Below are 56,493 nucleotides of genomic sequence, written 5' to 3'. Positions count from 1 at the left end.
CGCTCCGCGCCGGCGATCGCGAGGGATGCGCCCTGGCCGGCCACGAGCGAGACGGCCGCGCACGCGTCGCCGAGCAGCACGACGCGTCCCCGCACCCAGGGCTCGACGACCGTCTGCGCGACGTGGTCGACGTAGGGCTCACGGATGCCGCGCAGCGCGCGGCGGCCGAGCGCGCCCATGCCGGCGATCGACGCGCGCGCCTGCGCGGGCGTCACGCCGCGCAGCACCGCGAAGCCGGTCACGCCCGACGCGCCGAGCGGCGCCATCACGAGCTGCCGGTCGAGCTCGACCTGCATCGCGACCCGGCCGCTCAGGTCGGCGGAGAGCTCGGCGTCCTCGCCGATCCACGCGACCGCGAGCAGGTCGCCGAGCGGGCGCACGAACTGCTCGTGCGGCCCCCAGAGCAGTCGGCGCACCCGCGAGCCGACGCCGTCGGCGCCGACGAGCACGTCGGCGTCGAGCCGCTCGCCGTCCGAGAGCAGCACCTGCACGCGGGTGCCGTCGTCGTGCGCGGTCTCGATCTGCACGCTCCAGCGCATCCGCACGCCCTCGGGCAGCGACGACTCCAGCGCCTCGACGATCTGCGGGCGCAGGATGGTGAGGTAGCGCCCGGCGACCGCCTGCTCGACGACCGACATCGGCAGCCTGCCGCGCACGCGGCCGGCGGCGTCGACCGACCGCAGCTCGCCGTACCACTCGGCGCGAGCGCGGAGCGCGGGCAGCAGCCCGAGCCGCTCCGCCGCCGCGAAGCCCTGCCCGAAGAAGTCGATGAGGTAGCCGGATGCGCGCGGCGCGCGGGCGCGCTCGACGACGTCGACGGTCCACCCGTCGAGCGCCAGCCTGCCCGCCAGCGCGAGCCCGGCGACACCGGCGCCGGAGACGATCGCGTGCATGTGCGCACGCTAGCGCGCGCGGCTCTCCCCGGGCAGGGAATCGGCCGCCGGTGCGGCCCCCGGTAGGATGGCTCCTCGGCGCGCGCCCGCGCCGACGCATCCCATCACCGGACACCAAGGGGCCATGGCAGCGCAGTCGAAGGATCGCAGGCTCGACATCCAGGGTCTCCGCGCCATCGCCTCCCTGCTCGTCGCGAGCTACCACATCTGGTTCGGCAACGTCTCCGGCGGCGTCGACGTCTTCTTCGCGATCGGCGGCTACCTGCTCGCGATGAGCCTCATGCGCGAGCTCGAGCGCACCGGCGGCGTGCACGTGCCGAAGACGCTCTGGCGCACCGCGCAGCGGCTGTTCCCGATGGCGGTGATCGTGCTCGTCGTCGTCGGCACGATCGCGCTCGTCTTCTCCGGTCCGCTCGGCATCGACCGCGTGATGACCGACATCCTGGCCTCCGCCACCTACTGGGAGAACTGGCGGCTCGCGGCCGACGCGACCGACTACGTCGCCGCGGGTCACGACAAGTCGGCGTTCCAGCACTTCTGGGCGATGGGGGCGCAGGGCCAGTTCACGGCGATGTGCATCATCGCGGCCGGCCTGTTCGCGCTCGTGGCGAAGGCGACGCGGATGCGAGACGCGCGCCTGTGGTTCGGCGTCGTCCTCGGCGCGGCCGCCGTCGCGTCGTTCGTCTTCGCGCTCGTGCAGCTGTCGATCGACCCGGTCCCGACCTACTACGACACCTTCGCGCGCACGTGGGAGCTCGCGCTGGGCGGCTTCGCCGCGCTCGTGATCACGCGCATCCCGCTGCACCGCGTCGCCCGCATCCTCATGGGCGTCGTCGGGCTCGCGCTCGTGCTCACCGCCGGCCTGCTGCCGCCCGAGTGGCAGCAGCCCGGCTGGGTCACGCTCTGGCCGGTCGCCGGCGCGCTGCTCATCCTGCTCGCGGGCGAGGGCGACCAGAGTGCGCCGGTGACGCGGCTGCTGCGCCTGCAGCCGCTCGTCTGGCTCGGCGGCATCTCCTACGGGCTCTACCTCTGGCACTGGCCGGTGCTCAAGGGCTTCATCGCCTTCTTCCCGACCGCCGGGTTCGAGATCGACGCGCTCGAGGGCGCCGCGATCCTGGCGCTCTCGATCGGGCTCTCCTACGGCTCCTACCGCCTCATCGCGCTGCTGCACCGCCCGAGCAGGCGCCGCGTCGAGGCGGCGGCACCCACGGCGCGCCCGGCGCGCGGCCGACCCCTGCTCGCGTACGCGCTGCCGGTCGTCGCCGCGATCAGCGCCGTCGGCATCGTCGTCGCACCGGTCCTGCAGCGCGCGGCGGTCGCGGAGGCTGCGGCGACGAACCCGGTCGCCGCCGACGACGACGAGCTCGCCCGCTGGATCGCAGAGGCCGTGGCGACCCCGTCGGCGCCCTCGCCCGGCACCGTCGTCGGGGAGGACGGCCGCTCGGCCGAGTGGCTCGTCGACGACTGCCTCACCGTCGGCCCCGACCAGCAGGCGCAGTGCCGCTTCGACGACTCCGAGAGCGACCGCGAGGTGTGGATCGTCGGCGACTCGCAGGCCGTCACCTGGTCGCCCGCGGTGCGCGGCGCGCTCGGCGGCTCCGCCGACGTGCAGCTGCTCGGCCGTGAGATGTGCCCGTTCTCGAGCGGGCCGGCCGTCGAGCAGCAGATCGGCGGCTTCATGCGCGTGTGCGATGCGCACGCCAGCACCGTGCTCGAGCTGGCCGCGCAGCGGCTCCCCGAGCTCGTCATCATCAGCTACGGCGCCTGGTGGGTCGGCGAGGGCTACGAGGACCGCGCCGCCGACACCGGCGACCAGCTCGCGGCCGGCACGCTCGCGTACGCCGAGCAGCTGCACGCGCTCGGCATCCGCACGCTCTGGCTCGACAGCCCGCCGCCCGGACCCGAGCCGGCTGCCTGCATCGAGGCGCACGCCGCCGGCACGTCGCTCGACGCCTGCGCGATCGCGCTGCAGGACGCGCAGATCGCTCGCCACGAGACGCTCGACGCCGGGCTCGAGGCCGGCGGGGTCGCCGTGGTCGACACGCTCGGCTGGTTCTGCGACCCGGAGACCGGCACGTGCCCGAGCATCTTGCAGGGCGTGCCGACGTGGGTCGACCGCACCCACATGGGCGCGGCGGCGTCGACGATGCGCCAGCAGGTCGTCGCCGACGCGATCGCGCCGCTGCTGCAGGACTAGCGCAGCAGGTCGAGCAGCGCGCGCTCGCGCGAGCCGGTGAGCCCGATCGTGGCGCCCGCCTCGAAGCGCGCGAAGACCTCCGGGTCGATGTAGCTCGCCCGGGCGACCGACGGCGTGTTGCCGAGCGCCTGCGACACCTCGACGACCGCGGCGCGCACCGCGCGCGCCCTGGCGGTCTTCGTGCCGATGTCGCGGGCGCGGGCGAGCGCGACGGCTGCCACGATCGTGCCGTGCAGGGTGCGGAAGTCCTTCGCGGTGAACTCGCCGCCGGTCGCCTCGCGCACCGCGTCGTTGAGGTCGACGTCGCGGAGCGGATGCATGCCGTCGGCGTCGCGGAAGGCGAGCAGGCGGGACGTGCGGGAGCGCCCCGCCATGAGCTCCTCGACGCAGCGCGCGAGCGCCGCGTCCTCGATCGTGACGTCGAAGCGCTGCCCCGACTTCGCCGGGAAGCGCAGCCGCACCGAGTCGCCCGTGACGGTCGCGTGCCGGCACAGCAGCGTCATGAGCCCCCGCGACCCGCGCTCCTCGGCGTAGGTGTCGCCGCCCGCGCGGATCGCCACGGTGTCGAGCATGCGCAGCGCGGCCGCGAGCACGCGCTCGCGCGGGAGCCCTTCGCGCTCGAGGTCCAGCGTGACCCGCCGTCGCATCGCCGGCAGCGCCTCGGCGAGGCTGAGGGCGCGCTCGTGCTTCGCGCGGTCGCGGCGCTCGCGCCAGTGCGGGTGGTAGCGGTACTGCGTGCGGCCGGCGTCGTCGACGCCGATGGCCTGGATGTGCGCGAGCGGGTCGGCGGCGATCCAGACGTCCTTCCAGGCGGGCGGCACCGCGAGCGACTCGGCGCGCTCGCGCTCCTCGCGCGAGACCGGCCGCCCGTCGTCGTGCCGGTACGACCAGCCGCGCCCCGACCTGCGTCGACGGATGCCGGCATCCGATCGCGGACGTGCCTTTCGCAGCCTCACCATGGGGGCGATGCTAGCCGCGGGGTGCCGGGAGGCCGCCTGGGGTCGCCGGGTGGCGCCCGGCGGGTTCGGTGCTCAGCGGCGCGCGCCGCGCCCGGTGTCGGTGCGAGCCCGCGACTGCCACTCGCTCTCGGTGTCGAGCACGCGCCGGTGCTTCGTCTCGGCCCACTCCTCGGCCATGCCGAGCAGCACGGCCTCGACCGCCGCGCGCTCCTCGTCGGTGGGCGAGCCGCCCACCACGGTCATGATGGGCTCGGATGCGTCGGGGTCGCTCACAGGGGGATGTTCCCGTGCTTCTTCTCGGGGCGCTGCACGCGCTTCGTGCGCAGCGCGCGGAAGGCGCGCGTGATCATGACGCGCGTCTCGGCAGGCTCGATGATCCCGTCGAGCTCGCCGCGCTCGGCGGCGAGGAACGGCGAGGCGACGTTGTAGGTGTACTCGCTCGCGAGGCGCTTGCGCACCTCCGCCACGTCGTGGCCGGCGGCCTCGGCGTCGCGGATCTCGTTGCGGTAGAGGATGTTCACCGCGCCCTGGCCGCCCATCACCGCGATCTCGGCCGACGGCCACGCGACGTTGATGTCGGCGCCGAGCTGCTTCGAGCCCATGACGATGTAGGCGCCGCCGTAGGCCTTCCGCGTGATGACGGTCACCATCGGCACGGTCGCCTCGGCGTAGGCGTAGAGCAGCTTCGCGCCGCGGCGGATGACGCCCGACCACTCCTGGTCGGTGCCGGGCAGGTAGCCGGGCACGTCGACGACGGTGAGGATCGGGATCGAGAACGAGTCGCAGAAGCGCACGAAGCGCGCGGCCTTCTCGCCGGCCTCGATGTTGAGCGTGCCCGCCATCTGCTTCGGCTGGTTCGCGATCACGCCGATCGTCCGACCCTCGAGCCGGCCGAAGCCGATAACGATGTTCGGCGCGTACAGCGGCTGCACCTCGAGGAACTCGCGGTCGTCCATGAGCGTCTCGATGATGCCCAGCACGTCGTAGGGCTGATTCGGCGAGTCGGGGATGATCGTGTTGAGGCGCCGGTCGCTGTCGTTGACGACGCGCTCCGCCGCGTGGTCGTAGGCGGGCACCTCCGACTGGTTGTTGTCGGGCAGGTAGGCCAGCAGCGCGCGCACGTAGTCGAGGGCGTCGTCCTCGTCGGCGGCGAGGTAGTGGCTCACGCCCGACACCGTGTTGTGGGTGCGGCCCCCGCCGAGCTCCTCGAAGCCGACTTCCTCGCCCGTGACCGTCTTGATGACGTCGGGGCCGGTGACGAACATGTGGCTCGACTTGTCGACCATGATCACGAAGTCGGTGAGCGCGGGGGAGTAGACGGCGCCGCCGGCGGCCGGGCCCATCACGATCGAGATCTGCGGGATCACGCCCGAGGCGGCGGTGTTGCGCTTGAAGATCTCGCCGTACTTGCCGAGCGCGACCACGCCCTCCTGGATGCGTGCGCCGCCGGAGTCGAGCATGCCGACGATGGGCACGCCCACCTTCATCGCGTAGTCCTGGATCTTGATGATCTTCTCGCCGGCGACCTCGCCGAGCGAGCCGCCGAAGGTGGTGAAGTCCTGGGCGTAGACCGCCACGCGCCGGCCGTGGACGGTGCCGATGCCGGTCACCACCGCGTCGCCGTAGGGGCGGTTGCCCTCCATGCCGAACGCCGTCGTGCGGTGCCGCACGTAGGCGTCGAACTCGACGAACGAGCCCTTGTCGACGAACTGCTCGATGCGCTCGCGGGCGGTCTTCTTGCCCTTCGCGCCCTGCCGCTGCTTGGCCTTCGCCTCCTTGTCGGTCACCGCCTCGCGGTGCCGCAGGCGGAGGTCGTCGATCCGCTCGGCCGTCGTCGACATGGGCGCAGCAGCAGTGGTCTCGTCGGTCACGGATGCCACTCTAGACGGCGCCCCATGCCCGGCCTTTGTGGACTCCCACAGCGTGCTGCCGGGCTCCGGTGGTGATCCTCTCCATCTGCGGCCGCCGCGAGGCGCCCCTCGTCCTAGGCTGGAGCCATGCTCTTCCCAGGCGCGTCGAGTGCCGGCACGGTCATCGAGCTCGGCACGGTCGGCTCGACCTTCGACGCCGTCGACGAGCGCGCCGAGCACCTCACGACCTGGGCGACCCTCGACCAGCGGGCCGGCCGTGGCCGCCTCGGCCGCGAGTGGGTCTCGCCCGCCGGCAAGTGCCTCGCGGCGACCGTGCTCGTGCGCACGAAGCGGCTGAGCGAGGAGGCGATCGGCTGGCTGCCGCTCGCCGCCGGCCTCGCGCTCGCCGACGCGCTCGACCCGCTCGTTGCCGACCGCGCATCCCTGAAGTGGCCCAACGACGTGCTCGTCGAGGGCAAGAAGGTCGCCGGCATCCTGTGCGAGCGCCGCAGGACCGGCGTCGCGGTCGGCTTCGGCGTGAACCTCACGCTCAGCGCCGCGGAGCTGCCGACGGCGCAGGCGACCTCGCTCACGCTCGAGGGCGCCGAGGGCTCCGCGCCCGTGCTCGCCGACGCGATCCTGTGCGGGGTGCTGCGCTCGCTCGGCGGGCTGGTGCCGGCGCTCGGCACCGAGGCGCTGCGCGCGGCGGTCGCCGCCAACCTCAGCACGATCGGCCGCGACGTGCGCGTCGCGCTGCCCGCCGGCGAGCTCGTCGGCCGCGCGGTCGGCCTCGGCCCGCACGGCGAGCTGCAGGTCGACGCCGACGACAGGATCGTCGACGTGCGGGCGGGCGACGTCGTGCACGTGCGCTGATGCGAGATGATCGTCCCGTGTCGACCGGCGAGGAGCGCGTGATCGCGCGCATGCGACCGCACGCGCGCGTGCTGATCGTGCCCGTGCTCGTGCTGTGGGGCTGCGCCGGCCTCGTCGCGCTCCTGCTCGACCGGGTCGACTGGCCGCTCTGGAACGTCGCCGTGCTGACCGTCGCGGGGCTCGTGACCGGGCTGCTCACGCTCGTGCCCACGCTCGCGTGGCTCTCGCGCGCGTTCGTCTTCACCACCGAGCGCGTCATCATCCGCGGCAGCTTCGGCGGCACGCGGCGCGAGACGATGCTCTCCCGCGTGCACGACGTGACGGTGCGCCGCCGCGGCCTGCAGGCGCTGTTCGGCGCCGGCGACGTGCTGCTGTCGACGGGCGGCGACCGCGCCGTCATCCTCGCCGACGTGCCGAGCGCATCCCTCGTGCAGCGGATGCTGTCCGAGCAGCTCGGTGCCCGCGGCATCGTCGTCCCCGACGCCGGTGACGGCGCCACCACCATCGCGCGCGGCTGACGCGCCGGCTACGAAGGAGCTCCATGAGGATCGCCGTGATCGGATGCGGCCGCGCCGCGATGCACGCCGCAGCGGATGCGGGGCGGGCGGCATGATCGTCGGCGTGGTGGGCGGCGGGCAGCTGGCCCGCATGATGATCCCCGCGGCCGTCGAGCTCGGCATCGAGCTGCGCGTGCTCGCGGAGGCCGAGGGCATGTCGGCGGCGCTCGCGGCGACGGCCGTCGGCGACTACCGCGACGTCGACGCGGTGCTCGCGTTCGCGGCCGAGGTCGACGTCGTGACCTTCGACCACGAGCACGTGCCGCAGGAGGTGCTGCGCGCGCTCGTCGACGCGGGGCACGCAGTGCACCCGGGCCCGGACGCGCTGCGCTTCGCGCAGGACAAGCGGGCGATGCGCGAGCGCATGGCCGAGCTCGGCGCGCCGCAGCCCGACTGGGCGCCGGTCGACGGCGTGGAGGACCTCGAGCGCTTCCTCGCCGACCACGGCGGCGTCGGCGTCGTGAAGACGGCCACCGGCGGCTACGACGGCAAGGGCGTGCGCGTCGTCCGCGACGCGGCGGAGGCGGCCGACTGGCTCGCCGGTGCCGCCTCCGGCGGGCCGCGGCTGCTCGTCGAGGAGCTCGTGCCCTTCCGGCGCGAGCTCGCGCAGCTCGTCGCGCGCCGGCCCTCGGGCGATGCGGTCGTGTGGCCGCTCGTGCAGACGGTGCAGCGCGACTCGATCTGCGCCGAGGTGCTCGCGCCGGCGCCGCACGCGTCGCGCATCCAGCCGCTCGTCGACGACATCGCGCGCTCGATCGCCGAGGGGCTGCAGGTCACCGGCGTGCTCGCGGTCGAGATGTTCGAGACCGACGACGGGCGGGTGCTCGTGAACGAGCTCGCGATGCGCCCGCACAACTCCGGCCACTGGACCATCGACGGCTCGGTGACGAGCCAGTTCGAGCAGCACCTGCGCGCGGTGCTCGACCTGCCGCTCGGTTCGACGGCCATCCTCGCTCCGGCGAGCGTGATGGTGAACGTGATCGGCGGTCCGGCGTCCGGCGCGATGGCCGACCGCTACGCGTCGGCGCTCGCCTCCCACCCGGACGTCAAGGTGCACTCCTACGCGAAGGCGACGCGCCCCGGCCGCAAGGTGGGCCACGTCACGGCGATCGGCGACGACATGGACGAGGTCGCCTATCGCGCCCGTGCGGCGGCAGCCCACTTCGACGCCTGACCCGCCGCCCCTGCACCCGCGCCGGGTGGCTCCGCCCGCGACGGGTGCGGCTGCCCGCGCGGGGTGGGCCCGCTGCGCCACCCGTGGCGGGCGCCGGCACCCGTCGGCTCGGGTCCGGGAGCGGCGCGAGGCGGGGCGCGGCGGCGAGGCGTCGGAGGGAGGGTGCTGGCGCGCGTACCCTTGACGCCATGCCTGCGCAGGTCAGCATCATCATGGGATCGGACTCCGACTGGCGGGTCATGGAGGCGGCGAAGGTCGCGCTCGATGAGCTCGGCGTCGCCTCCGAGGTCGACGTCGTGTCCGCGCACCGGACCCCGCAGAAGATGGTCGACTTCGCCCGCGGCGCGGCCGAGCGCGGCGTGCGCGTCATCATCGCCGGCGCCGGCGGAGCAGCGCACCTGCCAGGGATGGTCGCGTCGATGACGCGCCTGCCCGTCATCGGCGTGCCGGTGCCGCTCGAGCGGCTCGACGGCCTCGACAGCCTGCTCTCGATCGTGCAGATGCCTGCGGGCATCCCGGTCGCCACCGTCTCGATCGGCGGCGGCCGCAACGCCGGCATCCTCGCCGCACGCATCCTCGGCTCGAGCGACCCCGCCGTCGCCGAGCGCCTCGACGCCTTCGCGGCCGACCTGGAGCAGCAGGTCGACGCCAAGGCGCAGGCGCTCCGCGACCGCGTGGACGCGGGCGCATGACGCTGCTGGAGACCGGCACACCGATCCGCCATCCGGCGGTCGAGCGCCCGGAGGTCATGCAGCGTCGCGGCTGGTGGCTCGTCGGGGTCGGCTTCCTGCTGCCCGGCAGCGCCCAGGTGCTCGCCGGCAGCCGCCGCCTCGGCCGCTTCGGCATCGGCGCGACCATCGTGCTGCTCGTGCTGCTGCTCGTCGCCGCGATCGGATGGTTCGCCTGGCGCAGCGCGCTGCTCACCGTCGTCGCGAACTCGATCGGGCTGCTCGTCATCGAGGCGCTGCTCATCGGCTACGCGATCCTCTGGCTCGTGCTCGGCTTCGACACGCTGCGGCTCGCGCGGCTGCCGAAGGTCGCGGGCGCCGCCCGCGCGGGCATCGCCGCGCTGTCGATCATCGCGACGATCGCGCCCGCGGCGCTCGCGGGCTACGGCGCGACGATCGTCGACGCATCCCGCGGCCTCGTCTCCGACCTGTTCGACTTCGCCCGCCCCGCGGTCGAGCCGGTCGACGGCCGCTTCACGTTCCTGCTGCTCGGCGGCGACGCCGGCGAGGACCGGCAGGGCCTTCGCGCCGACTCGATGACGGTCGTGACCGTCAACGCCGAGACCGGCGCCGCGACGATGATCGGCGTGCCCCGCAACCTGCGCAACGCGCCCTTCTCCGAGGGCTCGCCGATGTGGGAGCCGTACCCGAACGGCTTCGACTGCGAGTCGAGCGACTGCTACCTCAACGGCACGTACACCTACGGCGAGGCGCACCCCGAGCTCTACCCCGACGCCCTCGCGAACGGCTCGAGCCCGGGCATCGAGGCGACGCGCGACGCGGTCGAGGGCGTCACGGGCCTCGAGCTGCAGTTCTTCGTGCTCGTCGACATGCACGGCTTCTCCGACCTCGTGGATGCGCTCGGCGGCGTCGAGCTGACCGTCACGGACCGCGTGCCGATCGCGATCGAGGGCGGCCCCGTGGAGGAGTGGATCGAGCCGGGCGTGCAGCGCATGGACGGCTACCACGCGCTCTGGTACGCCCGCAGCCGCGCCGGCTCCTCCGACTACGCGCGCATGGAGCGCCAGCGACAGGTGCAGGAGGCGGTGATCTCGCAGTTCACCCCCGAGACGCTGCTGACGAAGTACTCGCAGCTCTCCGCCGCGGGCCAGGACATGGTGCAGACCGACGTGCCGCAGTCGATGATCGGCTCGCTGTCGGAGCTCGCCCTGCAGACGCGGCAGCTGCCCATCACGAACCTCGAGCTCGTACCGGACTCCGGCGTCAACACCGGCGATCCCGACTTCGACCAGATCCACGCGATGGTGCAGGCATCGCTCGCCGAGGCCGATGCGATCGTGCCGCCGACCGGGACGCCCCAGCCCTAGGAGCGCTCGCGGCGGTCAGCCGCCGTGCTGCTCGAGCAGATCGCGGGCGACGTCGATCGCGCCGCGGGAGAACCGGCCGTAGCGCCCGGCCGCGACGCCGCGCAGCACGCCGGGCAGCCGCAGCAGCCGGGGGCGGGGGAGCGCGGCGCGGTCGCGCTCGTGGCGCGCCTTCTCGACGAGCGCCTCGAGGTCCGCGCCGCTCGCGAGCCCGCGACGGGTCGCCTCGGTCGCGAGCGACGTCGCCCGCTCGGCCTTCAGCGAGTGCTTCCCGGAGTCGGCCTCGAGCACCCGTCGCAGCTTGTCGGCGGCCCCGAGCCGGCGCACGCCGATCTGGTTGCCGCCGTGCTGCCGGTAGTCGATCGTCTGCTCGGGCACGAAGCGCACCCCGCCGCCGAGCGCGGCGCACATCGCGAGCCACTCGTCGTGGATCCAGCCTGCGGGGATCGGGAGCGCCGCCATCGCCGCGTCGCGCCGCACGATCGCGGTGGCGCCCGTGACGAGGTTGCGCCGCAGGAGCGCCTGGACGGCGCGGCCGTCGGCCATCGCCGCGCGCTCCCACGCGCTCATCTCGAGCGAGTCGGCGAGCGTCGAGCCGAGCGGGGCGCCGTCGGCGTCGACGAGCCGCGCATCCGAGTGCACGAGCGCGACGCCGTCGAGGTGCGGCAGCAGCCGCTCGAGCCGGTCCGGGTGCCACACGTCGTCCTGGTCCGAGAGCGCCACGACGTCGCCGGTGGTCGCGGCGATCGCATCCGCGAAGTTGCCGGCGACCCCGAGCGCGACCGCGTGCTGCCGGATGCGGATCGGCACGTCGGTCCCGGCGGCGACCGCCCGCACGATGTCGAGCGTGCGGTCGGCGGATGCGTCGTCGCCGACGACGATCTCGGCGACCGGCACCGTCTGCGCGAGGATGCTGCGCAGCTGCGCCTCGATCCAGCGCTCGCCCTGGTGGGTGCAGAGCGCGACCGAGACCCGCACGGTCACAGCTCCGCGTGCAGCCGCCACACCTGCTGGGCGGCGGCCTCCCACGTGAACGCCCGCGCGCGGTCCATCGCGTGCATCGCGAGACGCTCGCGCTCCGCGTCGTCCGCGAGCAGCCGCCCGAGCGCTGCGGCGAGCTCGTGCGGGCCGCCCTCGACCGGCACGCTCGCGTCGCCGGCGATCTCCTGCAGCGAGCGGTTGGCGGGATGCACGGTGGCGGTGCCGAGCGCCGCGGCGTCGAGCAGGCTGAGGCCGAGCGCGTCGAGCTCGGAGACGTGCAGGTGGGCGAGCGCGCGGTGGTGCGCGACCGCGAGCTGCGTCGCGTCGAGGTCGCCCAGCATCACGAGCCGCCCGGGCGGGAGCCCCGCCTCGACGGCCATCGCGGCGAGCGTCGACTCGCCCCACTGGACGGGCCCCGCCACCACGACCCGCACATCCGGCATCGACGAGCTCGCGACGGTCTCGATGAGCGCCTCCGCCTGCCGGCGCGCGCCGGGCGCCGTCATCGCGAGCACGAACTCGTCGGGCAGCGTCAGGGTGCTCGAGGCGCCCCGATCGGCGGGCAGCGACTGCGCGACGACGGGAGCGGGGTGCACGACGCGCACCCGGTCGCCGAGGTCGTGCAGCAGCTGCAGGTCCTCTGCGACGGCGGTCGACGGCACGACGATCCCGTCGGCGCGGCGGAGCGCCCGCCGCAGCGCGCGGTCGAACCAGCGCTGCTTGCGCTCGGAGCGGTCGGAGAGCGGATGCAGGCCGTGCACCGTGACGGTCACCTGGTCGCCCGGCTCCGGCTCGCGCACCATCGGCGCCAGCAGGCTCGTCGAGTGCACGAGGCCGCGCACCGGCAGCGTCGTGAGCGAGTGGAGCCACGCCTGCCGCAGCTCGCGCGCGGGCATGGCGGTCTGCCGCAGCTCGCCGACACCGGGGAGCAGCTCGCGGATGCGCTGCTCGCGGCCGTCGCTCACCTTGGCCGACATCGCGGCGACGTCGAAGCCCGACGGCGCGGTGGTGGCGAGCGCGTGCGTGAGCGCGGCGGCGTAGCGGCCGACGGTCGTGGGGCTGCGCTCGCCGACCTCGTCGAGCACCACCGTGAGGCGGCCGTTCACAGCGCCGCCCGCTCCTTGAGCGGCTCCCACCAGCTGCGGTGGTCGCGGTACCACTGCACGACGTCGGCGATGCCCTGCTCGAACGGCACCTGCGGCGCGTAGCCCAGCTCGTCGGCGATCTTCGTCGCGTCGACCGCGTAGCGGCGGTCGTGGCCCTTGCGGTCGACCGCGGGCTCGACGGCGGACCAGTCGCGCCCGGTCGCCTCGAGCAGCAGCTCGGTGAGGCGGCGGTTCGTCAGCTCGGTGCCGCCCCCGATGTTGTAGACCTCGCCCGGGCGTCCGCCGGTGAGCACGAGCGCGATGCCGCGGCAGTGGTCGTCGACGTGCAGCCAGTCGCGCACGTGCTCGCCGTCGCCGTAGAGCGGCACGCCCAGGCCGTCGATGAGGTTCGTGACGAAGAGCGGCACGAGCTTCTCGGGGAAGTGGAAGGGCCCGTAGTTGTTCGAGCAGCGCGTGATGCGCACGTCGAGGCCGTGCGTGCGGTGGTACGACCGGGCCAGCAGGTCGCTGCCGGCCTTCGACGCCGAGTAGGGGCTGTTCGGCTCGAGCGGGCTCTGCTCGGTCCACTCGCCCTCGTCGATCGAGCCGTAGACCTCGTCGGTCGAGACGTGGATGAAGCGCCGCACGTCGTGCCGGAGGGCTGCGTCGAGCAGCCGCTGGGTGCCGACGACGTTCGTCTCGACGAAGATCGACGCGTCGCGCACCGATCGGTCGACGTGGCTCTCGGCCGCCAGGTGCACGACGGCGTCGACGCCCGGCATGATGCGGTCGAGCAGGCCGATGTCGCGGATGTCGCCGTGCACGAACGCGTAGCGCGGATGCCCGGCGACCGACGCGAGGTTCGCCGGGTTGCCGGAGTAGGTGAGGGCGTCGAGCACGGTGATCGCCGCGCCCTCGAGCCCGGGCAGGCGGTGCTCGAGCGCCATCCGCACGAAGTTCGAGCCGATGAAGCCGGCGCCGCCGGTCAGGAGGATCTTCACGAGGAGGCTGGCCTAACGGTCGAGGTCACGTCCGGCCGAGTCTAGCCGTCGCGCATCCGGCGTCAGCGCGTGCCGAAGTCCAGCACGTAGTACCAGGAGCCGTTCGAGCCGCGGTCGATGCCGATGCCGATGTGGGTGAAGCTCGCCCGCTCGATGTTGAGCTTGTGCGCCGGGGACGCCATCCAGGCGCTCATGATGCGCGCGGCGTCGGGGCTCGAGCCCATCGTGCGGCCCACGTTCTCGCCCCAGCCGCGCAGCGAGCACGCGCGCGCCTCGGCGGTGAGCGACGGGTTGTGCGCGGAGCCGGTGAGGTTGCCGGCGGCCATCGCGCTCGCCCAGCCGCCCGCCATCCGCGAGAGGCAGCCGTCGAGCGCGAGCGGTGCCCGTCCGGCGGCGGCGCGCGCCGCGTTGATGCGGTCGAGCAGATCGGAGGCGGAGGCGTTGAGCGCGGCGCACGGCACGAGCTCGGCGGCGACGGGGGAGACGGTGTTCACGCCGCCCAGCACGGTCGTGCCGGTGCTCGCGATGCGGCGCTGCTCGGCGGCCACGGAGCCGCTCGTCGCGCAGCTCGGGTCGGTGAGGTAGAGCGCCTCGCCGCGGATGCCCGCGTAGACCGCGCCGACGAGGCCGTCGGGGAAGTCGGCGCCGCTCGTCAGCACGAGCTGGCCGCCGCTGCCCGTGCGGGTGAAGGCCTGGTTGATCTGCACCGCGGTCTCGTAGCGGTCGGCGCCCGGGAAGCGGTCGACCGCGCGTCCCGTGCCGGCGAGCATCGACTGCACGTCGGTGCTGACGCTGCCCGTGCTGCCGGGGATGTGGAAGCGCTGCACGCCGCCGATCCGCGCGGTGATCTGCTGGCGGAACCCGGCGTCGGCGCCGAGGGTGAGCACGAGGGCGTGGCCCTCGCGCGCCGCGACGGCGCCCGCGGCGAGCGCGTCCGGGAAGCTGTAGCCGCTCGCGACCCAGATGTCGGTGACGGCCGCGCCCTCGTCGCGCATGCGGTCGAGCAGCAGCATCGAGGTCGCGACGCGGTCGGCGCCGCCGATGCGCGTGATGGTGCGCGCCCCCGTCGCGGCGGCCTGCGCCGCGACCTCGGGGGAGAGGGACGCCTCCGAGCCGATGAGGACGACCTCGCTGGGCGCGAGCCTGCGCAGCTCGTCCTGCACGATCTGCGGGATGCCCTCCGGGCGCACGAGCAGGAGGTGCGCGTCCTCGGCCGCGGCGACCGGGGCGGCCGCGAGGGCGTCGGGGAACGCGGTGCCGGATGCGAGGAAGACGGTGTCGGTGTCGGGGAGTCGCTGCGAGGCGAGCACGCTCGTCTCGAAGCGGTCATCGCCGTCGAGGCGGGCGGTGGCGGCCTGCGCTGCGGGCGCGGAGCCCAGCAGGGTCGACGCGACCAGGCCGATCGTGGCGATGGCGGCAAGTGCATAGCGCACGATGGGCTCTCCTCGTTCGTGACACGCGGGGGACAACTTGGACAGCCTCTCGGCTGGTTCCCAGCCGTGTCAAGTACTGCGCATGAGATCGCTATCGTGTCGGCATGCCCCCATCGCTGCTCCAGCGCTCGCGATCGACCGCCCGGCGCGCCGCCGCCCGGGTGATCGGCGTGCCGCTGCACGAGCATCCGACCGCGGCCCAGGACGACCGGCCGTCGCCCGCGCTGCTGCGCGAGATCGCCGCGCTCCGGCGCTCGAACCTGCTCTCCCGCGCCCGCGTCGTGGACCTCGCGGGCGACGCGGTCGTGACCATGACGACGCACGGGGATCGCATCCGGCTGGCCTGGGTCGCGCTCGAGTCGATCGCGCGCGGCGAGCGACTGCCGCGCCGGCTCGTGCTGTTCCTCGACGAGCCTGAGCTCGCCCGTCCGCTGCCCGCGCCGCTGCGACGGCTGCAGCGCCGCGGCCTCGAGATCCTCCCTGCGGCGCCGGGCCTGCGCGTCCACGCGAAGTACTGGCCGCACGTCGCGAGCACGTCGCGGCACGAGCTGCCGCTCGTCGTCGGCGACGACGACATGATCTACCCGCGCCGCTGGCTGCGCGTGCTGACGGATGCGCACCGCGCGTGGCCCGAGCTCGTCCACGGCTTCCGCGTCCACGAGATGCAGTGCGCCGACGGCGCGCTGCGCCCGTACCACCTGTGGATGCCGGCGAGCGGGACGGCGCCGAGCTTCGCGCACTTCGGCACCGGCGTCTCGGGGCAGATCCTGCCGACGGCGCTGCTCGACCGCCTGCACGAGCGCGGCGAGGCGTTCCTCGAGCGGTCCCCGCGCGCCGACGACGTCTGGATCAACGCGACGGCGGTCGGCCTCGGCATCCGCACCGCACAGGTCGAGGAGCAGGCCAGGAACTTCCCGTTCGTGCCGGCGACGCAGGCCACCGGGCTCTACCAGCTGAACGTCGCCGGGCGCGAGAACGACCGGCAGCTCGCTCGGTCGCTCGAGCCCGCCGACGTCGCGCGGATCTGCGCCGACTTCGCGACGATCCAGGCGGCGCGCGAGGGCTGAGGCCGCGGTGGGGCCCGACGCCCCGCTGTGCCTGCGGGTTAGACTCGCTCGGACGCGGCCGGGTGGCCGCAGAGGGGCAGGGCACGTGCGCGGCATCATCCTGGCTGGCGGCTCGGGCACGAGGCTGTGGCCGATCACGAAGGGCATCTCGAAGCAGCTGATGCCCATCTACGACAAGCCGATGGTCTACTACCCGCTGTCGACGCTCATGATGGCCGGCATCCGCGAGGTGCTCGTGATCACGACCCCCGAGTACAACGAGCAGTTCCGCGCCCTGCTGGGCGACGGCTCCGGCCTCGGCATGGACATCCAGTACGCGGTGCAGCCCTCGCCCGACGGCCTGGCCCAGGCGTTCATCATCGGCGAGGAGTTCATCGGCGACGAGTCGGTCGCGCTCGTGCTCGGCGACAACATCTTCCACGGCACCGGCCTCGGCTCGAGCCTGCGCGCGCACGCCGAGGTCGACGGCGGCGTCATCTTCGCCTACCAGGTGGCCGACCCCACCGCCTACGGCGTCGTCGAGTTCGACGACGACTTCAAGGCCATCTCCATCGAGGAGAAGCCGGCCGAGCCCAAGAGCGACTACGCCGTGCCGGGCCTCTACTTCTACGACAACGACGTGATCGAGATCGCGAAGACGATCGAGCCCTCCGCCCGCGGCGAGCTCGAGATCTCCACCGTCAACGAGCGCTACCTCGACGCGGGCAGCCTGCAGGTGCAGGTGCTCGACCGCGGCGTCGCGTGGCTCGACACCGGCACCTTCGAGTCGATGATGCAGGCGAGCGAGTACGTGCGCGTGATCGAGGACCGCCAGGGCTTCAAGATCGGCTGCATCGAGGAGATCGCCTGGCGCGCCGGGTGGATCGACGACGAGCAGCTCGAGCGCCTCGCGCAGCCGCTCGTGAAGAGCGGGTACGGCCGCTACCTCGTGCGGCTGCTCGAGCGGGAGCGCTCGCGCGCCCGCAGCTGAGCCGAGCCGCTGGCTCGGCTCACCAGACGCCGAGCAGCAGCATCCCGGCGAGCGCGATCCGCTCGGAGCGGCGCCGCCGGAGGCTGCCGATGCCGCGCAGCAGCGCGAGCCGGGCGCGGGCGTCGCCGCGCTCGAGCAGCGCGGCGAGCGCCGCGAGGCGCGCGCGCTGCTCGCCCTCGGCGACGCGCGAGGCGATGCGCGCCACGACCGCGGCCTCGCGCCGGAAGCCGCCCGAGCGCATCCGCCGCAGCCGCGTGCGCGCCTGCGACCAGCCGAGGTTCGCGCCGGTGTCGTTCGCGGCGTGCTGCCGGTAGTCGATGACGGGCGCGGGGTCGATGTGCCAGGTCATGCCGGCGGCGCGCACGATCGCGTAGACGAGCCAGTCGTGGATCGGCGCCGCATCGGCCTCGGGATCGGTGCGCACGACGTGCCGCACGAGGTCGAACGCGGCGGGGGAGAGCACGAAGGTGCAGCCCGGCCCCGCGCTCTCCAGCACGAAGTCGAGGGAGCGCTGCGGCTGCGCCTTGTCGAGCAGCACCCGGCGGTCGTCGTCGTAGACGGCGATGACGTTCGCGCTCACCGCGTCGGCGGTGCGCAGCTGCTCGAGCTGGGCGGCGAGCCTGCCCGGGTTCCAGACGTCGTCCTGGTCGGAGAACGCGATCGCCGCGGCGCCGTCGACGGGCGCGTCGCGGATGAGCCGCAGGAAGTTGGCGTGGGCCGACCCGTACGCGCCGGCGGGCAGCTGGACGATGCGCGGGTCGGCGGCGAGCTCGTCGAGCAGCGCGGGCGTCGCGTCGGTCGACCCGTCGTCGGAGACGACGATGCGCACGTCGACGCCCTGCTGGCCGAGGATCGAGTCGATCTGCTCGCGCAGGAAGGCGGCGCCGTCGTGGGTCGCCAGCAGCACGACGACGAGCGGTCGATCCGGCACGGCACCTCCCAGGCAGCGCCCGCGCGCGTGCCGCGGGCCCGCCCAGCCTAGCCGCTGGTGCGCGGTCGGTACCCTGGAGGGCGGCGCGAGCGATTCGCGTCGGTGAGCGAGGTCCCTTTCATGCGCAGAGCGGTGTTCTTCCTGGTCTACGACCCCGACGGACTCGTCGGCGAGCACGTGACCCACCACCTGCGGGCGCTGCGGCCGCACGCCGACGAGATCGCCATCGTCTCGAACTCGGCGCTCACGACCGAGAGCCGCGTCGCGCTCGAGGCCGTCGCCGACAGCGTCTGGGAGCGCGAGAACACCGGCTTCGACGTCGGCGCCTACCGCGACATCCTCGAGCGCCACGGCGACCGCATCGCCGACTTCGACGAGATCGTGCTCATGAACTACACGTTCTACGGCCCGATCGGCTCGTACGACGAGCTCTTCGCGCGCATGGACGGGTCGGACGCCGACTTCTGGGGCGTGACGGACCACGCCGAGGTGCGGCCGCACCCCTACACCGGCACGGGCGTCATGCCCCGGCACATCCAGTCGCACTGGATCGCGGTGCGGCGCCGCATGGCGACGAGCGACGCGTGGCGGGAGTACTGGTCGACCATGCCGGTGATCGACTCCTACGAGGCCTCGATCATCCAGCACGAGTCGCGCTTCACCGGCTGGTTCGAGGAGCGCGGCTTCCGCTCCGAGACGGCCTTCCCCGCCTCCGACTACGGCGCGCAGCACCCGGTCTTCGACGTGCCGACGCAGATGATCGACGCGGGCCTGCCGATCGTGAAGCGCCGGCTGTTCTTCCACGACCCGCTCTACCACGACAGCCTCGCGGTGATGCCGCGCGACGTCGAGGACCGGATGCGCTCGGCCGGCTACCCGATGGAGCTCGTCTACCGCGACATGGCGCGCACGTCGAAGCCCAGGGACCTCGCGACCAACCTCGCGACGCTCGAGATCATGCCCGACGTCGACACCGGCGACGCCGACGTGTCGGGGCTCCGCATCGGCGTGCTCGCGCACCTCTACTACGACGACATGCTCGACGAGATCCTCGCCCAGGCGGCCAACCTGCCCGCCGGCTGGACGCTCATCGCGACGACCGACACCGACGAGAAGCGCGCCCGGCTCGAGGCGGCGCTCGAGGCGGCCGGTCGCACGGGCGACGAGGTGCGGGTGGTCGGCTCCAACCGGGGTCGCGACGTCTCCGCCTTCCTGCTCGGCTGCCGCGACGTGCTGCTGTCGGACCGCTTCGACCTGGTCGTGAAGCTGCACTCGAAGCGCAGCCCGCAGAACGGCGCGGGTCCCGCCGCGCACTTCAAGGCGCACCTCTTCGAGAACCTGCTCGGCTCGCCGGGCTACGTGCGCAACCTGCTGCGGCTGTTCGAGGCGCGGCCGGGGCTCGGCATGGTGTTCCCGCCGATGATCCACTCGGGCTTCCCGACCATGGGGCGGGGCTGGTTCGCCAACCGCGAGCCAGCGGCGGAGCTGGCGGCGCGCCTCGGCATCCGCGTGCCGATCGACGACCGCAGCCCGCTCGCGGCCTACGGCTCGATGTTCATCGCCCGCCCGGCGGCCCTGCGGCTGCTGCTCGACGCCGACTTCGCGTGGGAGGACTTCCCGACCGAGCAGGGCTACGAGGACGGCGGGCTGCCGCACACGCTCGAGCGGCTGTTCGGCTACGCCGCGCTCGGCGCCGGCTTCGAGGTGCGGAACGTCATGACGACGCGCAACGCCGCGGTCAGCTACATGCGGCTCGAGTACAAGCTCGACGCGATGTCGCACGGCGTGCCCGGCTGGCCGCTCGAGCAGATCGCCTGGGTGCAGGCGCACGTGCGCGGCTCGCACGGCATCGCCGGCATCAAGCGCGCGATCGCCGACGCCAGCCCGGGCACCGCCCGCGCGCTGCTCGTGCCGCTGCGCGCCGCGCGCGTCGCCCGCCGGGGTGCCCGACGGGTGCTCGGCCGGTGACCGCCGTCACCCTCAAGGAGTCGTTCGACCCGCGCGCGAACAGCATCGGCTTCATCCGCTGGCTGCTCGCGTTCGCGGTCATCTTCAGCCACGCGGGCCCGCTCGGCGGGTTCTACGGCGGCCACGACCTCGGCTCGCAGATCTCCGACGAGCAGTCGCTCGGCGGCGTGGCCGTCGCCGGCTTCTTCTTCTTCTCCGGCTTCCTCATCACGCTCTCGCGCATGGGCAGGTCGACGATCTTCCGGTACATGTGGCGGCGCGCCATGCGCATCTTCCCCGCGTTCTGGGCAGCGCTGCTCGTGACCGCGTTCCTGTTCGCGCCGATCGCGTGGACCCTCGAGACCGGCTCCATCGACGGCTACTGGGACGCGCCGACGCAGTCGCCGTTCACCTACTTCCTCTCGAACGTCTGGCTCATGCTCGGCCAGCGCAACATCGCCGAGGCCGGCTCGACCCTGCCCTACGCGCAGCTGCACGGCGGCTACGACTGGAACGGCTCCGCCTGGACCCTGCAGTACGAGTTCTTCGCGTACATCGTCGTGGGGCTGCTCGGCCTCGTCGGCGTGCTCGCCTACCGGTGGCTGACGACGCTGTTCGCCACCGCGATCCTGCTGCTCAACGCCCTGCAGTGGTCGGGCGCCGGCGACGTCGCCGCGTGGTTCCCGATCTTCGCCGACCCGTTCATGCTCATGTTCCTCGCGCCGTTCGCCTTCGGCATGCTGTTCGCGATGTGGCAGCACGTCATCCCCATCGACGACCGGCTCGCGCTCGGAGCGCTCGTGCTCGCGATCGCCTCCTACGCCTTCGGCGGCTGGAACATCTGGGGGATGCACGCCTTCTCGTACTTCCTGATGTGGTTCGCGGTGCGGGCGACGAAGCTGCAGCACTGGGAGAAGCACGGCGACCTCAGCTACGGCGTCTACATCTTCGCCTGGCCGCTCATGCAGCTCGGTGCCGCCGCGGGCCTGCACACCCTCGGCTGGTTCGTCTACCACCTCGTGATCATCGTGGTCGTGCACGTGCTCGCCTTCGGCTCGTGGCACCTCATCGAGAAGCCGGCGATGAGCCTGAAGAACTGGACGCCGCGCTGGCTGCGGCGCGTGCTCGACCGCTGGGTCGACCCGGCCTGGAACCGGCTCGCCGACGGGCTCGTCGACCCGCGGTTCTCCTCCACGCCGCGCGCGGCGCGCCGGCGGGCCGAGGTCGCGGCGTGAGCGCGCTGCGGGAGCTGCCGCCGGACCAGGAGGTCAAGCCGTCGCACTGGTCGCGGCTCCGGCTCGTGCCGCTCATCGTGCTCTTCCTGCTCGCGGCGGTGGCGCTCGCGGGCGGCTACATCTGGAAGGCGTCGAACCCCTACGGGGTGGCGCTGCCCGAGCCCACCGCCGCGCCGGGCGAGCCGCTGCCCGAGGCGTGCACGCCGGCGTTCCAGCGCGAGGGCGCGAGCGACGCCTGGGCGGCCGACCCGGCAGCGGCCGAGGCCGCGTTCCAGGCGCACGACGCCGAGCTGCAGGGCTACTACGTCGAGGGGGAGGGCGGCCACCTGCTGCTGGGCGAGCCGCACTCCGAGAACATCTCGCAGGCGCTCGGCCGCTTCCAGCTGACCGCCGACCGGGTGGAGGCGTGGAACGGCTACCTCTCGAACATGCGCGCGACGCTGCAGGCCGACGGCCGCGAGCTGCTCGTGCTCGTCGCCCCCGCCAAGTGGGAGACCGTGCCCGAGGCGCTGCCCGCGTGGACGGACGGACTGCTCGGCCCGACCGTGCTCGACCAGCTGCTCGCCGCGCATCCCGAGCTGCCGATCGTCGACGTGCGCGCTGCCATGGAGGCCGCCGACGACGAGACCCCGCTCTACAGCCCGCTCAACAGCCACTGGACGGACTACGGCGCGTGGGTCGCGTTCGACGCGCTCGCCGGCTGCCTGCGGCAGGCGTCGCCGGCGCTCGCCGACGTCGAGGCGCCCGCCGTCACCGGCGCCGAGCGCACGACCGACCACAGCGAGTACGGCGCTGCCGGCTGGACGGGGGAGCCCGGCGAGGACTGGACCGTGCCGGTCTACGCCGAGCCGGCCTCCGCGATGGAGGTCACGTACGCCGACGGGTCGACCGAGACGCTCGAGTCGACCGCGCAGCTCGACATGCTGCAGCTGCCCGCGACCACGCGCACGGCCGACGCGTCGACCGACCACACCGCGCTCGTGCTGCGCGACTCGACCGGCAACGGCTTCGGCCCGCCGCTGCAGGCCGCCTTCGCCGAGACGATGCAGGTCGTCCACGCGCTCGACCGGCCGGCCGACATGCCGGATGCGCCCGCGCTCGCCGCCGAGATCGACGCGGACGTCGTGCTGCTCGTCATGACCGAGCGGTACCTCGCGCTCGTCCCCGGCGTCGGGCCCGTGCCGTGAGCCAGGGCCCCCACGGCGGCCGGTCGCTGACGCCCCGGTGCTACCCTGATCCATCGTGCGCGCGCTCCAGGGCGCCCTACGGAGGACGATGACCAAGACCCAGCCCAGCCCGCGCGCAGCCGAGCGGGAGATCACGTTCAACCTGCTCAAGAACCTCACGCTGCGCGAGATCCGGGCGGAGTACAAGCGCACCGCGCTCGGCCGCGTCTGGTCGCTCATCAACCCGCTCGCGCAGATCGCCGTCTACTCCATCGTGTTCGGTCTCATCCTGCAGGTGCAGGTGGCGCCCGGCGAGAACTCCGGCATCCAATCGTTCCCCGCCTGGATCGGCGTCGGCGTGATCGCATGGGGCTTCATCTCGGGCTCGATCTCGGCGGGCATGGGCTCGCTCATGAGCAACGCGGGGCTCCTGACGAAGGTGTACTTCCCGCGCTGGGTGCTCGTGGTGTCGACGGTGCTCGCGAAGGCGTCGACCTTCGCGACCGAGCTGCTCGTGCTGCTCGTCATCATGCTCGTCATCGGCGGCCCGGCCGTGCTGCTCTACGCCGTGCTGCTCGTCCCGCTGCTCCTGCTCACCTGCGTCTTCGTGCTCGGCATCGCGCTGCTGCTCTCGGTCGCGAGCATCTACTTCCGCGACCTCCAGCACCTCTGGACGATTCTCGCGCAGGTGTGGATGTACGGCTCCGGCGTCATGTTCTCGGTCGACATCGTCCGCAACGCCGAGCAGACGCTCGAGGCGCAGTCCGGCACGTCGCTGCCGCTCGTCACCCTCTTCCAGCTCAACCCGGCCGAGCGGTTCCTCACGGCGTACCGCGACGTGCTGTACGACTTCACGGTGCCGGGCCTGGACATCTGGCTGCAGCTCATCGCCTGGTCGGCGATCTCCCTCATCATCGGCTCGCTCGTCTTCCGCAAGCTCGCCCGCAACATCGTCGAGGAGATCTGATGAGCGAGCCCGCCGTCAGCGTCGACCACGTGTCGAAGCACTTCCGCGTCTACTCCGACCGCAACCAGTCGCTCAAGGCGACGGTGCTCTCGGGCCGCCGCGCCAAGTACCAGTCGTTCGAGGCGCTCAAGGACGTCACCTTCGACGTGCCGCAGGGCACGACCTTCGGCCTGCTCGGCCGCAACGGCTCGGGCAAGTCGACGCTGCTGAAGTGCATGGCGCGCATCCTGAACCCGAACTCGGGCTCGATCACGACGCGCGGCCGCGTCGCGGCGATGCTCGAGGTGGGCTCCGGCTTCCACCCAGAGCTCTCGGGCCGGGAGAACGTCTACCTCAACGGCTCGATCCTCGGCATGTCGCGCCAGGAGATCGACCGCAAGTTCGACCAGATCGTCGACTTCTCGGGCGTCGAGCCGTTCATCGACCAGCCGGTGAAGAACTACTCGTCCGGCATGTACGTGCGCCTCGGCTTCGCGGTCTCGATCCACGTCGAGCCCGACGTGCTGCTCGTCGACGAGGTGCTCGCCGTCGGCGACATGGAGTTCCAGGACAAGTGCCTCGACAAGTTCGCGCAGTTCCGCGACGAGGGCCGCACGGTCGTCGTCGTGAGCCACGGCGTCGAGCAGATGCGCAGCTTCTGCGACCAGGCGGCCTGGCTCGACCACGGCACGCTGCAGGCGATCGGCGACGCGTCCGACATCGTCGACCGCTACTCCGACGTCGGCCACGGCGCCGAGGAGGCGGCCGGCGGCGGCAAGCGCTACGGCACCGGCGAGATCCGCATCGACGACATCCACCTCCTGGACGCCGAGGGGCAGCCGATCGAGTCGGCGCCGACCGGCTCCGCGGTCGCGCTGCGGCTGCGCTACACCGCGCGCCAGCGCGTCGAGCGCCCGGTCTTCGGCGTGAGCCTCGCGACCGCGGGCGGCAAGCACCTCTGGAGCTACGACGGCATCGCGGCGGGCGCGGTGCCCGACAGCATCGACGCGGGCTCCGGCTCGCTCGACATCCGGATCGACCGCCTCGCGCTCATGCCCGACCTGTTCGACGTGAACGCCGACGTCAAGGACCACCACAAGACGCGCACGTTCGACGCCCTCGAGCGCTCGCTCCGATTCCAGGTGACGAGCGGCTCGCCGCGCGCCGCCGGGGGCTCGATGGTGCTCGACGCGTCGATGACGATGCCGATGACCGAGAGCTGATCCGGCAAAGTTCTTCTAGAGGCAACCTCCTCCATGTACCCTGTGGGGAGCCCTAACCCTCTATGAATGGTTGAAGGATGCGCTTGCGCCCCCGACTCATCGTCGCGACCGTCGTCGCGTCGCTCGTCGGCGCCCTCCTGACGGTCGTGTCCCCGGTCGGCGTCGCCGACGAGGCGACGGCCGCCACGGCGTCGGACTTCGACCCCGGCTTCATCATCTCCGACGAGCAGTTCTTCGCCGGCGGCGCGATGACGGCCGGGCAGGTGCAGGCGTTCATCGACGCGAAGCACCCGGGGTGCAGCGCCGGCTACACGTGCCTCGACACGTACACGCAGCGCACGCCGTCGATGCCCGCCGACGCCTACTGCTCGGCGTTCACCGGGCGCGCGAGCGAGTCGGCGGCCAGCATCATCGCCCGGGTCGGCGCGGCATGCGACATCTCGCAGCGCTTCCTCATCGTGCTGCTCGAGAAGGAGCAGTCGCTCGTCACGCACCGCGCACCGAGCGCCTCCCGCTACGAGAAGGCCACGGGCTTCGGCTGCCCCGACACCGCGCCGTGCGACGCGAGCGTCGGCGGCTTCTTCTACCAGATCTACTACGGCGCCCGGCAGTTCCAGCGCTACGCGGCGCACCCCGGCAACTACAACCACCGCGCGGGCGTCGTCAACAACGTGCTCTACAACCCCAACGCGGCGTGCGGCTCGAGCCCCGTGCTCATCCGCAACGTCGCCACGGCGGGCCTCTACAACTACACGCCCTACCAGCCGAACGCCGCGGCGCTCCGCAACCTGTACGGCACGGGCGACAGCTGCTCGGCCTACGGCAACCGCAACACCTGGCGGCTGTGGAGCGACTGGTTCGGCAGCCCGACCGCGATCGCGAGCGGCGCCTTCGTGCGCGACGCCTCGAACGGCCGCATCTACCTGGCCAGCGGCGGGCGCAAGTACTACGTGCCCAGCAGCGCGATCCTCGCGGAGTACCGCCAGCTCGGCAGCTCGCAGGACCGCAGCGCCGCGGAGATCGCGGCCATCCCCTCCGGGCCCGACCTCGGCCGCACCGTGCGCGCCTCGAACGGCGCCGTCTACCTGGTGGAGAACAGCCAGCTGCTGCACTTCCAGTCGTGCGCGCAGCTCACCGCCTGGAAGCAGACGTGCGGCGACATGCCGACCCTCGAGCCGGGTCACGAGGCGCGCATGCTCAACATGGGCGCGCTCAACGACCTCGTCACCACCGAGGACGGCGCCTACTGGCTCGTGCAGTCGGGCACGCGCAGGCAGCTCACCGACCCGGCGCGCGTCACGCCCTTCGGCTACCGCGCGGAGCCCAGCGCCGTCGACGCCGCGACGATCGCCGCCATCACCATCGGGCACCCCGTGGTCGCCCCCGGCGACGTCGTGCGCAGCAGCGACCGGCTGCAGAACCGCGTCATCTCGTCGAACGGCCGCGTCTACTCGTCGCAGTCGTCGCACATCGGCCTCGAGTTCCTCTGGTTCGCCCCGGCGTTCGAGAACCGCTCGATCGCGCTCCTGCCTGCCACGGCCGGCGCGCTGCCCGACCGCTTCCGCGACAGCTCCGGCGCGTGGGTGCTGACCACCGACGGCGCGATGCGCGTCGACCCGCAGCACTACGGCGGCTCGTCGTACTTCACGCAGGTGTCGGATGCGCTCAGCGCGACCGTGTCGACGAGCGGTGCGCCCGCGGGTCCGCACTTCGCCCGCCCCTTCGGCGGCACCACCACCTACCTGATGTCGCACGGCTACGCCGAGGCGGTCTCCGCCTCGACGATGGAGTGGTACTCGCGCACCTACGCGATCCCGACGAGGGTCTGGGAGGTGTCGCGCAACGCGGTCGACGCGGTGCCCGTGCGCTCGTCCTACGCCGACGGCACGCTCGTCCGCGGCCCGTCCGGCGCCGTGTACCTCATGGACGGCGGCAACGCGATCCACGTCGCGAGCATGGACTTCGTCTCGGCGCTCGGCCTCCCGACGCGCATCACCGACGTCTCGTCCGGCATCATCAACGGCCTCGCGAGCCGCGAGGGCGTGCTGAACTCCTACGGCGTGCGCATCGGCGAGACGTCGTACGTCGCCGTGAACGGCACCCTGCACCCGTTCGCCTCGGCGGCGGTGAAGACGGCGTGGGGCATGCGGGAGCTCACGCTCACGAGCCTCGGCTCGACGCTCACCGTCTCGACGCAGGCGGCGACCCAGCTCGTCTACGACGCGGCGGGGCGCACGTACCTGCTCGACGCGGGCAAGCGCCGGTACATCGACTCCGGCGCGACCTTCGCGTCGGTCGGCGGCAACACCACGCCGAGGCTCCTGCTGCCCGCGACGCAGATGCAGCGCATCCCCGAGGGCTCGTGGGTGCGCCCCGTCTACCCGTCGGGCTCGCTCATCACGACGGAGGGCCGCGGCGAGGTCTGGATGGTCAACGGCGACGGGCTGCTGCACCTCGGCGACTTCGCCACGGCGCAGTCGATGGGGCTCCCCACGACGAGCACCCGCGTGCCCAACCAGGCGATCGCGACCTTCTCGACCCCGCCGAAGCTGCGCTCGTCGCTCGTGCTGTGCGGCACGACCGCCTACGCGGCCGTCGGCGGCTCGCTGCGGCCGATGACCGCGGAGGTGCGGGCCCAGTACCCGGCCGCCGCGTTCACGCAGCTGAAGGTGGCGCTGTGCGAGCGGCTGCGGCTCTCGACGACGCCGATGACGCAGTTCATCCGCGGCGCCGACGGACGCGTCTACTACGTCGAGGCCGGCGTGCGGCACTGGCTCGGCGGTGCGGCGCTCGCGCGCCTGGGCGGTGCGAACCGCATCGTCGACGTCGACCGCACGATCATGAGCGCGATCCCGGTGGGCGCTACCTGGACGAGCTGACGCACGACTGACGAAGGGCCGACGGCGACGCCGTCGGCCCTTCGTCGTGAGGGTCGCGTTCCAGCAGCGGGGGAGCGCCCCGCCCGCCGACGGGTGGCGCCGCCCTCGAGCGGGGGCCGTGCCGCGCCACCGGTCGCGGGTGCGCCCACCGGTCGCGGGCGTGCCGCGGTCAGCGCGGCGGCGACACCTGGCGGCAGGCGAGCAGGTAGGTCTGGCCGAACTGGTCGGTCGGCTCGAGCACGGCCGACTCCGCCCACTCGTTCCACGCGTTGACGAACACGATCCGGCGCTCGGCGGGCCGGTCGGCCTGCGCGTCGAGCGCGGCGGCGAGCCAGCGACGGAAGGTCCACGGGTTCGCGCCCGTGAACGCCATGGGCGTCCACTGCTTGCGCGCGGTGTTGTCGAACGTCACCATCACGCCGGGATAGTGGTGCTCGTCGAGGGAGCCGAGCTGCGCGATGGCCGCGTCGGCCGTGCCGCGGTAGCCCATGAGGTTGCCCGCGAAGCGCTCGTCGGCCTCACCGGCCCGGTCCGACGGGATCCAGGGCAGGTTGTGCGGCGCGAAGGTGAGCGTGCCGTCCGCGAGCCCCACGAGCTCCTCGCGCGGCAGGCCGCCCATCTGCTCGCCGACGTCGACGGCGAGCAGATGCAGCTCGCCCGCGCCCTCCTGGCGCGCCCGCTCGCGCCAGTGCGCGATCGTCGCCGCGGCATCCGGCACCGTGCCGATCTTGTAGACCGCGACGATCGCGGCGCCGTCGACGCGCATCCACCGCGGGTCGCGCAGCATCGGCAGGATGTCCTCGATGAACTCGGTCGCGGGCACGCGGTCGTAGTCCTGGCCGATGAGCACGTTCGCGTCGAGGCCGTCCCAGCGACGCGTCCAGTTCTCGTTCGCCCACATGACGCAGAAGGGCTGGTCGACGTCGCCGTCGGCGAGCCGCTGCAGCGGCAGTCCCAGCACGCGGCGGCCGGCGAACCAGTAGTGGTAGTACATGAGGCCGGCGACGCCGTGCGCCGCGGCCATGTCGCGCTGCCGCTGCCGCACCTCGTCGAGCGCGAGGTCGTAGAAGCCGAGCTCGCCGGGCATGAGGGGCACCTGGTGGCCGGGGTAGAGGGGCTTCGCCTTCGCGACGTTCGCCCACTCCGTGAACCCGGCGCCCCACCAGCGGTCGTTCTCGGCCGTGCGATGGAACTGCGGCAAGTAGAAGGCGACGACCCGGCCGTCGACGGATGCGCGATCGCCGCGGGCGTCGAGCTCGCGCAGCTCGAGCACGTCGAGCCCCGCCTCGACGGCGCCGATGCCGATGATGCGCTCGATCGCGTGCGCCGCGGTGCCGTCGATGTCGCCGGCCTCGTCCTCGAAGTCGTCGCGATCGATCCGGAGGGCGCGCAGCGCCTGCAGCAGGAAGCCGCGGATCCAGTACATCGAGCCGGCCGCGAACCGCAGCTCGTCGGGCTCGAGCGGCATCGAGAGCCGCTCGAGGATGCCGCGGACGAGGTCCAGGTTCGAGCCCCAGTGCTCGGGCCCCGCGACGCTGCCGTCGGCGGTGACGATGCCGATCGAGCGGTCCCGGCGGAACGCCTCGACGATCCCGCGGGTGTGCGGGCCGAGCAGCGAGCCGACGAGCGCCGCGCGCCAGTCGGCGCCGGAGCCCTCGAGCTCGCCGTGGCCCTCGCGCCACTCGCTGCGCTTCGTGTGGACCTTGAGCACGACGTCGTAGGGGTCGAGGATGCCCGCGTTCACGACCTGCACGAGCGGCCAGATGTCGCGGCCGTGGTTCTCGACCGTCAGCACCTCGGCGTGCGCGGCACCGGCGGCCGCGAGCCGTGCCGCCGAGATCGCCTGGCCGGAGGAGTTCGTGACGTACAGGTCGAACGGCTCGCCGATCGCGGGCAGCGCGGCGAGCAGCTCGTCGAGCAGCTCGGCGTAGTGGCAGTGCAGCACGACGGCGACGGGTGCGGCCGTCGCGGGTCCGGTGCGCTCGCGCCAGTGGGTCGGGAAGCCGACGAAGCGCGCGCCCTCGAGCCGCCGCTGCCACGCGGGGAACGAGGAGGGGCGCGTGCGGTCGGTGGCGCGCTTCGCCCTCGGTCCGCTCGCGGCGGCCTTGGCGCGCCGCACGGCGCGCGCGCCCATCGAGCCGATGCGGCTCGCGCGCGACGCCCAGACCTTCGGGTCCCACGCGTCGGGCCGCTCTGCGCGCGCCTCGGCCTGCTCGAGCTGCGCCCGCAGGCTGTCGATCTGCTGCTGCAGCTCGATCCGGTCCGGGTCGCCGGATCCGGTCATGCCTGCTTCGCCATCAGGGCCCGGATCTCGGTGGCGTCGCCGTAGACGACCTTCGAGTCGTAGGGGCGGTCCGGGAAGGCGCCGTACTCGAGCTGGATGTCGAGGCCGTGGTCCGCGATGAAGCGCTCCACCTGGGTGCCGAGCGCGACCGGCTCGCCGGAGCACACGTTGATGACGCCGGCGACCTCGTCCTGCAGCGCGACGGCGGCGATCTGTCTGCCCAGCTCGTCGACGTGGATGAAGTCGAACTGGTTCTTGCCGGAGGTGAAGGGGAAGGTGCGCTTGCCCTGCTCCGCGGCCTCGAGCAGCTTCGTGAAGATCGACTGGTTGTTGCGGTCGTCGCCGTAGATGTAGAAGGCGCGCAGCCACTGGATGGTGGTGTCGCCGAGGTCGGCGAGCACCGCGCGGCGCAGCGCGTCCTTCGCGATGCCGTAGAGCGACGCGGGCGCCGTGGGCGTCTCGGCGGTGATCGCGCCCTCGAAGCGGCCGATCTCGTGCATCGTGCCGAGGATCGCGAGCCGCGTGATGCCGGCCTTCGCGAAGTGCGTCAGCACCCGGAAGTGGTCGGAGAGGCGCAGCATGTGCACGGGGGAGTTGTGCGCGAAGCCCGCCTCCCACGCGAGGTGCACGACCGCGTCGGGCCTGTCGGCGATGAGCGCGTCGAGGTCGGTGTGCGGGTCGAGCAGGTCAGCCTCCACCACGGTCGCGCGCTCGTCGATGCGGTAGGCGCGGAAGTGGCGCACCACGGCGGTGACGCGCGCGCCCCGGTCGAGCAGCGCCGCGACGACGTGCCGTCCGATGTAGCCGCCCGCGCCGGTGACGAGGATGTGCTGCGCAGTCTGGGTGTTCTCCATCGCCATCGATGCTACCCGCCGCGCTGCAGGGGCAGCGGGAGGGCCATCGTCTGCAGCCGCCCGAGCTCGACGCGGGCGCGCTGCTGCCGCACGGCGAAGATGACGAGCAGCACCATGCCGAGCTCGATGAGCGGGCGCGACTCGGCGATGCCCTGCACCGCCTCGGCGACGAGGATCATGAGCGGCACCGCCGCGATCGGGCCGGCACCGGTCGGCGCCTCGGCGAGGTCGCGGCCCGCGCCGCGGAGCGTCGAGCCGAGCAGCCACGCCCACGCGAGCACGCCCAGGATGCCCGCCTGCATGAGCACGTCGATCCAGACGCTGTGCGCCTGCAGGTAGACGATGCCGTCCTGCAGGCCGAGCCGGTCGTACGGCTCGACCCACGGCATCCAGTAGCCCATCCAGCCCCTGCCGAGCAGCGGGGAGCCGCGCCACCAGTCGAGCGCGGCGGCCCAGATCTGGAAGCGGTCCTCCATCGACGCCTCGCGGCCGAGCGCCTCGACGACGCGGTCCCAGTTGCTGATCGCCCACGCGGCGACCACCGCCAGCACGCCGGCGGCCGTGACGACCGCCGGGCGGAAGGCGCCGCGCGGGCGCCGGCGCCAGGTGTAGACGAGCCAGAACGAGACGAGCACGACGAGCGCCGCGACGAGCACCGTCATCGAGCGCGTGAGCGCCAGCACGACGACCGGCAGCGCCGTCCAGACCCACCACAGCCGGCGGTCGAGCCCCGCGCGATGGCGGCCGATCGCCACGATGAGCGCGAGGAGCGCGAGCATCGCCGTGAGGTTCGGGTTGCCGGTGATGCCCTGGATGCGATGGCCCCAGAAGATGCCGCCGGTCGACCACGGGATCATCGGCAGCCCGCTGTCGTTGTCGAGCCAGACGGGATACACCGGGCCCTGCACGAACACGGCGATGCCCACCTCGAAGGCGAGCGAGGCGATGAGCATGCCCTGCAGGCAGCGGTGGAGCACCTCGAGCAGCGTGTGCAGCGGGAGCGTCGCGAGCAGCACCGCGAGCATCACGTGCACGAGCAGCAGCGCGACGCCGAGCAGGGTCGCGAGCGGGTGCGGCGTGACGATGATCGTCGCGGCGGCGACGCCGATGAAGGCGAGCAGCGGCGCGGGCAGCCACTGCCAGCTCGCGCCGGAGCGGCGCAGCGCGACGAGCGCCCAGAGCAGCGTCACGCCGCTGAGCGCGCCCCACAGCGGCCAGCCCAGCAGGTTGCGCACGAGGTCGCCGCACGCGAGCTGCAGCACGATGAAGGTCGCGAGCAGCCGGTGAGGGGCGCGCACGAGCATGGTGGCGATTGTCGCACGCGGGGGGCGGGCGACCGCCGTGTCGTAGTCTCGCCGAGGGGCGGACGCGCTCCGGGATGGAGCTGGACGGATGCAGCAGTCAGCGGATCGAGCGCCCTCGAGCGGGCGTCGCTGGCCCGCGTGGGCGGCCGCGGCCGCGGTCTTCGTCGTCGCGCTGGCCTTCCAGGTGGCGCGCATCCCGGCCCTCGAGCACGACGTCGTCTGGGCCGAGGACGGCGCCATCTTCCTGCTGGGCGCGCTGCAGGATCCCGCGGGCTCGATCCTCGCCCCCTATGCCGGCTACCAGCACCTGCTGCCGCGGCTGCTCGCGGGCGCGGTGGTCGCGCTCGCGCCGCTCGCGAGCTACGCCGCCGTCGTCTTCTGGGCGAGCGCGATCGTCGCCGCCCTCGTCTGCGCGGCGACGATCCCGCTCGCGCGCTGGGCGGTGCCGTGGCTGCCCGCGCGCATCGCGCTCGGCGTCGTGCCGGTGGTCGTGCCGCTCATCGCGCCCGAGATCATCGGCAACCTCGCCGACCTCCACACCTTCATGCTCTGGCTCGGCGTCTGGATCGCCCTCTCGATGCCGACCTCGCGGCACGAGTCGTGGCTCGTCGCCGTCGCGGCGTTCGTCGCGGCCATGACGGAGGTGCAGCTGCTGCTCATGCTGCCCGTGCTGCTGCTGCGCATCCATCTGCGCCGGCGGCTGCTGTGGCCCGTGATCGGCGGCTTCCTGCTCGGGCTCGGCGGCCAGGCCCTGTCGTGGCTGCTCGCCCCGCGCGGCGGCTACGACGGCGTGCCGATCGGCATCCCGGACGTCGTCGTCGGCTGGCTGTCGAACGTCGTGATGCCGACGCTCCAGCCGACCGAGCAGGGCATCCGCGAGGCGTTCGCGTCGCAGGGACCACTCGCGGCCGCGCCGATCCTGGCGGTCTTCTCGATCGCCTCGCTCGTCGTCATCATCTGGGGCTCGTGGCGCGCGCGCATCGCCGGAGCGGTCGTGCTGCTGGCCTCCGCGTCGTCGTTCGGCGGCTCGCTGCTGGCCTCGCCGATCGAGCAGTTCCAGTACGCGTCGTTCCGCGGCGACGACTGGCTGACCGCGATCGTCGACCTGCGCTACGGCGGCGCCGCCGGGATGCTGCTCGCCGCCATCGTGCCGATCGCCGCGTCGGTCGCGGTCGAGCGGCTCCGCGGTCGGTGGCTCGCCGTCGCGACGCCGGTGCTCGCCCTCGGGCTCGTCGCGTTCGTCGGCGCGATGGCCTGGCAGTCGCCCGACACCGGTTCCCACCGGATCGGGGTCGAGCCGTGGAGCGTGCAGGTGGACCGGCAGGCGGCCGCCTGCGAGGGCGGCGATGCGCCGGAGGATCTGCTGATCGCCCCGTACAATCGTGCGCTGGTGCTCGACTGCCCTGCGATCGTGGGCGAGCCGTGAAGGGACCATCCATGATCAAGGCGCTCGCGCTCATCCCGACGTACGACGAGGTCGAGTCGCTCCCGGTGCTCGTCGACCGGCTGCTCGCCGCCGTGCCCGAGCTCGACGTGCTCATCCTCGACGACGCGAGCCCCGACGGCACGGGTGAGCTCGCCGACCGGATGGCGGCGGCCGACCCGCGGATCACGGTGCGGCACCGCCCCGGCAAGCTCGGCCTCGGCGCCGCGTACCTCGACGGCTTCGCGCTCGGCATCGAGCGCGGCTACACCCACGTGATCGAGATCGACGCCGACGGCTCGCACCCGCCGGAGCGGCTGCGGGCGATGCTCGAGCTGGCCGAGGCCGGGGACGAGCTCGTGATCGGCTCCCGCTGGATGCCGGGCGGCAGCGTCGTCGACTGGCCGATGCGCCGCGAGGTGCTCAGCCGCGGCGCCAACCTCTACGCCCGCCTCATGCTCGGGGTGCCCGCGCACGACATGACGGCCGGCTACCGCGTCTACAGCACCGAGCTGCTCCAGCGGCTCGACCTCGAGTCGCTCGAGAGCCGCGGCTACTGCTTCCAGATCGACATGACGGTGCGCTCGCACGACGCGGGGGCGTCGATCAGCGAGGTGCCGATCCAGTTCCGCGACCGCGAGGCCGGGGAGTCGAAGATGTCGGGCTCGATCATCGGCGAGGCCCTCACGAAGGTGACCGGCTGGGGCATCGGCCGTCGCGCCGCGCAGCTGCGCGCGCTGCTGCCGCGCTAGCGGATCCTGCCGAGCAGCTGCGTGTAGGACTCGCCCACGCCGCGGCCGACCGCGCCGGTGAGGCCGCGCAGCTGGTGCTGCATGATCGAGAGCCGCTGCTCCGCGAGCCGTGCCGAGATCGACAGCTGCGGCCGCAGCCCGGCGTCCTGCACGGCGAGCGCGAGGAGCCGCCCCCACTCGTCGACCGACAGCTGCGGCAGCTCGGCGGCCGCGTCGCGGATCCGTGCGCCGAGCGATGCCGCGACGGCGCCGCGCACGATCGCGGCCCCCGCCTGCGGCACGACGGGCGCGTTCGAGCGCGCCCGGATCGCGAGCCGGCTCGCCGCGAGCTCGAGCCGCGCCGTGGCGCCGTCCGCCTCGTGGCCGAGCTCGCCGAACCAGCCGCGCTGCAGCGCGGGCGCCGACACGAGCGCGCCGACGGCGGCGTCGTCGAACGCGGCGGCCGCATCCGCGAGCCGGTCGGGCAGCCCGAGCGACTCGAGCGCGTCGGCGCGGCGGTCGTCGCGGTCGAGGCCGGGCAGCTCCGCGGGGATGCCGTCGGCGAGCGCGAGCACCGCGAGCGACTCCTCAGCGTCGGCGAGCGCCTCGAGCGGGTGCGCGCGCACGCCCACGAGCTCGACGCCGTCGAGGTCGGCCGCCGCGCCCGCGTCGATCGCCGCGAGGGTGCCGGGCGCCCCGGCGAGCACGATCCGGTCGGCGCCGCGCACGGCGTCGACGCGCTGCTCCCAGCCCTCCGAGGCCTCGACGAGCGCGACGGTCGACGGCCGCGACGCGGCGGCCGGCGCGAGGATGCGCCACTCGTGCATCGTCTCGAAGACGTCGCGCTGGTCGGCGGAGCGGGCGAGGTGGCGGTCGAGCACCCCCATGTCGTAGCGACCGGACGCGGCCAGGAAGCGGTAGAGCTCCCGGGCGTTGCCGGTCGCGTGCTCGTCGATCACCGAGTCGATGCCTGCGAAGAGCGTCTTGCGCTTGAAGATGGGGCAGCCGCGGTCGCGGATGAGCTCGACCGGCATCGAGTTGAGCGGGTAGAAGGTGGTCTGCCGCAGGTCGGCCGTGTCGACGAAGGGCTCCCAGCGGAAGCCGAACGACGCGAAGTGATGGGTGAAGCGGGCCTCGTGCTTCGCGACCGCGTGCGCGTAGTCGGGGATCGGGGGCAGCTCGTCCCAGTAGCGGCGGAAGGGCGCGGACTGCAGCATCGACGCGCGCACGGCGATCCAGTGCGACTGCAGGTGCTCGGGCAGCGTCGGGGTCTCGAGCAGCCCCCACGGGTCGAACGGCGCGCCGTGGTGCACCGTGAGGCCCCAGAAGTCGAGGTCGCGCGCATCCATGTCGGCGAACATCGCGTCGACGCTCGCGACCGGGCCGAGGATCGTGAAGTTGTAGAGCACGAGCTCGTCGATCTCGGCGATCCCGTCCCAGCCGATGTGCTCGATCGCGGTCTTGTAGGCCCAGGAGTCGAAGCCCTGGTTCTCGCGCTGCAGCAGCTCGGTGCCGGGCCGCGCCTCGAACGCGGCCCGGCTCGCCTCGTCGAGCGCGCCGTTCACGACGACGATCGTGCGCTCGAAGTGCGGCTGCACGCCGTCGAGCAGCGTGGTCACGGTCTCGTCGGCGACGCCGTCACCGTCGTAGAAGAAGAAGATGCCGACGCGGCGCACCGCGTCGAGGTTGGCCAGCCGCACTAGCGGTTCCGCAGCCTGCGCAGCAGCGAGCCGACGCCGCGGCGCGCGACCCGCTTCGCGCGCACGGCCATCGCCCGCGGGTCGGGCAGCCGGTCGCGGCTCGCGGCGAGCTGCGCCTCGAGCTCCATGATGCGGTGGCGCGCGGAGCGCAGCTCGGCGACCTCCGTCGCGCGCTCGCGCTCGAGCCGCGACAGCTCGCTCCGCAGTCGTTCGAGCTCGGGCTGGTCCGGCGCGTTCGCATCCATGCCGGTCAGCCTATTCGCCCGATCGGCCCAGCTCAGGCGAAGGCCGACTGCCCGGTGATCGCCCGACCGACGATGAGGGAGTTCATCTGCGCGGTGCCCTCGTAGGTGTAGAGCGCCTCTGCGTCGGCGAAGAATCGCGCGACCTCGTAGTCGGTGACGATGCCGTTGCCGCCGCACACCTCGCGGCACCACGAGACGACCTCGCGCATGCGGCTCGTCGCGTACGCCTTCGCGAGCGCCGAGTGGGCGTCCTCCTGCCGGTCCTCGTCGAGCATCCGCGAGACCTGCACGCACAGCGCGATCGACGCGGTGATGTGGCCGAGCGACTTCGCGAGCAGGTCCTGCACGAGCTGGTGCCCGGCGATGGGCGAGCCGAACTGCACCCGCTCGGTCGTGTAGCGGACGGCCGCCTCGTAGGCGCCCATCATCACGCCGACCGCGCTCCAGGCGACCTCCGCGCGCGTGAGCCGCAGCACGCGGGCGGTGTCGCGGAAGCTGTTCGCGCCCTGCAGCCGCAGGGACTCCGGCACGCGCACGCCGTCGAGCACGATGTCGGCGTTCTGCACCATGCGGAGCGAGATCTTCCGCTCGATCCGGGTCGCCGAGAAGCCGGGCGTCGTGGTCGGCACGATGAAGCCGAGCACGCGCCCGGTCTCGGAATCCTTCGCCCAGATCACCACGATGTCGGCCTGGGTGGCGTTGCCGATCCAGCGCTTGGCGCCGTCGATGACCCACTCGTCGCCCTCGCGCCGGGCGGTGGTGCGCAGGCCCTGCGCGGAGTCGGAGCCCGAGAGCGGCTCGGTGAGGCCGAACGCCCCGACCACCGAGCAGTCGGCGAGGCGCGGCAGCCACTCGGCGCGCTGCTCCGGGCTCCCGGTGACGCCGAGCGTGCCGGCCACCAGGCCGTTCTGCACGCCGATGAAGGTCGAGACGGAGGCGTCGACGCGGCTCATCTCGAGCGCGACCCAGCCGCGGTAGACGGCGGAGTTCTCGAACCTGGCGGTCTCGGGCCACGCGCCGCCGACGACGCCGAGCGCGCCGAGCTCGGGGATGAGGTCGGTCGGGAACGCGTCGCGGTGCCAGTGGTCGAGGATGACCGGGCGCACCCGCTCCTCCATGAAGGCCCGGATCTCGGCGAGCGACGCGCGCTCGGCGTCGGTCAGGTCGGCGGCGAACCCGTAGAAGTCGCTCGTGAGCGGCGTGAACGTCATTGCTCCTCAGTCTCCCGGCCGTCCTGGCCGTCGCGGTCAGGCTACGGCCGCCCGCGGGCGGGGCGGCGGGCCGTTGGTACGCTCGACCAAACCGGCGGAAGGAGACCGCGGCTGTGTTTGTGCCGATCGCCAATGAGCCGAGGGACTACGCCTGGGGGAGCACCACGCTCCTGTCCGAGTACCTGGGCCGCACCGCGTCCGGCGGGGCGGAGGCCGAGCTGTGGCTCGGCGCCCATCCCGGGTGCCCCGCCGTCGTGACGGCGGGCGCGCACGCGGGGACCGCGCTCGGGCCCGCGCTCGAGGCACTCGGCGCGCGGCAGCCCGCGATGCTGCTCAAGGTGCTCGCCGCCGCCGAGCCCCTCTCGCTGCAGGCGCACCCGGATGCGGCACGCGCTCGCGAGGGCTTCGACAGGGAGGACGCGGCGGGCATCCCGCGAGACGCCCCGCACCGCAACTACCGCGACCCTCACCCGAAGCCCGAGATCATCGTCGCCGTGACGCCGTTCGAGGCGCTCAGCGGCTTCCGTCCCGAGGCGCAGGCGCGCGAGGTCGTCGAGGCGCTCGCCGCCGCCGACGGGCGCGTCGCGCCGCTGCTCGAGCACCTCGCGGCCGGCGACGCACTCGCGTGGCTGCTCTCCGGCGACGCGGAGGTCGCGCCGGTCGTCGCCGGCGCGGTGGCAGCCGGGGACGCGCTCACCGGGACGCATCCGGTGGAGGCCGATACGATCGCCCGGCTCTCGGCCGCGCACCCGGGCGACCCGGGGATCCTCGTCGCGATGCTGCTGAACCGCGTCTCGCTCGCGCCCGGTGAGGCGCTCTTCCTGCCCGCCGGCAACCTGCACGCCTACCTCTCGGGACTCGGCATCGAGCTCATGGGCCCGAGCGACAACGTGCTGCGCGGCGGGCTCACGCCCAAGCACGTCGATGTCGCGGAGCTGCTCGCGGTGGTCGACCCGACGCCGCTCGACGACCCGCGGCTGCCCGCGGAGCCGCTCGAGGGCGGGACCGCCTACCGCCCTGCCGCGCCGTTCGAGCTCCGCCGCATCACCGGCGCCCACGTCGTCGAGGGCGGCAGGGGACTGCTGCTCGCCGTCTCCGGCGGCACCGCGACGGTCGACGGCGAGACGCGCGCGCTAGCGCCCGCGGACGCCGCGTGGATCGACGCCGCGGCGCCCTTCGAGATCGACGCCGCGGAGGCGTGGCTCGCGCTCGAGCTCGACACGCCGTAGGCGCGTCGCTCCCGGGCGAGAGGGCGCGACACTCCTAGAATCTCCGACTTGACGCGAGGCGAACTACACCGGTGTAATTGGTGCAACGCAGGCCCGGCCGGGGTCCTGCAGAACCGGGGGAACGCCATGCGAGAGGGAGTGCAGCGCAGCACGACAGCAGCGCAAGCCATCGACGATCGCGGGCTGCGGCGAGGGGTGCCTGGCGACTGGTTCGTCGACCCGGTCATGCTCGGCGTCCCGGGTGTGCGCAGCGAGATCGACGACCAGCCGCTCGGCTGGCAAGCCGACGCGCTGTGCGCCGAGACCGACCCCGAGGCGTTCTTCCCCGAGAAGGGCGGCTCGACGCGCGACGCGAAGCGCATCTGCGAGTCGTGCGACGTGCGGCAGCAGTGCCTCGAGTATGCGCTCGAGAACGACGAGCGCTTCGGCATCTGGGGCGGCCTCTCGGAGCGCGAGCGCCGCAAGCTGCGCAAGCTCGCCTGATCCGACACGCCTGATCCACGGCCTCGACCGAGCAGTCGCTGAGCAGGACTCACGCACCGATATGCTCACCGCATGACCGTCGTGATGACCATGATGGTGCGCGACGAGGCGGACATCATCGCCGCGACGATCGAGCACCACCTCGCCCAGGGGATCGATCACATCCTCGTGACCGACAACGCATCCGTCGACGGCACGCGCGAGATCCTCGCCGAGTACGCGGCCGTCGCGCCGGTCACCGTCTTCGACGATCCCGAGCACCGCAAGCAGCAGGCCAAGGTCGTCACGCGGATGGCCCGCCTCGCGTTCGAGGAGCACGGCGCCGACTGGGTGATCAACGGCGACGCCGACGAGTTCGTGCGCGCGGTCGACCCGGCGCTCACCGTGGCGGAGGCGCTCGCACGCACGCCGCGCGAGATCGGCGCCTTCACGGTGCCGGTCGTCAACCTCGTCGGGCCGATCGCGCGACAGGGCTCGGGCCTCCGCCGGCTCGTGCGCCGCGACGAGCGCACCCTCGAGGCGCTGCGCGCCGCGGGCGTGCACGCGCACCCGACCCCGAACGCGATCCACGTCGGCAGCGCCGACGTCGAGGTCGCGCACGGCAACCACTTCGTCTCGATCGAGCAGCAGGGCGAACCGCCCGCCGATGCGGCGCTCGAGGTGCTGCACCTGCCGTGGCGCTCGTCGTCGCAGGTGGAGCGCAAGACCGAGAACATGGGGCGCGCCTACGAGCAGAACCCCGACCTGCGCCCGAGCGCGAACCACCACGGCATGCGCGACTGGCGCCGCATGCGCGCGAACCAGCTGCTGCCGTTCCTCGCCCGCCGCATGCCGACGGCCGAGGAGCTGCGTGCGCCGGGGCTGCGCGAGGACACGTCGCTCGTCGAGCAGCTCGAGCGGCTCGAGCCGCTGCTGCCCGCGCGCTTCGCCGCGGTGCTCGACGACGCCGATGATGCCCCATTCTCGACCGGCGAGATCCAGGAGCTGCGCGCGCTCGCCGAGCTGCTCGCACCGCTCGACCAGGTGGCGCAGGACGACATCGTCGCGCTCCGCGACGAGCTCGACGCGCGCAACACCGAGCTCTACCGGCTGCGGCTCGAGCGCGAGACGCTCGACGGCATCCCGGGCCTCGCGGCGCGCATCGCGGCCGAGCGCGAGGAGGCGTGGCTCGCGGGCCTCGAGGCTGGCGCACCCGCGCGGCGCGCGCTCGAGGGCCAGCTCGCCGACGCGCGCGAGCAGGCGGCGAGGGCCGCCGCGGCGCGCGACGCGGCGGAGTCGCGGCTGCGGCTCGTGCGCGAGCACCCCGCGTTCCGCGCGGCGAGCGCCGTGAAGCGCGTCGTCCGGCCCGGCCGCGCCTGACGCGCACCGGCGAGCGCGCGACGCTCGGGCGTCGATCGCACGGCACACCGGCGGCAACCCGGGGTGCGGCGCCGATCCCGCCTAGCCTTGCCGGGTGCATCCGAGGGTCTTCGCCGTGCTCGCGGCCAGCAATGGCGCCGCGTACCTGCCGGCGACCCTCGCGGCGATCGGCGCGCAGACGACGCCGCCCGAGCGGCTCGTCGCCGTCGACGGCGCCTCGCGCGACGGCTCGCGCGCGCTGCTCGAGGGATCGCAGGCGTCGAGCGTCGTCATCACGCAGCGGCTGCCGTACGGCGCGCTGATCGGCAAGGGCGTCGCGACGCTGCCGAAGGCCGAGGACGGCGACTGGCTCTGGCTGCTCGCGCACGACGCCGCGCCCCACCCGCGCTCGCTCGAGTCGCTCCTCGCGCACGCCGAGGCGCACCCGAGCGTCGCCGTCGTCGGGTCGAAGGTCATGCGCGCCGACGAGCCCGACCGCTTCGCGGAGTTCGGCCAGTCGATGACGCCGTTCGGCCGCAGCCTGCTGCTGCACGAGGGCGAGCTCGACCAGGGGCAGCACGACGACGACTCCGACCGCCTCGGCGTCGCCGAGACCGGCGTGCTCGTGCGCCGCGACGCGTTCGCCGCGCTCGGCGGCTTCGACCCCGCGCTCCGCTCGATCGACGCGGGGCTCGACCTGGGCGTGCGCGCCCGCCTCGCCGGCCACCGCGTCGCGGTCGAGCCGCGAGCGCGCGTGCGGCGCGCGGGCGGGCCGGAGCACTTCGCCGCGCGCGCGGTGAGCGACGCCGGGCGGGTCGCGATCGCGCGGCGCGCGCAGCTGCACCGGCGGCTCGCCTACGCGAACCCGCTCGCGCTCGTCGTGCACTGGCTGCTGCTGCTGCCGCTCGCCGTCGTGCGCTCGATCGCGCACCTGCTCGCGAAGCGGCCTGCGGCCGTGCTCGCCGAGTGGCAGGCGACGCTCGCGACGCTCGTCGCCGTGCCCTCGACCGCCAGTGCGCGCCGCCGGATCGCCCGCGCCCGCGCGACGGGCTGGGCGTCGCTGCGGCCGCTGCGCGCGTCGTGGCGCACCGTGCGGTCGCACCGCCGCGCGGTCGGCGACCCCGAGCGCATGCACCGCTCCGTGGACGAGCGCGTCGGCTTCGTCGAGGGCGCGGGCCTCTGGGTCGCGGTGGCGGCGCTCGTCGTGGGCGTCGTGCTGTCCCCGCAGCTGCTCGGCGCCGCGGCGGCGACGGGGGGCGCGCTGCTGCCCCTCTCCGACTCGCTCGGCGACCTGTGGGCGAACGCGCTCGCGGGGCCGAGGGATGCGCTCGGCGAGGTCCAGGGGCCGGCCGACCCGTTCGTGATCCTGCTCGCGCTGCTCGGCTCGCTCACCTTCTGGCAGCCGTCGACGGCGATCGTGCTGCTGCTCTTCCTGGCCCCGGCGATCGCGGCCGTCACGGCGTTCTTCGCGGTGCGGCGGATGACCGACTCGCGCTGGGTGCCCGCGGTGTCGGCGGCCGTGTGGTCGCTGTCGCCGACGCTGCTCGCCTCGATCGTCGACGGCCGGCTGGGCGCGGTGCTCGCGCACCTCGCGCTGCCGCTCGCCGCGGCGGGGATGCTGCTCGCGCACCGGTCGTGGCGCGCCGCGGGCTTCGCCGCCATCCCCCTCGCGATCGTCGTCGCGGCCGCCCCCGTGCTGCTGCCGGCGATGCTGCTGCTCGCGCTCATCGGCATCGGCGTCGGCTGGCGCTCGCCGCTGCGGCCGCTCGCGGCGGTGCTGCCGGCGCTCGCGCTCATCGGCCCCGTCGTGGTCGCGCGCTGGACGGCCGGCACGCCGCTCGCCGCGCTCGCCGATCCCGGCGTGCCGCGCGCATCCGCTCCGCCGACCGCCATCGAGGCGGCGCTGCTCTCGCCGGACGGCACGCTGGCGACCCTCGAGGGCGTGGTCGCGGCGATGGCGCCGGGGGTCGACGCCCGCTGGGTCGCGCTCGCGCTGCTCGCGCCGCTCGCGCTCGCGGCCCTCGCGGGCGTCGTGCTGCGGCCGACGCGCGCGTGGCCGTGGGTGCTGCTGCTGCTCGCGGGCTACGCGACCGCGGTCGGCGCATCGCGGCTCGCGCTCACGAGCGTCGACGGCGATCCGGTCACCGTCTGGGCGGGCTCCGGCGCCTCCCTCGCGCTCGCCGCGCTCATCGCGCTCGCGGTCACCGCGGCCGACGTCGAGGACCGGCGTGCCGCCCTGCCCGGCGGCTTCGTCGCGGTCGTCGCGGTGGTCGCCGCAGTCCCCGTCATCGCGTCGACGTTCCTCGCGCCCGCGATCGTCACCCCCGCGCCGGACCGCCGCATGCCGGCGTTCGTGGAGGCGGCGACCGCCGACGACCCGCGCGTCGGCACGCTCGTGCTGCATCCGCTCGCCGAGGGCGACCTCGGCGTCGACCTCGAGCGCGGTCGGGGGACCACCCTCGACGACATCGCGACCGCCGAGCTCGTACGCGAGGCCCCGGGCGACCTGGACGCGCGGCTCGCGCAGGCCGCGGTCGACCTTGCCTCGGGCGGCGACGTCGACGTCGACGCGCTGCTCGACGCGCAGGGGGTGCGCTTCGTGCTGCTCGAGCAGGAGCGCGAGGGCGCCGCAGGGCTCCACGATCGGGCGCAGCGGTCGCTCGACGCGCGCGGCGACCTGCAGACCATCGGCCAGACGGAAGCCGGCCTGCTCTGGCAGCGGCTCGAGGCGGTGCCGACGCCCGCGATCGAGCGTCCCGCGTGGGCCGGCTGGCTGCTGCTCGGCCAGCTCGTCGCGCTCGCGGCCGCCGTGGTCGCGGCGCTGCCGTCGCTGCGGCGCGGGGCGCGCGTGCGCACGAAGCGGCTCGAGGGAGCGGGGGAGTGGCGATGAGCGACCGGGACCTGGAGCCGCTCGACGACTCCCAGGAGTTCGACGACCCCTCGCCCATCGGCGAGCCGGAGCCGCCGATCGAGCACGAGCCGACGGCCGAGGAGCTCGCGCTCGAGGCGGCGGCGCGCGAGGAGCCGGTCGACGGCGACATCGCGCGCGACGTCGCGCTCACCGACCGCGAGGCCGCCGCCAACGACGCGGCCGAGGCGGTGCGGCGCGTCGACCGCCGCGGCGTCGCCCGCTGGAGCGGCCGGGCCGCCGTCGGGCTCGTCGCCGCGGCGCTCGGCGTGGGAGCCGTGCTGGGCGCCAACGCGCTGCCGGAGGACGTGCGCGTCACCGCGTCCGCGCCCTCGACGCTCGTCCAGCCTGCGTCCCCGCTGCAGTCGCGCGTCTGCGCGGGCCCGGCGCTGCGCGTCGGCACCTCCGACGGCGAGGACGCCCTGGCGATCACCGGCGTCGCCGACGCCCGGGTCGAGGTCGGCAGCCTGGGCGGCGAGGTCGAGCAGTCGCAGCTCGCCGTCCCCACCGCCGGCGACCTGAGCGGCGGCGACGCCGTCGTGCAGCGCGGCGAGGAGTCGACGCTCTCGGCCGCCCAGTCGCTCGACGTCGACGTCGACGCGGTCGGCGGGTTCGCCGCGAGCGAGTGCGCCGAGACGCGGCTCGAGCAGTGGCTCGTCGGCGGCTCGACGCGCACCGGCAGGCAGACCGTGCTCACGATCGCGAACGCGTCCGAGGTCGGGGCGAGCGTCGACGTGACGGTCTACGGCCCGGAGGGGCCCATCGAGTCGGTCGGCTCGACGGGCCTCGCGGTCCCGCCCGGCACCGAGGCGGTGCTCGACCTCGCGGCTGTCGCGCCCGGCGTCGCCGACGCGGTCGTGCACGTCGCCTCCACCGGCGCACCCGTCGCGGCGCACCTGCAGCAGACGACCACGCGCGGGCTCGAGCGCGGCGGCTTCGACGTCGTCGACCCCGTCGTCGCCGGCACCGCAGCGGTGCTGCCCGCGGTGCGGATCGACGAGCCGTCCGGCCTCGAGACGCAGGCGGACTTCGACGACACCGTGCCCGTGCTGCGCGTGCTCTCGCCGACGGGCGGCGCGCTGCAGCTGGCCTTCCGGGCGAGCGACGGCTCGGTCATCGAGTCGGAGGGCAGGCTCGAGGCGGGCGTCGTCACCGACTTCCCGCTCGGCGACCTCCCGGTCGGCACCTACGCCATCCGGGTGTCGTCGGATGCGCCGGTCGTGGCGGGCGCGCGCGCCGTCGCGACGTCGGCGGACGGGCTCGACTTCGACTGGATCGCGAGCGGCGAGCCGCGCTCCGGCGCGTCCGCGATCGCGGTGCCGGAGGGCCCGGAGGCGACGCTCCACGTCGCGAGCACCGCCGACGCCGAGCAGCGCGTGACGATCGACGGCGAGGAGGTCGTGCTCGCCGCGGGCGGCACGATCGAGCGCCCGGTCGACGCGGGCGCCGTCGAGGTGGTCGGCGACGGCCTCGTGATCGGCGTCGGCTACCGCAGCGACAGCGAGGTGGGCGGCTTCACCGCGAGCCCGCAGGGCCCGGCCGCAGAGGGCGTGCGCGTCCTGCACTAGCCCCCATGCTGGTCGACTAGTGGTGCCGCCAGCGGTCCGGCGCGACCTCCCACGGGTCGCGCCCGATGAGCTCGGCCGCTGCCCGGAAGACCGCGCCCTCGATCGCGACCTGGCGGTGCCAGGGGTCGTCGATGTGCACGCGCGGCAGGCGCTGCAGCGGCAGCCGGTAGATGGTGATCGTGCGCTGCGCGGCGTCGACCGCCCACTCCGGCACCTCGTCGATGCGGTCGGCGATCGCGCGCGGCGGCATGTCGGCCCACTGGAAGAGCACGTCGCCGAGCTCCGCAGGCCACAGCGCCATGACGTAGTCGGCTGCGTCCGCCGCGATGTCCTCGAAGCGCGTCTCGCGCGACGAGAGGAACGGCAGCACCGGGCCGGCGACCGACGATCGCATCTCACGCCCGTGGCGCGAGCCGCGGGAGTGCTGGCGGGCGTGCATGGCCACATCCTACGTGTCGCCCGGCGGACGGGTCCGGCGCCGCTACCCTTGGCGGGATGGATGTCGCGATGTGCTCACGGCCCGGGTGCCGCCGGTACGCCGACCGGACCGTCACCGTCGACTACGCCGCGCAGCTGCTCGTCGTCGGCCCGCTGCAGGGGGCCAGCAGGCAGGGCGCGATCGAGGGCAGCTACGACCTGTGCGACCCGCACGCCGACCGCGCGAGCGGGCCCACCGGCTGGCAGGTCGTGCGCCACGAGCCCGACCGGGCGCCGCGCTCGGCGACGGCCCCACCCACCAGACACGAAGAGGAACCATGGCGCTGACGGACATCGTGAAGGCGTACGACGTGCGAGGCCTCGTCGACGGGCAGCTCACCGAGGAGGTCGTGCGCGCGCTCGGCGCCGCGTTCGCCGACGAGGTGGGCACGGGCGCACCGATCGTGATCGGCCACGACATGCGCCCGTCGTCGCCTGCGCTCGCCGCCGCTGCGGCTGAGGGTGCGCGGGCGCGCGGCGCCGACGTCATCGCGATCGGCCTGTGCTCGACCGACGGCACCTACTTCGCCTCCGGCTCGCTCGACGCGCCGGCCATGATGTTCACCGCCTCCCACAACCCCGCGGCCTGGAACGGCATCAAGTTCTCGCGCGCCGGCGCCCGCGGCGTGAGCCTCGACACCGGCCTCTCCGCCATCCGCGACGGCGCGCAGCGCTACCTCGACGACGGGCTGCCCGCGGCGGCCGAGCCCGGCTCGCTGCGCGAGCTCGACGTGCTCGCCGACTACGCGGAGCACCTGCGCTCGCTCGTCGACCTCTCGTCGATCCGGCCCCTCAAGGTCGTGGTGGATGCGGCCAACGGCATGGGCGGCATGACCGTGCCCGCCGTGCTCGGCGACGCCGCGGGCCTCGGCGCGCTCCCGCTCGAGATCGTGCCCATGTACTTCGAGCTCGACGGCACCTTCCCCAACCACGAGGCCAACCCGCTCGACCCCAAGAACCTCGTCGACCTGCAGGCCGCCGTCGTCGAGCACGGCGCCGACCTCGGGCTCGCGTTCGACGGCGACGCCGACCGCTGCTTCGTCATCGACGAGCGCGGTGGTGCCGTCTCGCCGTCGGCGGTCGCCGCGATCGTCGCGGAGCGCGAGATCCGCCGCGTGCAAGCCGAGGGCGAGCAGGACGTCGTCGTCATCCACAACCTCATCACCAGCCGGTCGGTGCCCGAGGCCATCGTGGCCGCCGGCGCCACCGCCGTGCGCACCCGCGTCGGCCACTCCCTCATCAAGGACCGGATGGCCGAGACCGGCGCCGTCTTCGGCGGCGAGCACTCCGCGCACTACTACTTCCGCGACTTCTGGGGCGCCGACAACGGCATGCTCGCGGCGATGCACGTGCTCGCGACGCTCGGCGTCGACGAGGAGCCGCTGTCGCAGCTCGCAGCGCGCTACACGCCCTACGCCGCGTCCGGCGAGATCAACTCGACGGTCGCCGACGTGCCGGCCGCCTACACGCGCGTGGTCGAGGCGTTCGCCGGCCGCGGCGAGTTCGACGAGATGGATGGCCTCACCGTCACGGCGCCCGACGGCGCGTGGTGGTTCTCGGTGCGCCCGTCGAACACCGAGCCGCTGCTGCGGCTCAACGTCGAGGCCGAGCAGGAGCCGACGATGGTCGCGATCCGCGACGAGGTGCTGGCGCTCATCCGCGCCTGAGCGGGCGGGGCCGCCGTGCGCCGCCCAGTACGCTGGAGCCCATGAGCAAGCTCCTCGTCACCGGCGGCGCCGGCTTCATCGGCTCGAACTTCGTCCACTACGTCGTCGCCAACACCGACCACGACGTGGTGGTGCTCGACAAGCTCACCTACGCGGGCGACCGCGAGACGCTCGCGGGCCTGCCGGAGGACCGCGTGCAGCTCGTCGTCGGCGACATCGCCAACTCGGAGGTCGTCGACGCGCTCGTGGCCGACGCCGACGCGGTCGTGCACTACGCGGCCGAGTCGCACAACGACAACTCGCTCCACGACCCGGCGCCGTTCGTGCACACGAACCTCATCGGCACGTTCACGCTGCTCGAGGCCGCCCGCCGCAGCGGGACCCGCTTCCACCACATCTCGACCGACGAGGTCTACGGCGACCTCGAGCTCGACGACCCGGCGAAGTTCACGCCCGAGACGCCCTACAACCCCTCGAGCCCCTACTCGTCGACGAAGGCGGGCTCCGACCTGCTCGTGCGCGCCTGGGTGCGCTCCTTCGGCCTCGAGGCGACGATCTCGAACTGCTCGAACAACTACGGCCCGCGCCAGCACGTCGAGAAGTTCATCCCGCGCCAGATCACGAACGTGCTCGACGGCGTGCGGCCGCGCCTCTACGGCGCGGGGGAGAACGTGCGCGACTGGATCCACGCCGACGACCACTCGAGCGCGGTGCTGCGCATCCTGGAGCGCGGCCGCACCGGCGAGACCTACCTCATCGGCGCCGACGGCGAGAAGAACAACCTCGAGGTCGTGCAGGCGATCCTGCGCCTCATGGGCCAGGAGCCGGACGCGTTCGACCACGTGAAGGACCGCGCGGGCCACGACCTGCGCTACGCGATCGACGCGAGCAAGCTGCGCGAGGAGCTCGAGTGGGAGCCCGCCTTCACCGACTTCGAGTCGGGCCTCGCCGACACGATCGACTGGTACCGCGCGAACGAGCCCTGGTGGCGCAAGCAGAAGGCCGAGGCCGAGGCGAAGTACGCCCAGGCCGGGCACTGAGGCCGCGCACGTGACGACGGAGCCCATGCAGACGGGCAAGCAGCTCGCGGTGCGCGAGACCCCGATCCCGGGATTCCTGGTCTTCGACCTGCCGGTGCACGGCGACAACCGCGGCTGGTTCAAGGAGAACTGGCAGCGCGAGAAGCAGCTCGCGCTCGGCCTGCCCGACTTCGGCCCGGTGCAGAACAACATCTCGTTCAACGCGGCGCCCGGCGTCACCCGCGGCATCCACGCGGAGCCGTGGGACAAGTACATCTCGGTGGCCTCCGGCCGCGTCTTCGGCGCCTGGGTCGACCTCCGCGAGGGGCCGTCCTTCGGCGCCACCTTCAGCATCGAGATCGACCCGTCGATCGCGGTCTTCGTGCCGCGCGGCGTCGGCAACGCCTTCCAGGCGCTCGAGGTGGATACCGCCTACTCCTACCTCGTCAACGACCACTGGTCGGCCGAGGCGCAGGGCGAGTACACGTTCCTCAACCTCGCCGACCCGACCGCCGCGATCGCCTGGCCGATCCCGCTCGACGAGGCGGAGCTGAGCGACAAGGACCGCGCGCACCCGATGCTCGCCGACGTCACCCCGATGCCGCCCCGGCGCACGCTCGTGCTCGGCGCGAACGGCCAGCTCGGCGTGGCGCTCCGCGCGCACTGGGCCGACCGGCACGACGTCGACTACGCCGGCCGCGACCGCGTCGACCTGGCGCGCCCGGAGTCGCTCGACGGCATCCGCTGGTCGGCCTACGACACGATCGTGAACGCCGCCGGCTACACCGCCGTCGACGCCGCCGAGACCGAGGACGGCAGGCGCGACGCCTGGGCCGTCAACGCCTCCGGTCCCGCCAGGCTCGCCTCGATCGCAGCCGAGCACGGGCTCACGCTCGTGCACGTCTCGAGCGACTACGTGTTCGACGATCGCGCGGGGGAGCGCGACGAGCAGGATGCGCTCGGCCCGCTCGGCGTCTACGCGCAGACGAAGGCGGCCGGCGACCTCGCCGTCGCCGCAGCGCCCCGGCACTACATCGTCCGCACCTCCTGGGTCGTCGGTGAGGGCACGAACTTCGTCTCCACGATGGCGTCGCTCGCGCGCCGCGGCGTCGCGCCGCAGGTCGTCGACGACCAGGTCGGCAGGCTGACGTTCGCGAGCGAGCTCGCGCGCGCCATCGACCACCTGCTGCGGACCCGGGCGCCGCACGGCCTCTACAACGTGAGCAACGGCGGCGAGCCGGTGAGCTGGGCAGCGATCGCCCGCCGCGTGTTCGAGCTCACCGGGAACGACGGCGCGAGCGTCTCGCCGGTGTCGACCGAGGCGTACTTCGCCTCCAAGACCGGCATCGCGCCGCGGCCCCGGCACAGCGCGATGCGGCTCGCGAAGCTCGAGTCGACCGGCTTCCAGCCGCGCGACCAGTTCGCGATGCTCGAGGAGTACGTGCGAGCGCTGCCGACCGCCTGACGTCCGCCCGCGCGCCGGCGAGCGTCAGGGGCCGAGCGGACGCGCAGCACCGGTCGCTCGAGCGAGACGGATCGGGCTGGCACCGGTGCCGACAGCTCCTCGGGCTCGGCGAGCGGGTCAGCCCGATCGAGCGCGCAGCACCGGTTCCGGACGCGGCGCAGACGAGGTCGCGAGGCGAGTGGGAGGATGGTCGGCATGACCGACACCGCTGCGCCCACGACCTTCGAGCACCGCGTCCGCGACCTGGGCCTGGCCGAGGCCGGCCGCCACCAGATCCGCCTCGCCGAGCACGAGATGCCAGGCCTCATGGAGCTGCGCCGGCGCTACGCCGACGAGCAGCCGCTCGCCGGCCAGCGCATTGCGGGCAGCCTGCACATGACGGTGCAGACCGCCGTGCTCATCGAGACGCTCGTGGCGCTCGGCGCGGACGTGCGCTGGGCGAGCTGCAACATCTTCTCGACGCAGGACGAGGCCGCCGCGGCGATCGTCGTCGGCGCCGGCACGCCGGATGCGCCCGCGGGCGTGCCCGTCTTCGCCTGGAAGGGCGAGACGCTCGAGGAGTACTGGGCGTGCACGACGCGCATCTTCGACTTCCCCGAGGGCCCGACGCTCATCCTCGACGACGGCGGCGACGCCACGATGCTCGTGCACCGCGGCCGCGACGCCGAGCTCGCCGGCAGCGCGCCGGTGACCCCCGACGGCGCCCCCGACGAGCTGCGCGTCATCGACGCGCTCATCGCCACGACGCTCGCCGACGACCCGCAGCGGTGGACGCGCATCGCCGAGCAGCTGCGCGGCGTCACCGAGGAGACCACGACCGGCGTGCACCGCCTCGAGCAGCTCTTCGCCGACGGCCGCCTGCTGTTCCCGGCGATCAACGTGAACGACTCGGTCACGAAGTCGAAGTTCGACAACCGCTACGGCATCCGGCACTCCCTGCCCGACGGGCTCAACCGCGCGACCGATGTGCTCATCGGCGGCAAGACGGCGTTCGTCGTCGGCTACGGCGATGTCGGCAAGGGCGCGGCGGAGGCGCTCAAGGGCCAGGGCGCCCGCGTCATCGTGAGCGAGGTCGACCCGATCTGCGCGCTGCAGGCCGCGATGGACGGCTTCCGCGTCGCGCGCGTCGAGGATGCGCTCGACGAGGCCGACATCTGGGTCACGACGACGGGCAACGAGCACGTCATCACGCTCGAGCACCTCCAGGGCATGAAGCACCTCGCGATCGTCGCGAACGTCGGCCACTTCGACAACGAGATCGACATCGCGGCGCTCGAGCGCTCCGGCGCCGAGCGCATCGAGATCAAGCCGCAGGTGCACGAGTGGCGGATGCCGTCCGGCCGCTCGATCCTCGTGCTCTCCGAGGGCCGGCTCATGAACCTCGGCAACGCGACCGGCCACCCGTCGTTCGTGATGTCGAACTCGTTCTCGAACCAGGTGCTCGCGCAGATCGAGCTCGCGACGAAGGACTACGAGCTGGGCGTCTTCCGGCTGCCGAAGGTGCTCGACGAGGAGGTCGCCCGCCTCCACCTCGACGCGCTCGGCGCGCGCCTCACGACGCTGCGCCCCGAGCAGGCCGCCTACATCGGCGTGCCGGTCGAGGGCCCGTTCAAGCCCGAGCACTACCGCTACTGAGGTGCGGGATGTGCGCCTCGAGGGGCGGCTCCCGTTCGAGCTCGTCCCGCTGGCCCTGATCATCGGGTCGGTCGGGGTCGTCAGCCTCTGGCTGCCCGCGTGGCCGCTCACGCTCGGCGCGGGCGCGATGGTGGCCTGGATGGTCGTGCTCGGCGTGCGCGCCGTCACCACGCGCTTCGTGCTCGAGACGACGCCCGAGCCGACGCTCGAGCTGGGCAGCGTGTTCGGGCGTCGACGCGTGCCGCTGTCGTCGCTGGCGCGCGTGCGACGCGGGCTCGTCGGCGGCGGCCACGGCCGGGCCTACGACATCTGGGAGGCGCTCGGCCACGACGGCGCGCGCCTCGCCCGCTCGGCCGACCTCGGGCTGCGCGCCGAGGAGCTCCGCGCGCTCGAGACCGAGCTGCGGCTGTGGCGGGTGCCACTCGAGCGAGGCTGAGCCTGCTCAGAGCATCGCGTCGGCGAGCACGCGCAGCAGCTCCGCGAGCCGCGCCTGGTCGTCGGCGGGGATCGAGCGCAGCAGCCGGCGCTCCGCCTCGAGCAGCGCGTCGAGCGCCACGTCGACCCGGTCGATGCCCTCGTCGGTGAGGCCGACGAGCCGCACCCGGCGGTCGGCGGAGCCGTCGACGCGCTCGACGAGCCCGGATGCGACGAGGTTGTCGATGCGGTTCGTCATCGTGCCGCTCGTCACCATCGTCTGCGCGATGAGGTCCTTCGGGCTGAGCGGCCCGTTCTCGCGGCGGAGCGCGGCGAGCACGTCCCACTGCCACGGCTCGAGCCCGGCGAGCTGGAACGCCTCCGCGCGCACGCGGCCGAGCTGGCGCGAGATGCGCGTCATGCGGCTCAGCACCGCGAGCGGCGAGACGTCGGCGTCCGGCCGCACGCGCATCCACTGGGCCATGATGCGGTCGACGTCGTCGGTCATGCCCTCATCCTCGCATCGGCCGGCTCACGCCCAGTAGGGCGGCACGAGCACGACGACGAGCATGACCACGACTGCCGTGGGCACCGCGACCGCGATGGCGCCGGCCGGATGCGCCTGGTGCCAGGGCATGCCCAGCGGCACCGCGCCGGCGCGCCGCGCGAGCACGAGCGGCACGAAGGGCACGCCGAGCGCGCTCCGGAACCGCTGCACGTCGGCCGGGTCGAGGCCCTCTGTGTTCGCCTGCCCGAGCGCCCGCCCGCCGTCGTCGACGAGCCACCACCGCTCGTGATCGCGCGTGACCGGGATGCCGCGCGCGGAGGTGCCCGGCGCGTCGACGATCACGATGCCCGCGACGTCGGCGAGGCGGACGCTGCGCGATGCGCGCGGGCCGAACCGGAAGCTCGCGTCGGCGCCGGGCTGGTCGAGCTCCCACCGCCGCAGTGTCGTGCGGCGATGCACGACGATGCTGAGCACCGCGACGACGACGAAGAGCGCCGTCCACCCGGCGCTCACGAAGGCGAGGCCCGCGAAGATGACGACGCCGAGCCAGCTGAGCGCGCGGCCGAGGCGGGAGGCCCAGCGGCGGCCGGGATGCGCGCGGGCGGTGAGCATCGGGGTCGGCACCCCGACAGCGTGCCAGACGCCGTCGGGGTCAGCCGCTCGATGCACCCGTGCCGTCATCGGCCGAGGCGGGTCGCGATCGCTGCGGCCATCGCCTCGGGAGACTCGAGCGGGACGAAGTGGCCGCCCGGGACCGTCTGCAGGCGCGACCTCGTGAACCACGCTCCGACCTCGTCCGCCCACGCGAGCGGGAAGAGCGGATCGCGCTCGGGCCAGAGCATCGTGGTCGGCACGCTCGTCGGACGGCCGCCCGCGTAGCCGACGTTGTCGCGGTACCAGGCGATGCTCGCCGCGAAGGCGCCCGGCCGGGCGTAGGCCGCCACCACGTCGTCGAACCGCGGCCCGGTGGTCAGCTCGCCGGAGGCCGCCCACGATCCGGTCAGGAACGCGAGGTGCTCGCGCACGGCGTCGGCCCGCCCGTCGATGAGGCTGGCGGCGACCGGCGTGCGATGGAAGTGCTGGTACCAGAATCGCGGGGCGAGGTCGCCCGCGGCGGCGCGAGTGCCGATCCCTGGATAGCCGGGGGTGAGGACCGCGCCGACGAACCTCGCCGGATCCATGCGGAGCATCGCCTGCGCGATGCGGCTGCCGATGTCGTACCCCGCCACCAGCAGCGGGGCATCCCCGGGCAGCGTCGCGAGCAGGCGACGCGCATGCGCGTCCGCCGCCGCCGAGCCGGGTGCCATCGGGCCCTCGAACCGCTCGCCGAAGCCGAGCAGCGGGGGAGCCACGCACCGCACGCCGGGCAGCAGCGGGATGACCCGGTCGTAGTCCGAGGGCAGCCCGGGCCAGCCGTGCAGGAGGACGACGAGCGGTTCGGTCATGCGCACAGTCTTGCGCGCACGCGACGGGCGGGCCTGCTCCTGCTCCGCCACCAGGATTCGAACCTGGACAAACGGCTCCAAAGGCCGCTGTGCTGCCGTTACACCATGGCGGAGGGCGCGATCCAGGGTAGTCGTGCCGCCGGGGCGTCGGCGTCGCGGTCCGCAGCCCGGATAGCCTGAGTGCAGTCCACCGCACCCCGATGGGAGAGCTCGTGCCCCAGGTCGCCGTCATCGTCCTCGCCGCAGGCGCGGGGACGCGCATGAAGAGCCGCACGCCCAAGCCGCTCCACCCGCTCGCGGGCAAGCCGCTCATCGCGCACGTGCTGCACACCGCCGGCGAGCTGCACCCCGAGGCGATCGTCGCCGTCGTGCGGCACGAGCGCGACCGGATGGCCGAGGCCGTGCTCGAGTTCGCCCCGCACGTGCGCATCGCCGACCAGGACGACGTGCCCGGCACCGGCCGCGCCGTCGAGCAGGGGCTCGACGCGATCGCCGACTTCGAGGGCCACGTCGTGGTCCTCTCCGGCGACGTGCCGCTCATCGACGCGGACACGCTCCGCTCGCTCGTCGACCGCCACGAGCGCGAGGGCAACCAGATGACGCTGCTGTCGGCGCACCTCGGCGACCCGACGGGCCTCGGCCGCATCGTGCGCGACGAGGCCGGCGCCTTCGTGCGCATCGTCGAGCAGAAGGACGCGAGCGACGCCGAGCGGGCGATCGACGAGGTCAACGGCGGCATCTACGTCTTCGACGCGGCAGCGCTCCGCACGGCGCTCCGCGCCATCGGCCGCGACAACGCCCAGGGCGAGATGTACCTCACCGACGCCGCGCTCGCCATGCAGTCGACCGGCGGCCGCATCCAGGCCGTCCCGGCGAGCGACAGCTGGGCGATCTGGGGCATCAACGACCGCGTCCAGCTCGCCGCCGCCGCCCACGAGCTCAACGACCGCATCATCCGCCGCTGGCAGATGGCGGGCGTCACGATCACCGACCCCGCCTCGACCTGGATCGACGTCGACGTCACGCTCGCCGAGGACGTCACGATCCTCCCCGGCACGCAGCTCCACGGCGCCACCGCGATCGCCACGGGCGCGACGGTCGGCCCCGACACGACGCTCGTCGACACCGAGGTCGGCGAGGACGCGGTCGTGAAGCGCACCGACGCGACGCTGTCCGTCATCGGCGCCCGCGCATCCGTCGGCCCCTTCGCCTACCTGCGGCCGAACTCGGTCGTCGGCGACGACGGCAAGGTCGGCACGTTCGTCGAGACGAAGAACACCCAGATCGGCGCGGGCAGCAAGGTGCCGCACCTGTCGTACATCGGCGACACGGTGGTCGGCGAGGGCTCGAACATCGGCGCCGGCACCATCACCGCGAACTACGACGGCCAGGCGAAGCACCGCACCACGGTCGGCTCGCACGTGCGCACCGGGAGCCACAACGTCTTCGTCGCCCCCGTGACCATCGGCGACGGCGCCTACACTGGAGCAGGCACGGTCGTCCGCAAGGACGTCGAGCCGGGCGCGCTGGCGATCTCGGTCGCACCGCAGCGCAGCATGGCGGGCTGGGTCGCGACGAATCGCCCCGGGACGAAGGCAGCCGACGCGGCAGCGGCGGCGGACACGCAGGCACCTGAGGCCTAGGAGGCACCCGAGTGGGATCGATCGTCGCGAAGAACCGCAAGCACCTGGTGCTCGCCACCGGAAGGTCGCACCCGGAGCTCGCGAGGTCGGTGGCGGCCGAGATGGGTGCCGATCTGATGGACGTCGACAGCCGCACGTTCTCGAACGGCGAGATCTACGCCCGCTACGAGGGCTCGGTGCGCGGCTCCGACGCGTTCATCATGCAGTCCTACGGCGCCCCCGTGAACGAGTGGCTCATGGAGCAGCTCATCATGGTGGATGCGCTGAAGCGCGCGTCCGCGAAGCGCATCACCGTCGTGATGCCGTACTACCCGTACTCGCGGCAGGACAAGAAGGGCCGCGGCCGCGAGCCGATCTCGGCCCGCTTGATCGCCGACCTGTTCAAGACCGCCGGCGCCGACCGCATCATGTCGATCGACATCCACGCCTCGCAGATCCAGGGCTTCTTCGACGGCCCCTTCGACCACCTGTTCGCCATGCCGGTGCTGCTCGAGCACTTCCGCTCGACGCTCGACCCCGACAGCGTCACGGTCGTCTCGCCCGACATGGGGCGCGTGCGCGTCGCCGACGTGTGGAGCGACAAGCTGGGCGCGCCGCTCGCGATCATCCACAAGCGCCGCGACCCGCTGGTGCCGAACCAGGTGTCGGTGCACGAGATCGTCGGCCAGGTCGACGGCCGCGTCTGCCTGCTCGTCGACGACATGATCGACACCGGCCGCACGATCGTGAAGGCTGCGGAGGCGCTCAAGAAGAACGGCGCGACGAGCGTCGTCGTCGCCGCCACCCACGCGATCTTCTCCGGCCCCGCGCCCGAGCTCCTGAACTCCGACTTCATCGACAAGGTGGTCGTCACCGACACGCTGCCGCTGCGCGACGACCAGCGCTTCGAGAAGCTGCAGGTGCTCTCGATCGCCCCGCTGCTCGCCCGCGCGATCACCGAGGTCTTCGAGGACGGCTCCGTCACGAGCCTCTTCGACGGGGCGGCGTAGGCTCTCCTCGGAGGTTGACATGGCGACACCCGCATGGTTCGGTCCGGCACTGAGGTTCCTCAGCGAGAACGGCAGGAAGTACGGCCCCGAGGCGATGTCGTGGCTCATGAAGAACCCGCAGGTCGCCGACCGCATCCAGCGCGAGGTGCAGCGGCTGACGCGCTCGAGCGGGCAGAGCTCCGACGCGATGCGCCAGAGCCTCAAGGCGATGCGCGAGCAGGTCGAGTACCTGCGGCGCAGCGCGGACGACAACGCGGAGCGCGCCCGCGCCGACCGGTGGGCGGCCTCGCTCACCGGGCTCGAGCACGCGCTCGAGCTGCTCGGCCCCGGCAGCCCCAAGGCGGATCTCAAGCGGCTCCGCGACCGCGTCGACGCGCTCCGGAGCCAGATCCTCGACGCCTTCCTCGCCGAGCAGATCGAGGACGCCGGAGGGCCGGCCCCCATCGAGCCGCCCGCCGCGTCCGACGAGCGCTGACCACGGGGTGACGACGAGCGTCGCGCTCGCGTGCGCGTACTTCGACGCGTGGCGCTGC

The 56,493-nt window shown here is 73.5% G+C and carries 50 protein-coding genes and 1 tRNA gene (2 of these 51 running past the window's edge); 31 read left to right on the top strand and 20 right to left on the bottom strand.

Going from position 1 to position 56,493, the window contains the following annotated elements:
• Window positions 1–893: the 5' portion of an FAD-dependent monooxygenase gene (locus tag EDD26_RS01385; protein WP_123696077.1), read on the bottom strand. 247 nt of this gene lie to the left of the window's left edge; the window shows 893 of its 1,140 coding nt (coding positions 1–893); its start codon is at window positions 891–893; its stop codon lies beyond the left edge, outside the window.
• A 124-nt stretch (window positions 894–1,017) separates the two neighbouring features.
• Between EDD26_RS01385 and EDD26_RS01380 the strand changes: the two genes are divergently transcribed.
• Complete coding sequence (locus EDD26_RS01380; protein ID WP_170165488.1) at window positions 1,018–3,090, top strand: acyltransferase family protein; 2,073 nt, start codon at window positions 1,018–1,020, stop codon at window positions 3,088–3,090.
• On the opposite strand, the gene EDD26_RS01375 is transcribed toward EDD26_RS01380, so the two are convergent.
• From EDD26_RS01375 to EDD26_RS01365, 3 genes are all read right to left on the bottom strand, one after another.
• Window positions 3,087–4,049 carry a DNA topoisomerase IB gene (locus EDD26_RS01375; protein ID WP_123696075.1) on the bottom strand — a complete coding sequence of 321 codons (963 nt, stop codon included), beginning with the start codon at window positions 4,047–4,049 and terminating at the stop codon, window positions 3,087–3,089. The genes EDD26_RS01380 and EDD26_RS01375 overlap by 4 nt on opposite strands.
• A gap of 72 nt (window positions 4,050–4,121) precedes the next feature.
• Window positions 4,122–4,322, bottom strand: coding sequence for an acyl-CoA carboxylase subunit epsilon (locus EDD26_RS01370; protein WP_123696074.1), 201 nt, complete (start codon window positions 4,320–4,322; stop codon window positions 4,122–4,124).
• Window positions 4,319–5,890: an acyl-CoA carboxylase subunit beta gene (locus tag EDD26_RS01365; protein WP_123696073.1), complete on the bottom strand. Its 1,572-nt coding sequence runs from the start codon at window positions 5,888–5,890 to the stop codon at window positions 4,319–4,321. Before EDD26_RS01365 ends, EDD26_RS01370 begins: the two co-directional genes overlap by 4 nt.
• Window positions 5,891–6,046: 156 nt before the next feature.
• Here EDD26_RS01365 and EDD26_RS01360 point away from each other — a divergent pair, with 156 nt between their 5' ends.
• From EDD26_RS01360 to EDD26_RS01340, 5 genes are all read left to right on the top strand, one after another.
• The gene (locus tag EDD26_RS01360) at window positions 6,047–6,772 is read left to right on the top strand and encodes a biotin--[acetyl-CoA-carboxylase] ligase (RefSeq protein ID WP_123696072.1); all 726 of its coding nucleotides are present in this window, start codon (window positions 6,047–6,049) and stop codon (window positions 6,770–6,772) included.
• A 17-nt stretch (window positions 6,773–6,789) separates the two neighbouring features.
• Complete coding sequence (locus EDD26_RS01355; RefSeq protein WP_170165487.1) at window positions 6,790–7,290, top strand: PH domain-containing protein; 501 nt, start codon at window positions 6,790–6,792, stop codon at window positions 7,288–7,290.
• A gap of 91 nt (window positions 7,291–7,381) precedes the next feature.
• On the top strand, window positions 7,382–8,503 hold the full coding sequence (locus EDD26_RS01350; protein ID WP_123698377.1) for a 5-(carboxyamino)imidazole ribonucleotide synthase: 1,122 nt from the start codon (window positions 7,382–7,384) through the stop codon (window positions 8,501–8,503).
• Between the two features lie 188 nt (window positions 8,504–8,691).
• Window positions 8,692–9,195: a 5-(carboxyamino)imidazole ribonucleotide mutase gene (gene purE / locus EDD26_RS01345; RefSeq protein ID WP_123696070.1), complete on the top strand. Its 504-nt coding sequence runs from the start codon at window positions 8,692–8,694 to the stop codon at window positions 9,193–9,195.
• Complete coding sequence (locus tag EDD26_RS01340) at window positions 9,192–10,559, top strand: LCP family protein (RefSeq protein WP_123696069.1); 1,368 nt, start codon at window positions 9,192–9,194, stop codon at window positions 10,557–10,559. Before purE ends, EDD26_RS01340 begins: the two co-directional genes overlap by 4 nt.
• A 15-nt stretch (window positions 10,560–10,574) precedes the next feature.
• On the opposite strand, the gene EDD26_RS01335 is transcribed toward EDD26_RS01340, so the two are convergent.
• From EDD26_RS01335 to EDD26_RS01320, 4 genes are all read right to left on the bottom strand, one after another.
• Window positions 10,575–11,540: a glycosyltransferase family 2 protein gene (locus EDD26_RS01335; RefSeq protein WP_170165486.1), complete on the bottom strand. Its 966-nt coding sequence runs from the start codon at window positions 11,538–11,540 to the stop codon at window positions 10,575–10,577.
• Window positions 11,537–12,643, bottom strand: a complete 1,107-nt coding sequence (locus tag EDD26_RS01330) for a glycosyltransferase family protein (RefSeq protein ID WP_170165485.1) — start codon at window positions 12,641–12,643, stop codon at window positions 11,537–11,539. The genes EDD26_RS01335 and EDD26_RS01330 overlap by 4 nt, the downstream gene beginning before the upstream one ends.
• Window positions 12,640–13,623, bottom strand: coding sequence for a dTDP-glucose 4,6-dehydratase (rfbB, locus tag EDD26_RS01325; RefSeq protein ID WP_123696066.1), 984 nt, complete (start codon window positions 13,621–13,623; stop codon window positions 12,640–12,642). The genes EDD26_RS01330 and rfbB (EDD26_RS01325) overlap by 4 nt, the downstream gene beginning before the upstream one ends.
• A 62-nt stretch (window positions 13,624–13,685) precedes the next feature.
• A complete protein-coding gene (locus EDD26_RS01320; protein ID WP_148058666.1) occupies window positions 13,686–15,056 on the bottom strand; it encodes a cell wall-binding repeat-containing protein in 1,371 nt (456 codons plus the stop codon).
• A 104-nt stretch (window positions 15,057–15,160) separates the two neighbouring features.
• Between EDD26_RS01320 and EDD26_RS01315 the strand changes: the two genes are divergently transcribed.
• The gene (locus EDD26_RS01315; RefSeq protein ID WP_123696064.1) at window positions 15,161–16,123 is read left to right on the top strand and encodes a glycosyltransferase; all 963 of its coding nucleotides are present in this window, start codon (window positions 15,161–15,163) and stop codon (window positions 16,121–16,123) included.
• Between the two features lie 85 nt (window positions 16,124–16,208).
• Window positions 16,209–17,093 (top strand): glucose-1-phosphate thymidylyltransferase RfbA, encoded by an 885-nt coding sequence (rfbA, locus tag EDD26_RS01310; RefSeq protein ID WP_123696063.1) that lies wholly within the window; start codon window positions 16,209–16,211, stop codon window positions 17,091–17,093.
• Between the two features lie 19 nt (window positions 17,094–17,112).
• On the opposite strand, the gene EDD26_RS01305 is transcribed toward rfbA, so the two are convergent.
• On the bottom strand, window positions 17,113–18,024 hold the full coding sequence (locus EDD26_RS01305; protein ID WP_170165484.1) for a glycosyltransferase: 912 nt from the start codon (window positions 18,022–18,024) through the stop codon (window positions 17,113–17,115).
• A 120-nt stretch (window positions 18,025–18,144) separates the two neighbouring features.
• Between EDD26_RS01305 and EDD26_RS01300 the strand changes: the two genes are divergently transcribed.
• From EDD26_RS01300 to EDD26_RS01275, 6 genes are all read left to right on the top strand, one after another.
• Window positions 18,145–19,992: a rhamnan synthesis F family protein gene (locus tag EDD26_RS01300; protein ID WP_123696061.1), complete on the top strand. Its 1,848-nt coding sequence runs from the start codon at window positions 18,145–18,147 to the stop codon at window positions 19,990–19,992.
• Window positions 19,989–21,206, top strand: a complete 1,218-nt coding sequence (locus EDD26_RS01295; RefSeq protein WP_123696060.1) for an acyltransferase family protein — start codon at window positions 19,989–19,991, stop codon at window positions 21,204–21,206. Before EDD26_RS01300 ends, EDD26_RS01295 begins: the two co-directional genes overlap by 4 nt.
• Window positions 21,203–22,393 (top strand): alginate O-acetyltransferase AlgX-related protein, encoded by a 1,191-nt coding sequence (locus tag EDD26_RS01290; RefSeq protein ID WP_123696059.1) that lies wholly within the window; start codon window positions 21,203–21,205, stop codon window positions 22,391–22,393. Before EDD26_RS01295 ends, EDD26_RS01290 begins: the two co-directional genes overlap by 4 nt.
• A gap of 88 nt (window positions 22,394–22,481) precedes the next feature.
• Window positions 22,482–23,339: an ABC transporter permease gene (locus EDD26_RS01285; protein WP_123696058.1), complete on the top strand. Its 858-nt coding sequence runs from the start codon at window positions 22,482–22,484 to the stop codon at window positions 23,337–23,339.
• On the top strand, window positions 23,339–24,541 hold the full coding sequence (locus EDD26_RS01280) for an ABC transporter ATP-binding protein (protein ID WP_123696057.1): 1,203 nt from the start codon (window positions 23,339–23,341) through the stop codon (window positions 24,539–24,541). Before EDD26_RS01285 ends, EDD26_RS01280 begins: the two co-directional genes overlap by 1 nt.
• 83 nt (window positions 24,542–24,624) lie before the next feature.
• A complete protein-coding gene (locus tag EDD26_RS01275) occupies window positions 24,625–27,420 on the top strand; it encodes a hypothetical protein (protein ID WP_148058664.1) in 2,796 nt (931 codons plus the stop codon).
• 169 nt (window positions 27,421–27,589) lie between these two features.
• Here the strand turns inward: EDD26_RS01275 and EDD26_RS01270 are convergent, their stop codons facing one another.
• The 3 genes from EDD26_RS01270 to EDD26_RS01260 are packed head-to-tail and all read right to left on the bottom strand — an operon-like array spanning window position 27,590 to window position 31,862.
• Entirely contained in the window at window positions 27,590–29,704 is a 2,115-nt protein-coding gene (locus tag EDD26_RS01270; RefSeq protein WP_123696055.1) for a glycoside hydrolase family 99-like domain-containing protein, read from the bottom strand.
• A complete protein-coding gene (locus tag EDD26_RS01265; RefSeq protein ID WP_123696054.1) occupies window positions 29,701–30,558 on the bottom strand; it encodes an NAD-dependent epimerase/dehydratase family protein in 858 nt (285 codons plus the stop codon). Before EDD26_RS01265 ends, EDD26_RS01270 begins: the two co-directional genes overlap by 4 nt.
• An 11-nt stretch (window positions 30,559–30,569) precedes the next feature.
• Window positions 30,570–31,862: an O-antigen ligase family protein gene (locus EDD26_RS01260; protein WP_123696053.1), complete on the bottom strand. Its 1,293-nt coding sequence runs from the start codon at window positions 31,860–31,862 to the stop codon at window positions 30,570–30,572.
• A gap of 88 nt (window positions 31,863–31,950) precedes the next feature.
• Here EDD26_RS01260 and EDD26_RS01255 point away from each other — a divergent pair, with 88 nt between their 5' ends.
• Window positions 31,951–33,288 (top strand): hypothetical protein, encoded by a 1,338-nt coding sequence (locus EDD26_RS01255; protein ID WP_123696052.1) that lies wholly within the window; start codon window positions 31,951–31,953, stop codon window positions 33,286–33,288.
• Between the two features lie 11 nt (window positions 33,289–33,299).
• Entirely contained in the window at window positions 33,300–34,037 is a 738-nt protein-coding gene (locus EDD26_RS01250) for a polyprenol monophosphomannose synthase (protein ID WP_123696051.1), read from the top strand.
• On the opposite strand, the gene EDD26_RS01245 is transcribed toward EDD26_RS01250, so the two are convergent.
• The 3 genes from EDD26_RS01245 to EDD26_RS01235 are packed head-to-tail and all read right to left on the bottom strand — an operon-like array spanning window position 34,034 to window position 37,172.
• The gene (locus tag EDD26_RS01245; RefSeq protein ID WP_123696050.1) at window positions 34,034–35,716 is read right to left on the bottom strand and encodes a rhamnan synthesis F family protein; all 1,683 of its coding nucleotides are present in this window, start codon (window positions 35,714–35,716) and stop codon (window positions 34,034–34,036) included. The genes EDD26_RS01250 and EDD26_RS01245 overlap by 4 nt on opposite strands.
• Window positions 35,716–35,961: a hypothetical protein gene (locus tag EDD26_RS01240; protein WP_123696049.1), complete on the bottom strand. Its 246-nt coding sequence runs from the start codon at window positions 35,959–35,961 to the stop codon at window positions 35,716–35,718. The genes EDD26_RS01245 and EDD26_RS01240 overlap by 1 nt, the downstream gene beginning before the upstream one ends.
• Window positions 35,962–35,993: 32 nt before the next feature.
• Window positions 35,994–37,172 (bottom strand): acyl-CoA dehydrogenase family protein, encoded by a 1,179-nt coding sequence (locus EDD26_RS01235; protein ID WP_123696048.1) that lies wholly within the window; start codon window positions 37,170–37,172, stop codon window positions 35,994–35,996.
• Between the two features lie 119 nt (window positions 37,173–37,291).
• Here EDD26_RS01235 and manA point away from each other — a divergent pair, with 119 nt between their 5' ends.
• The 5 genes from manA (at window position 37,292) to EDD26_RS14580 (ending at window position 44,698) form a co-directional block, all read left to right on the top strand.
• The gene (gene manA / locus EDD26_RS01230; RefSeq protein WP_170165483.1) at window positions 37,292–38,401 is read left to right on the top strand and encodes a mannose-6-phosphate isomerase, class I; all 1,110 of its coding nucleotides are present in this window, start codon (window positions 37,292–37,294) and stop codon (window positions 38,399–38,401) included.
• 225 nt (window positions 38,402–38,626) lie between these two features.
• On the top strand, window positions 38,627–38,884 hold the full coding sequence (locus EDD26_RS01225) for a WhiB family transcriptional regulator (protein ID WP_170165653.1): 258 nt from the start codon (window positions 38,627–38,629) through the stop codon (window positions 38,882–38,884).
• A 72-nt stretch (window positions 38,885–38,956) separates the two neighbouring features.
• A complete protein-coding gene (locus tag EDD26_RS01220; RefSeq protein WP_211333804.1) occupies window positions 38,957–40,243 on the top strand; it encodes a glycosyltransferase family 2 protein in 1,287 nt (428 codons plus the stop codon).
• A gap of 94 nt (window positions 40,244–40,337) precedes the next feature.
• Window positions 40,338–43,112, top strand: a complete 2,775-nt coding sequence (locus tag EDD26_RS01215) for a glycosyltransferase (RefSeq protein WP_123696045.1) — start codon at window positions 40,338–40,340, stop codon at window positions 43,110–43,112.
• Window positions 43,109–44,698 (top strand): DUF5719 family protein, encoded by a 1,590-nt coding sequence (locus EDD26_RS14580; RefSeq protein WP_170165482.1) that lies wholly within the window; start codon window positions 43,109–43,111, stop codon window positions 44,696–44,698. Before EDD26_RS01215 ends, EDD26_RS14580 begins: the two co-directional genes overlap by 4 nt.
• A gap of 16 nt (window positions 44,699–44,714) precedes the next feature.
• Here EDD26_RS14580 and EDD26_RS01200 read toward each other — a convergent pair whose 3' ends face one another.
• A complete protein-coding gene (locus EDD26_RS01200) occupies window positions 44,715–45,137 on the bottom strand; it encodes a hypothetical protein (RefSeq protein ID WP_123696042.1) in 423 nt (140 codons plus the stop codon).
• Window positions 45,138–45,193: 56 nt separating this feature from the next.
• Between EDD26_RS01200 and EDD26_RS01195 the strand changes: the two genes are divergently transcribed.
• The 6 genes from EDD26_RS01195 (at window position 45,194) to EDD26_RS01170 (ending at window position 51,397) form a co-directional block, all read left to right on the top strand.
• Window positions 45,194–45,463, top strand: coding sequence for a DUF3499 family protein (locus EDD26_RS01195; RefSeq protein ID WP_123696041.1), 270 nt, complete (start codon window positions 45,194–45,196; stop codon window positions 45,461–45,463).
• Window positions 45,454–46,842 (top strand): phosphomannomutase/phosphoglucomutase, encoded by a 1,389-nt coding sequence (locus tag EDD26_RS01190; protein ID WP_123696040.1) that lies wholly within the window; start codon window positions 45,454–45,456, stop codon window positions 46,840–46,842. The genes EDD26_RS01195 and EDD26_RS01190 overlap by 10 nt, the downstream gene beginning before the upstream one ends.
• A gap of 41 nt (window positions 46,843–46,883) precedes the next feature.
• Window positions 46,884–47,882, top strand: a complete 999-nt coding sequence (rfbB, locus tag EDD26_RS01185) for a dTDP-glucose 4,6-dehydratase (protein ID WP_123696039.1) — start codon at window positions 46,884–46,886, stop codon at window positions 47,880–47,882.
• A 25-nt stretch (window positions 47,883–47,907) separates the two neighbouring features.
• Window positions 47,908–49,326, top strand: coding sequence for a sugar nucleotide-binding protein (locus EDD26_RS01180; RefSeq protein WP_123698375.1), 1,419 nt, complete (start codon window positions 47,908–47,910; stop codon window positions 49,324–49,326).
• Window positions 49,327–49,521: 195 nt separating this feature from the next.
• Complete coding sequence (ahcY, locus tag EDD26_RS01175; RefSeq protein WP_123696038.1) at window positions 49,522–50,961, top strand: adenosylhomocysteinase; 1,440 nt, start codon at window positions 49,522–49,524, stop codon at window positions 50,959–50,961.
• 10 nt (window positions 50,962–50,971) lie between these two features.
• On the top strand, window positions 50,972–51,397 hold the full coding sequence (locus EDD26_RS01170; protein WP_123696037.1) for a hypothetical protein: 426 nt from the start codon (window positions 50,972–50,974) through the stop codon (window positions 51,395–51,397).
• Between the two features lie 6 nt (window positions 51,398–51,403).
• On the opposite strand, the gene EDD26_RS01165 is transcribed toward EDD26_RS01170, so the two are convergent.
• The 4 genes from EDD26_RS01165 to EDD26_RS01150 form a co-directional block, all read right to left on the bottom strand.
• The gene (locus EDD26_RS01165; RefSeq protein ID WP_123696036.1) at window positions 51,404–51,883 is read right to left on the bottom strand and encodes a MarR family winged helix-turn-helix transcriptional regulator; all 480 of its coding nucleotides are present in this window, start codon (window positions 51,881–51,883) and stop codon (window positions 51,404–51,406) included.
• Between the two features lie 24 nt (window positions 51,884–51,907).
• Window positions 51,908–52,507 carry a hypothetical protein gene (locus tag EDD26_RS01160; protein WP_123696035.1) on the bottom strand — a complete coding sequence of 200 codons (600 nt, stop codon included), beginning with the start codon at window positions 52,505–52,507 and terminating at the stop codon, window positions 51,908–51,910.
• Between the two features lie 53 nt (window positions 52,508–52,560).
• On the bottom strand, window positions 52,561–53,328 hold the full coding sequence (locus EDD26_RS01155) for an alpha/beta fold hydrolase (protein WP_123696034.1): 768 nt from the start codon (window positions 53,326–53,328) through the stop codon (window positions 52,561–52,563).
• 42 nt (window positions 53,329–53,370) lie between these two features.
• Window positions 53,371–53,441, bottom strand: a tRNA-Gln gene (locus tag EDD26_RS01150).
• Window positions 53,442–53,528: 87 nt separating this feature from the next.
• Between EDD26_RS01150 and glmU the strand changes: the two genes are divergently transcribed.
• The 4 genes in view from glmU to EDD26_RS01130 are tightly spaced (at most 19 nt apart) and all read left to right on the top strand, a layout consistent with a single transcriptional unit that may run on beyond the window.
• Window positions 53,529–54,971, top strand: coding sequence for a bifunctional UDP-N-acetylglucosamine diphosphorylase/glucosamine-1-phosphate N-acetyltransferase GlmU (gene glmU, locus EDD26_RS01145; RefSeq protein ID WP_123696033.1), 1,443 nt, complete (start codon window positions 53,529–53,531; stop codon window positions 54,969–54,971).
• Window positions 54,972–54,982: 11 nt separating this feature from the next.
• A complete protein-coding gene (locus EDD26_RS01140) occupies window positions 54,983–55,960 on the top strand; it encodes a ribose-phosphate diphosphokinase (protein WP_123696032.1) in 978 nt (325 codons plus the stop codon).
• Window positions 55,961–55,979: 19 nt separating this feature from the next.
• Entirely contained in the window at window positions 55,980–56,435 is a 456-nt protein-coding gene (locus EDD26_RS01135) for a hypothetical protein (protein ID WP_123696031.1), read from the top strand.
• Window positions 56,436–56,442: 7 nt separating this feature from the next.
• On the top strand, window positions 56,443–56,493 hold the 5' end (the start) of the coding sequence (locus EDD26_RS01130) for a methyltransferase domain-containing protein (RefSeq protein ID WP_123696030.1). 1,071 nt of this gene lie beyond the right edge of the window; only the first 51 of its 1,122 coding nucleotides appear in the window; its start codon is at window positions 56,443–56,445; its stop codon lies off the right edge, out of view.

The organism is Agrococcus jenensis (genome assembly GCF_003752465.1).
GTDB classification, from domain to species: Bacteria; Actinomycetota; Actinomycetes; order Actinomycetales; family Microbacteriaceae; genus Agrococcus; species Agrococcus jenensis.
The sequence above is the reverse complement of the archived record's forward strand: the minus strand, read 5'-3'. Positions and strand labels throughout refer to the sequence as shown.

Coding starts and splice junctions, on each gene's coding strand:
- EDD26_RS01380 (WP_170165488.1), top strand. CDS start 1,018: ATGGCAGCGCAGTCGAAGGATCGCAGGCTCGACATCCAGGGTCTCCGC.
- EDD26_RS01375 (WP_123696075.1), bottom strand. CDS start 4,049: ATGGTGAGGCTGCGAAAGGCACGTCCGCGATCGGATGCCGGCATCCGT.
- EDD26_RS01365 (WP_123696073.1), bottom strand. CDS start 5,890: ATGTCGACGACGGCCGAGCGGATCGACGACCTCCGCCTGCGGCACCGC.
- EDD26_RS01360 (WP_123696072.1), top strand. CDS start 6,047: ATGCTCTTCCCAGGCGCGTCGAGTGCCGGCACGGTCATCGAGCTCGGC.
- EDD26_RS01350 (WP_123698377.1), top strand. CDS start 7,382: ATGATCGTCGGCGTGGTGGGCGGCGGGCAGCTGGCCCGCATGATGATC.
- purE (WP_123696070.1), top strand. CDS start 8,692: ATGCCTGCGCAGGTCAGCATCATCATGGGATCGGACTCCGACTGGCGG.
- EDD26_RS01340 (WP_123696069.1), top strand. CDS start 9,192: ATGACGCTGCTGGAGACCGGCACACCGATCCGCCATCCGGCGGTCGAG.
- EDD26_RS01315 (WP_123696064.1), top strand. CDS start 15,161: ATGCCCCCATCGCTGCTCCAGCGCTCGCGATCGACCGCCCGGCGCGCC.
- EDD26_RS01300 (WP_123696061.1), top strand. CDS start 18,145: ATGCGCAGAGCGGTGTTCTTCCTGGTCTACGACCCCGACGGACTCGTC.
- EDD26_RS01285 (WP_123696058.1), top strand. CDS start 22,482: ATGACCAAGACCCAGCCCAGCCCGCGCGCAGCCGAGCGGGAGATCACG.
- EDD26_RS01280 (WP_123696057.1), top strand. CDS start 23,339: ATGAGCGAGCCCGCCGTCAGCGTCGACCACGTGTCGAAGCACTTCCGC.
- EDD26_RS01270 (WP_123696055.1), bottom strand. CDS start 29,704: ATGACCGGATCCGGCGACCCGGACCGGATCGAGCTGCAGCAGCAGATC.
- EDD26_RS01265 (WP_123696054.1), bottom strand. CDS start 30,558: ATGGAGAACACCCAGACTGCGCAGCACATCCTCGTCACCGGCGCGGGC.
- EDD26_RS01260 (WP_123696053.1), bottom strand. CDS start 31,862: ATGCTCGTGCGCGCCCCTCACCGGCTGCTCGCGACCTTCATCGTGCTG.
- EDD26_RS01255 (WP_123696052.1), top strand. CDS start 31,951: ATGCAGCAGTCAGCGGATCGAGCGCCCTCGAGCGGGCGTCGCTGGCCC.
- EDD26_RS01250 (WP_123696051.1), top strand. CDS start 33,300: ATGATCAAGGCGCTCGCGCTCATCCCGACGTACGACGAGGTCGAGTCG.
- EDD26_RS01240 (WP_123696049.1), bottom strand. CDS start 35,961: ATGGATGCGAACGCGCCGGACCAGCCCGAGCTCGAACGACTGCGGAGC.
- EDD26_RS01235 (WP_123696048.1), bottom strand. CDS start 37,172: ATGACGTTCACGCCGCTCACGAGCGACTTCTACGGGTTCGCCGCCGAC.
- EDD26_RS01225 (WP_170165653.1), top strand. CDS start 38,627: ATGCTCGGCGTCCCGGGTGTGCGCAGCGAGATCGACGACCAGCCGCTC.
- EDD26_RS01220 (WP_211333804.1), top strand. CDS start 38,957: ATGACCGTCGTGATGACCATGATGGTGCGCGACGAGGCGGACATCATC.
- EDD26_RS14580 (WP_170165482.1), top strand. CDS start 43,109: ATGAGCGACCGGGACCTGGAGCCGCTCGACGACTCCCAGGAGTTCGAC.
- EDD26_RS01200 (WP_123696042.1), bottom strand. CDS start 45,137: ATGCACGCCCGCCAGCACTCCCGCGGCTCGCGCCACGGGCGTGAGATG.
- EDD26_RS01195 (WP_123696041.1), top strand. CDS start 45,194: ATGGATGTCGCGATGTGCTCACGGCCCGGGTGCCGCCGGTACGCCGAC.
- EDD26_RS01190 (WP_123696040.1), top strand. CDS start 45,454: ATGGCGCTGACGGACATCGTGAAGGCGTACGACGTGCGAGGCCTCGTC.
- rfbB (WP_123696039.1), top strand. CDS start 46,884: ATGAGCAAGCTCCTCGTCACCGGCGGCGCCGGCTTCATCGGCTCGAAC.
- EDD26_RS01180 (WP_123698375.1), top strand. CDS start 47,908: ATGCAGACGGGCAAGCAGCTCGCGGTGCGCGAGACCCCGATCCCGGGA.
- ahcY (WP_123696038.1), top strand. CDS start 49,522: ATGACCGACACCGCTGCGCCCACGACCTTCGAGCACCGCGTCCGCGAC.
- EDD26_RS01165 (WP_123696036.1), bottom strand. CDS start 51,883: ATGACCGACGACGTCGACCGCATCATGGCCCAGTGGATGCGCGTGCGG.
- EDD26_RS01155 (WP_123696034.1), bottom strand. CDS start 53,328: ATGACCGAACCGCTCGTCGTCCTCCTGCACGGCTGGCCCGGGCTGCCC.
- glmU (WP_123696033.1), top strand. CDS start 53,529: ATGGGAGAGCTCGTGCCCCAGGTCGCCGTCATCGTCCTCGCCGCAGGC.
- EDD26_RS01135 (WP_123696031.1), top strand. CDS start 55,980: ATGGCGACACCCGCATGGTTCGGTCCGGCACTGAGGTTCCTCAGCGAG.